Raw genomic sequence first — 57671 nt, forward strand, 5'->3', positions numbered from 1 at the left:
TTCAAATTGCAGACTTTAGGTCTGACTCAAGGTACGGTTGTTACGCTGTCTGCCGAAGGTGAAGACGAGCAGCAAGCGGTTGAGCATCTGGTCAAGCTGATGGCTGAGCTGGAGTAATCGGCTCAGTTCGCAACTAAACCGACCCCTTTGCCCCATTGAGTGCAAATATCTTGATCGCGGACAACCTGTCCGCGTTCTTGCATCTTTAGAGTACTGCTCCGCGACAGTGGCGACGCATCGGGTCAATGAGCCATCGTGATTAAAAGGTAGGGTTATGATTTCAGGCATTTTAGCATCACCGGGTATCGCTTTCGGCAACGCACTGCTGCTGAAGGAAGATGAGATCGTCATTAATCGTAAAAAAATTACCGACGATCAGGTTGAGCAGGAAGTTCAGCGCTTCCTCGATGGACGTAGCAAAGCTGCGACACAGCTCGAAGCCATCCGCATTAAAGCCGGTGAAACCTTCGGTGAAGAGAAAGCTGCGATCTTTGAAGGTCACATCATGCTGCTCGAAGACGAAGAGCTTGAGCAGGAAATCATCGACCTCATCAAAAAAGACCACGCAACTGCGGATGCCGCAGCTCACTCTGTGGTTGAAGGCCAGGCCGTTGCCCTGGAAGAGTTAGACGATGAATACCTGAAAGAACGTGCGGCTGACGTACGTGACATCGGTAAGCGTCTGCTGCAAAACATCCTTGGTCTGCATATTGTTGACCTCAGCGCGATTGCTGACGAATCCATTCTGGTGGCAAAAGATTTAACGCCTTCAGAAACGGCACAGCTGAACCTGAAAAAGGTGCTGGGCTTTATTACCGATTTGGGTGGTCGTACTTCTCACACCTCAATCATGGCGCGTTCGCTTGAATTGCCTGCTATCGTCGGTACTGGCAGCGTCACGGCTACCGTGAAGAACGGCGATTTCCTGATTCTGGATGGCGTGAACAACAAGATTTACGTCAATCCTTCTGAAGAAGTTCAGGAAGAACTGAAAGCCATTCAGACTCAATATCTGTCTGAAAAACACGAACTGGCGAAACTGAAAGATCTGCCAGCTATCACGCTGGACGGCCATCAGGTTGAAGTTTGTGCCAACATCGGTACCGTGCGTGATGTCGCCGGTGCAGAGCGTAACGGCGCAGAAGGCGTTGGCTTGTACCGTACCGAATTCCTGTTCATGGATCGCGATTCTCTGCCGACTGAAGAAGAGCAGTTCCAGGCGTATAAAGCCGTTGCTGAAGCCGTCGGTTCGCAGGCAGTTATCGTGCGTACCATGGACATCGGCGGCGACAAAGATCTGCCGTACATGAACCTGCCAAAAGAAGACAACCCGTTCCTCGGCTGGCGTGCGATTCGTATCGCGATGGACCGTAAAGAGATTCTGCATGCTCAGTTGCGTGCGATTCTGCGTGCGTCCTCTTTCGGTAAACTGCGCATCATGTTCCCGATGATCATTTCAGTAGAAGAAGTTCGCATCCTGAAAGGCGAGCTGGAGCTGCTGAAAGCGCAACTGCGTGAAGAAGGCAAATCCTTTGATGAGACCATTGAAGTGGGCATCATGGTAGAAACGCCAGCTTCAGCGGTGATCGCACGTCACCTGGCGAAAGAAGTCGACTTCTTTAGTATTGGGACAAACGACCTGACGCAGTATACTCTGGCGGTCGATCGTGGTAATGATTTGATTTCACACCTCTATAACCCGATGACACCTTCTGTTCTGGGCCTCATCAAGCAAGTGATCGATGCATCACATGCCGAAGGGAAATGGACCGGCATGTGTGGTGAGCTGGCTGGTGATGAACGTGCTACACTACTGTTACTGGGAATGGGGCTGGATGAATTCAGCATGAGCGCCATTTCAATCCCAAGCATCAAGAAGATCATTCGTAATACTAATTTCGAAGATGCGAAGGCATTGGCGGAGCAGGCTCTGGATCAACCGACAGCGGATGATTTGATGAATTTGGTCAACAAGTTCATTAAAGAAAAAACGCTCTGCTGATCCACGGACGCTAGCCTCAAATTACTGCTTAGGAGAAGATCATGGGTTTGTTTTCTAAACTTTTTGGCGAAAAATCAGAGAGCGCTTCAGGAACGATTGATATTGTTGCGCCTCTGTCAGGCGAAATCGTAAACATCGAAGACGTGCCTGATGTGGTATTCGCTGAGAAAATCGTGGGTGACGGTATCGCAATCAGACCGACTGGCAACAAAATGGTTGCTCCGGTTGATGGTACTATCGGCAAGATTTTCGAAACTAACCACGCATTTTCAATCGAGTCTGATAACGGCATCGAACTGTTTGTTCACTTCGGTATCGACACGGTTGAGCTTAAAGGTGAAGGTTTCAAACGCATCGCTGAAGAAGGCCAGAAGGTCAAGAAAGGCGACGTGGTGATCGAGTTTGATCTGGCTCTGCTGGAAGAGAAAGCAAAATCCACGCTGACGCCGGTGGTGATTTCGAACATGGACGAAATCAAAGACCTGATTAAGCTCTCCGGTCCGGTAACGGTAGGCGAAACGCCAGTTATCCGCATCAAGAAGTAAGATCGTCAGAATAGTAAAACGGCACCCACTGGGTGCCGTTTTTGTTTGTGCATTACAATACAATCAATCCTGCTTCCAGCGCGGCAGCTTCAATGTCAGCTCCAATCCCCCTTCCGGACGATTTACCGCCTGCACTTCGCCGTGATGCGCCAGAATCACCTTGCGCACGATAGAGAGCCCCAAGCCGTAGCCTTTACCCATCAGCGGCGAATTAACGCGTACAAAGGGATCGAAGATGCTCGACAATTTCTCGTCGTCAACGCCCGGCCCCTGATCGCTAACACGAATCGCCAGCCACTGATTTTCCGCCTGCAAGCGCACGCTGATATGCTGACCTTGATGCGAAAAACGCAGCGCATTACGCAGCACATTCTCTACGCCACGTCGAATCAACTCAGCGTTACCATGCACGGTGTAATCCGCTTTCTCATCAACCTGAAAATCAACGTTGACGCCCGGAATCTGTGCTTCATAGCGTACATCCGTCACCACCGCCTGCAATAAACCGGTGAGGTCGAAATACTGCTCACCCGGCATGCTTTCATGTTCGGCACGCGACAGCGTCAACAACTCGCCGATCATCTTATCGAGGCGACGTGCTTCTTCATCAATGCGATTAAGCGAAGATTCTACCGATTCCGGCGTTTGACGGGCCAACCCGGTCGCTAACTGCAAACGCGCCAGCGGTGAACGGAGTTCGTGCGAAATATCATGCAGCAACTCTTCACGCGCTTTTACCAACGTATCGAGGCGCTCCACCATCGCGTCAAAATCCTGCGCCACGTTTGAAAGCTCATCGTGACGTTTACGCATCACCGGATAAAGCCGCACCGACAAATCTCCGCTTGAGACACGCGCAAAGCCTTCGCGCAATTGCCGCATCGGGCGCGTCAGGTTCCACGCCAACAACATGCTAAACAGCAGCCCTAGCGCGCCTGCGAAGGTAAACATCGGTTCTGGGATATTGAGGATGCGACGCGGCCCGCCGCCGCCCATTGAGCTATCTTCACGCAGGCCTTTCACATCGTAGCGCAGCTCGTACTCTTTACCGTCTTGTCCCTTCACCCATCGCACAATGACATTGGGAAAAGGTCCGTGAAACGGTGCACTGAAGGTTTCTGGCGGCGCATTACTCGGCGTGGCGGCAGGTTTATTATGCTGAATGACCGAGAAAAACTGGCGATCGTTGGGTTCCCAATCGGCCATCATGTCTTCCAGCGAACTTGGCCCACCACGTTCGAGCACCGATACTGCTGAAGCCATTTGCAGATTGACGATACGGCGAATCGCGACAATCTCCGGCGGTTCATGACGATTACCAGAGAGGGTAAAACCCAACCACAATAACTGGCTGATAATCACAAACACGATCCAAAAGCCCAGCAAGATCTTCCAGAACATGCGGCCGCGATAGCTGTGTTTCATCGAATGCGATAACCAATACTGCGCACAGTTTCAATGTTGACGCTGTCAGCGGTTAATGCTGCCAGTTTTTGGCGGATGTTGCTGATATGCACATCCACGCTGCGATCGTAGGCTTCACGCGGACGGCCCAAACCTTTTTCCGACAGTTCATCTTTCGATACCACACGATCCGGCGCACGCAGCAACAGATCCAGCAGATTGAATTCAGAAGCCGTGAGATCAAAGGCTTTGCCCTGCCATTCAGTAATGCGCGTGGCAGGGTTGAGGCTGAGATCGCCCCAGCGCAGCAGCTCTTTCTTATCCGGCACCGGAACCTGATCTTCAAAACGACGCAACACGGCACGCAAACGCGCCACCAGCTCACGCGGATAGCACGGTTTTGGCATATAATCGTCTGCGCCCATTTCAAGGCCAATCACGCGATCGATGTTGTCGCCTTTGGCTGTCAGCATGATTACCGGCAAGCGGCTGTTTTGGCGCACCTGACGCAGCACATCAATACCGCTCATATCGGGCAGCATAATGTCGAGAATCATGGCGGTATAGTTGCCCGAAAGCGCGCCTTCAATACCGGCACTTCCGGTTAAAACCAATTGCGTTTCAAAGCCTTCCGCAATCAGATATTGGCTCAACATGGTGCCAAGTTCTACGTCGTCATCTACCAGCAGGATTTTCATTTTTATCTCTCGTACAAAATTGCCGCTATTTTGTCCTGACTCTGCCGCGAGCGCAGCCGATTTTACGCGATCCTTACAGTGCTTACGCCAGGCAATTATTAGGGGAACTATAGACAAAAATGGCCCGGTCGTACTTTAAAGGTACGCGCAGGCCAGATTAAATGTGGGAAAAATAACTCAGTGGAACACGCCGGTGGAAAGGTAACGGTCGCCGCGATCGCAAACAATCGCCACCACCACGCTGCCGGGTTGAGCAGACGCAATGCGTAATGCGCCAGCAACCGCGCCGCCAGAACTCACGCCACAGAAAATCCCCTCACGCTGCGCCAGCGCACGCATGGTTTCTTCCGCTTCTTGCTGCGCCATATCAATGACATCATCGACAAATTCAGCACGGTAAATGCCGGGCAAATAGGCTTCAGGCCAGCGACGAATCCCGGGAATGCTGCTGCCCTCTTTCGGCTGTAAGCCAATCACTTTTACCGCGGGAGCGAACTCTTTCAGGTAGCGGCCGACGCCAGTAATGGTGCCAGTAGTCCCCATGCTGGAGACAAAATGCGTCATGCGACCCTTGGTTTGCTGCCAGATTTCCGGTGCGGTGGTGAGATAGTGGCCCAGCGGATTATCGGGATTATTAAACTGATCCAACACGCGTCCTTCGCCGCGATCAGCCATCGCCTGCGCCAAATCACGTGCGCCTTCCATGCCCTGCTCACGCGTCACCAACAGCAATTCCGCGCCATAAGCGCGCATCGCATCCTGACGTTCCTGGCTCATGTTATCGGGCATCAGCAAGCGCAGCTTGTAGCCTTTCATCGCCGCGATCATCGCCAGTGCGATTCCGGTATTGCCGCTGGTGGCTTCAATTAAGGTATCGCCGGGTTTGATGTCGCCGCGCAATTCCGCCTGATGGATCATCGACCAGGCAGCGCGATCTTTTACCGAACCGGCCGGATTGTTGCCTTCCAGCTTGAGCCAGATTTCACTGCCGTTATCAGGCGTCAGACGCTGCAACTTAATCAACGGCGTATTGCCGATGGTATTTTCCAGTGTGGTCACGATTTGATTCCAGACAGAAGAGAGGCAAACAGTGGGCGGGAGCATCCCGCCCAGAGGAAGTGCTAAAAATATCAGGCGCTTTCGGCAAAGGCAACCGGGCGCAGCGGCGTAGTGCCATGGTAAATGCGAGCCTGTTGCAGGCCTACGAACAGACGTTCGCCGCGAATCGGTGCGGTATGATCGCCGTCAAACACCACTGAGAACACATCGCCATGCCAGCCGCTTGGCTGCACCACGATCTGCCAGAAGTGGCCACGTGGGCTAATCTCCAGCACCTGCACCGGCAACGGCGTTTCGAGGCTGCTCTGGCGTGACACGTCAATTTCCCATGGACGCAGGAACAACTCGACGCCACCTTGATGCGCTGGCGTATAACCCAGCGGCCAGCGATGTGCGGCCACATGGAATTGCGAACCGTGCACTTCACCCTCAAAGCGGTTCACTTCGCCCAGGAACTCCAGCACGAAGCGCGTTGCAGGATCGCGCCACACTTCATCTGGCGTGCCCACTTGTTCAATGTTGCCCTGACTCATCACCACCACGGTGTCAGCCACTTCCATCGCTTCCTCCTGATCGTGGGTCACGAACACGCTGGTGAATTTCAGTTCTTCATGCAACTGGCGCAGCCAACGGCGCAACTCTTTACGCACCTGCGCATCCAGCGCGCCAAACGGCTCGTCCAGCAGCAGGATTTGCGGCTCAACCGCCAATGCACGGGCCAAGGCCACACGCTGTTTCTGTCCACCTGAAAGCTGCGCCGGGAAACGATTCGCCAGATGGGAAAGTTGCACCATCTCCAGCAAACGCGTGACGCGCTGTTTGATCTCCGCAGAGCTCGGACGCTCGCGGCGTGGCAGCACGGTCAGACCAAACGCGATGTTGTCGAACACCGTCATATGGCGGAACAGGGCGTAGTGCTGGAACACAAAGCCAACCTGGCGATCGCGCGCGTGCACGCGACTGACATCTTTACCGTTGAAATGAATCTGTCCGCTGTTCTGATGCTCCAGCCCGGCGATAATGCGCAGCAACGTGGTTTTGCCGGAACCGGATGGCCCAAGCAGCCCCACCATCTTGCCGGAAGGAATATCCAGAGAGATGTCGTTCAGCACCGCCGTGCGGTCAAACGATTTGTTGATTTGTTTAATCTCAATGCTCATGATTTTCCTCCTGTAGGCGCTTCTGCTGATGCTCTAATCGCCACTGCACCACGCTTTTCAGAAACAGCGTCACAATTGCCATCAGGGTCAACAGCGCGGCGGCAGTAAAGGCGCCCACGGTGTTGTAATCCTGATGCAGTAATTCAACCTGAAGCGGCAAGGTATAGGTCTCACCGCGTATCGATCCCGAAACCACCGAGACCGCACCAAATTCACCAATTGCACGGGCATTGGTCAGCACCACGCCGTACAACAATGCCCAGCGAATGTTCGGCAGCGTCACGCGGCGGAACATCTGCCAGCCGGATGCGCCAAGCAGCACCGCAGCTTCATCTTCATGGCTACCCTGACTGAGCATCACCGGCACCAATTCGCGCACCACAAACGGGCAAGTCACGAAGATGGTCGCCAGCACCATGCCGGGCCACGAGAACATAATTTGGATATTGTGCGCATCCAGCCAGCCGCCCGCCGGGCCATTCACGCCCCAGAACAGCAGATACATCAAACCGGCCACCACCGGCGAAACCGCAAATGGGATATCAAACAGCGTCAGCAACAATTGGCGACCCGGGAAGCTAAAGCGCGTAACCAACCATGCTAACAGCGTGCCAAACACCAGATTGACCGGCACGGTAATCAGCGCCACCAAAATAGTCAGCCAAATCGCGTGCAGCATATCGCCGTCTTTCAGGTTATTCAGCGAGGCAATCAAGCCCTGGCCGAGCGCTTCCCAAAAGATCGACACCATCGGCACCACCAGCAGCAGGATGGAAACCAGCGCGCCAATGCCAATCAGCAGCCATTTTCCCCAGTTAATCGGTTGGCGGTCGGCATGATTGATGTGTGAAATCTCCGCCATTAGTGGCCTCCTAAGCGACGGCCAAAGCGGCTCTGCAAGGTATTAATCGCGAACAGCAACAGCAGCGAAGCCGCCATGATCACCGAGGCAATCGCACTCGCCGCCGGATAATCGAACTCTTGTAAACGCACGAAGATCATCAGCGAGGTCACTTCGGTCTTCCAGGCGATGTTGCCTGCGATGAAGATGACTGCACCAAATTCGCCGATGCTGCGGGTAAATGACAGCGCAGTTCCAGCCAGCAAGGCCGGAGCCACTTCCGGCAGCACTACACGGCGGAAACTCTGCCAGCGCGTAGCACCCAGCGTTTCGGCCGCTTCTTCATATTCCGGGCCTAACTCTTCCAGCACTGGCTGCACGGTACGCACCACAAACGGGATGCTGGTAAACGCCATCGCCACGGCGATGCCAAGCCAGGTGTAAGAGACTTTGATATCAAAATGTGCCAGCCATTGTCCGTACCAGCCGTTAACCGAGAACAATCCCGCCAGCGTTAAACCGGCTACCGCGGTAGGCAGCGCGAACGGCAAATCCATTAAACCATCCAGCAGTGCGCGACCAGGGAAGCGATAACGCGTCAAAATCCACGCCATCAACATACCGAACACCGCGTTGAACAGCGAAGCCACGCCAGCCGACAGAATCGTCACCTTATAAGCCGCAATCAATTGCGGATGGCTAATCACCGCCCAATACTGCGCCAGCGTCATCTGCGACAGCTGCATCAGCAACGCGCTGATTGGCAACAGCAAAATCAAGCAGGTGAACAGCAAACTGGTGCCGAGGCTCAGTCCAAAGCCCGGCAGTACACGCTTTTGTTTTTGCGCCAGCGAAAACATTACCCACGCCCCGCTGCAAGCAATTTGTCTAACTCACCGTCGGCGGCGAAATGCGTTTTCATCACGTTATCCCAACCACCAAACGCATCGTTAACGTTGAACAATGCGGTCTGCGGGAAGCGATCTTTCTGCTCTGCCATCAACTGCGGATTGTTCACGCGATAGTAATAGCTGGTGATAATTTTCTGCGCTTCCGGCGTGTAGAGATAATTCAGGTAGGCTTTAGCCGCTTCAGTGGTGCCATTGTGCTCAACGTTTTTGTCGATCCACGCCACCGGGAATTCCGCCAGAATGTTGGTTTTTGGCACAATCACTTCGTATTGATCTTTGCCGTACTGATTGCGGATGTTGTTCACTTCCGATTCAAAGCTAATCAGCACGTCGCCCAAACCGCGCTCGGCAAAGGTGGTGGTCGCGCCACGACCGCCGGTATCAAACACTTCGACGTTCTTGAGGAACTTCGCCATGTACGCTTCAGTTTTGGCTTTGTCTTTGCCATCGGCCTGATCGGCAGCGCCCCACGCGGCCAGATAGGTATAACGTCCGTTACCGGAGGTTTTAGGATTCGGGAAGATCAGCTTCACGTCATCGCGCGCCAGATCGGCCCAATCATGGATGTTCTTTGGATTACCTTTGCGCACCAGAAACGCCATGGTGGAGTAAAACGGCGAGCTGCTATTCGGCAAACGTTGCTGCCAATCTGCTGGGATCAGCTGGCCTTTGTCATGCAGCACCTGCACGTCTGTCACCTGATTGTAAGTGACTACATCGGCGCGCAGACCTTGCAAAATCGCCAGCGCCTGCTTGGATGAACCGGCGTGGGATTGTTTGATGGTCAACGTGTCATTGGGATGGGCAGCATCCCATTGCTTTTCAAACGGCGCATTCAGGGCAACAAACAGTTCACGCGAAACGTCGTAAGAACTATTCAGCAACTCAGTCGCGTGCGCTGCACTAGCGATTGCCAGCGAGAGCGCGATACCGCCAAGCCATTTTTTCGAAATCGGAAGTGTCATGCTGCACCCAGAAAGACGGCAATTACGCCAATGCCATTAGATGCAGTCAGTGTATTTATAACTCAGGTCAAAGCTGTAACGGTTTTATATATCGTTTAGGGATTTCAAAGTCTAAAAAGGCATAAGACGGCGGCAGAGTTTATGCGGGAGGCGGGAATGAAATGGCGATCCTACACAGGTCTTGTAGGGTCGCCATTTATGGTGACCTGGCGCTCTACATCACAGCGCCTGCAAGGCATCCAGCGACGGCGCAAAGAAATAGCTGCCGGTAACCGGTTTGGTGAAACGCAGCATGGCATCCATTTTGCCGTCGCGCTCGCCGAACATACTCAGCAATTGCTGCTCGATGTTGTAAAGGCGATGACAATAGGAGATGAAGTACAAACCGTGCGTGCCGCTAGCGCTGCCGTACGGCAAGCTTTGGCGCAGAATCTTCAGCCCTTTGCCCTGTTCTTTCAGGTCAACACGGCTGAGATGTGACGTGTCAGGACGCTGATCGCCCGGCAACTCTTCATTGGTCTCTTTAGTGCGACCAATAATCGCTTCCTGCTTATCCACCGCCATGCGATCCCACAGCTTGAGGTTGTGTTCCCAGCGCTGGGTAAACACATAACTGCCGCCCGCATCCGGCCCCTCGCTGATGATCGCCACTTCTTTGCGCGCTTCACCCTGCGGATTTTCGGTGCCGTCAACGAAGCCAGACAAATCGCGCTCTTCCACCCAGCGGAAACCGTGCGTCTCTTCATCAATTGCAATCACAGAGGCGAATGCGCTCAGCGCCGCTTGAGCCAGGGCAAAGTTGACGTCGTGGCGTAAAGATTGAATATGGATCAGCAGATCGCGCTGGGTGGCTGGCGCGATGCCTTTACCGAGCGGCATAAAAGCTTTGAGTTCGCGAGCGGAATCGTTGCCTTGCAGGTCGCGCCACAGCGCATCACCAAAGGCGATCACCGCACCTAATCCGGCATCACTGAATTTGTTTTGCAGCGCATCAAGTTGCTGTAAGAAGGCTTTGCTGCCCTGGCGCAGCGCGTCAAGATCGCCCGTTACGCGGGCTTCGAGCCAAATGGCGAAGCGGCGGTGTTCAAGCAGAATACCGCTCTGAATCTGAGACATTGCAATGCTCTCCGGCATGAAAGTTATACGGTGATTTTTTCGCCCGTATCATACCGGAAAGCCACGCGGCTTGTGCTTGTGTTTAAACAAGTTTCGTCTTAGTTAACGCTGCCAGACGATTTTGCTGATTTTCCAGCTTTTCAGGGTATCGTCCGAAGGCATTAAGCCTTCTGGGCCATGCCAATCACCGCTGTAGATATAAGATATGTGTTGGCTGCCTGGTGCACGGCACTCCACATCTTTCGCGTCGAGGCCCGCCGTCATTTTGCAGTTATTGTAGGCTTTGCTGAATTGGTTGCTGAACAGATCGCCGATTTTACTGCCATCTGCCGCTTTGGCGCTGTCATCCTGCACTTCAATACGCTCAACGCTGCTGCTGCCGTTAATCACCAATTTCACTTTGTCGCCATCCAGCGCCTGCCAGAAATCCACGACCTGGCCATTCTGCGTGCGCATACCCTGACGCAATTTGTAGTCGCCGTTCAAGGCTTTATTGATCGCGTCTTCCGACATTGATGTGGTGCTGCTCAAACCCGCCACACCTTGTTCGGTCACATCAAGCGAACCGCCAAACCAGCCGAGTGGATTCAATGCCGACCAGTGATAGCTCAGCGGGTTGTACCAATGGCTCTCGTTCGCGCTGGTAGACGAACCTGAACTGGCACATCCTGCCAGAACCATGCTGCTTACCAGCAGTGCGTGACGAACAACTTTCATGAAGACTCCTTGAGTAATTAAGCCGATTGGCGTGCCTGTTGGAGTCGCAAACCGGCAAAAAGTTTATTCGAAGTGCTGATGCTCGAGTAAAAAGCAGTCGCGCAGCCGGGATTGGGTTTGTAGCCACACTAATGCCAGCAGATCAAACAGTGTTAACAACAGTGGCAAAGGCGAATCAGGGAAGGCGCCTTGCAGCAAGCCATAACCTTGCCACAACAGACTAATCAGCAGCGAAGCACTCAGCACATGTCGCCAGCTTTGCCACAGGCGCGGCAGGCGTTGACGATAGCCGGTGAGTAATAAACCGATAGCCGCCGGAATGCCCAACGCCAAACCTAACCAAAAACTTTGGCGATCGGGATAGAACAGCGCCAGCAGGTCGTTGCCCTGTTGACGTGACGCGCCCGCCATCACCAGCAGCAGCCAGGTGCGCGCCTGCAATAACAGGATCAACCAGAAAAGAAACGGCAGCCGTAGCTGCCCTTTCGCATCGTACTCTTCAGGAAGGTATTTCAAACCGATCATTGGTGGCTTAATACTCGCGATCTTCGATCAAGCGCTTGCCGAGCAGCACCGAATCCACCGGTTCATATTCGAGTTTTTCATAAAACGCGATCACCTGGTCGTTCTCTTCACGCACCATCAAATTGATTTTCGGACACCCGCGCGCGATCAACTTTTTCTCGAGGCGATTCATCAACGCATTGGCAAAACCACGGCCCTGATAATCAGGATGCACCGCCAGATAGTAAACGGAACCACGATGGCCATCGTAGCCGCCCATCACCGTTCCGACGACTTCACCGCCCACTTCCGCTACCAGAAACAGTTCCGCGTCGTGGTTCATTTTGCGTTCGATATCCAGTTCAGGATCGTTCCATGGGCGCAATAAATCACAACGCTCCCAGAGCGTGATCACTTCTTCAAAATCTTCCTGGCGGAAAGAACGGATTTCCATCGACGTTACCCTGCTATTAGGCACAATTCGCTGATTATCACGTATTCTTTGCCAGGCGCAACCCTCACGCCACACAACGGCGTAAAAAAAGTGCGACATGGCTGTTAGTGAGTTGCAATAGAAAGTAAACACTTGAAATAGTTACGAGGTCGCCGCCTGGCAATTGTTACGCTATAACACTGGGCAAGATTTACCTGCTATGGACACCTTAATGAACAAGATTTCACTGCTAAAGCGCCTGACCAATCGACGCCAACTGATTCTTTCCGGTTTAGCGCTGGCGGTGTTATCGCCGCGCGCCGTGCAGGCTAAAGAAGAAAACACCAATTTGAGTGTCAGCACGCGCCACACGCCACCAAAACCGGCCAGCAACGGCAAACGCATCGTGATGATCGATCCGGGACACGGCGGCATCGATTCCGGTGCAGTGGGTGAAGAGGGTTCGGAAGAGAAGCATATCGTGTTGGCGATCGCCAATAACGTGAAGACGCTGCTGCAAGCGCATCCACGCATCGAAGTGCGATTAACCCGTGAAAGCGACCACTTTATTCCACTCTATCAGCGTGTCGAAATCGCGCATCAACATGGTGCCAATCTGTTTATGTCGATTCATGCCGATGGCTACACCAGCCCGGACGCTAACGGGGCTTCGGTGTTTGCCTTATCCAATCGTGGCGCCAGCAGTGCAATGGCGCGTTATTTGTCGCAACGTGAAAACGATGCCGATAAAGTTGGCGGCGCCGAGGTGCAGGATAAAGATCATTACCTCAACCAGATTTTGTTCGATCTGGTGCAAACCGACACCATCCGCAACAGCCTAACGCTGGGCAAACACGTGCTGGATCAGATTCGCCCGGTGCATCATCTGCACAGTCAGCACACCGAACAGGCAGCGTTTGCGGTATTAAAATCGCCGTCCATTCCGTCGGTGTTGGTGGAAACCTCCTTTATTACTAACCCGCGCGAAGAGCAATTGCTGGGCACGCAGGCATTCCGCCAGAAAATCGCCAGTGCGATTGCCGATGGCATTGCGCGCTACTTTGATGAGGTCGATCGTCGCGAAGCATAGCGTTTATCCTGTGATAGAATCGCGGCAAATTTTCGCAACGAGTAACTCATGAGCAATCCCGATATTTCCCGCGTCAAAGCCTTTTTGCTGGCGCTGCAAGATGATATTTGCGCCCAATTAGCGGCGGAAGATGGCAAGGCGAGCTTTGCCGAAGATGAGTGGCAGCGCCCGGGCGGCGGTGGTGGACGCAGCCGCGTATTGCGTAACGGCGCGGTGTTTGAGCAAGCTGGCGTTAACTTTTCGCACGTGCATGGTGATCAAATGCCGGCTTCGGCCACCGCGCATCGCCCGGAATTAGCCGGCCGCAGCTTTGAAGCGATGGGCGTGTCACTGGTCGTCCACCCTGAAAATCCTTACGTGCCCACCAGCCACGCCAACGTGCGCTTCTTTATCGCTGAAAAACCGGGTGCCGATCCGGTGTGGTGGTTTGGTGGCGGTTTCGATCTCACGCCCTATTACGGTTTTGAAGAAGATGCCGTGCACTGGCATCAAACCGCGCACGACCTGTGCCAGCCATTTGGGGAAGATGTCTATCCGCGCTACAAAAAATGGTGCGACGATTACTTCTATCTCAAACACCGCGATGAACAACGTGGCATTGGCGGCCTGTTTTATGACGACCTGAATACACCTGACTTTGACCATTGTTTTGATTTCATGCAGGCGGTTGGCAACGGTTTTACCCAGGCTTATCTGCCGATTGTAGCGAAACGCAAAGCGCTGCCGTGGGGCGAGCGTGAGCGCCAGTTCCAGCTTTATCGCCGTGGCCGTTACGTCGAGTTCAATCTGGTGTGGGATCGCGGCACTTTATTTGGCCTGCAAACCGGCGGCCGCACCGAATCAATTTTGATGTCGATGCCGCCGCTGGTGCGCTGGGAATACGATTATCAGCCAGAAGCCGATTCGCCCGAAGCCGCGTTGTATCGCGATTTCCTGCCGGTGAAGGATTGGGTTAAGTAAGCGCTAGGCAGCAGGTAGGCACTGAGAAGGTTCCGCCCAACAAGCCGCGCGCTTGCTCTGAGAAGGTTCCGCCCGCTAATCATTCGGCAGTTTCAGATTGCCCAATGCGAGCGTACGGGCTAAGGCCCGAAGGCGCGGGCCTTAGCAATCCGCGCCTTGCGCCGTCCTCGCTGTTCCCTCGTTCATCCCTCCGGCCTGACGGACCGCGCGGATTCGCCATCCATGGCTCATGCCGCGCTTTCGCCGACATCGTGTCGGCTCATCCTGGCCGTCACTCTTCACTCGGCGCTGCGGATGCCGCCCGCAAACCTCGCCTGCAAGTGCCTTTTCTAAATTAAAAACGGCATTGTCTGTGATAATTATGTACGCCCAATGTTTTCGTAGGGTGCGCATTTTTGCGCACCTGGTCACCATAAATGGCGACCCTACAAGCCACTGTGAGTTTCGTAGGGTCGCCATTTATGGTGACCAAAGGCTGAAGCGAAGGTGTGTTTATGAAACGCAGATTGTTGCAGCGCGGGTATTGAGCGACATCCCATCCCGCTGAGGGAATGAGAGATGCCAGGGCGAGCCGCATGGATGCGGCGAGAGGTGGCGCTGAGCAGGAGCGAATCGCCGCCGGTCCGTCAGGCAGCGCAAATGAGTGAAGGTACCGCGTAGCGGCGGGATGGGCTGGCGCAAGGCGCGGGAGTGCAGAGGGGCGCGACATCGCCCCTCTGCTCGGTCGCCGCACGGCGTCACTGAAACTGCTCAATCAATAGCGAACGAAAGACGCACCAGCGCTTAACCGCTCACCCGCCATTCATGGCAAAAAATCACAACGGCTCGGTTTGCGCCTCCACCACCGCTAACGCCACCATATTCACGATGCGCCGCACCGAAGCGATACGCGTCAACACATGCACCGGCTTGCGAATCCCCATCAATACCGGCCCAACCGTGACGCCCTCTGAACAAGACACGCGCAGCAGGTTGTAACTGATACGCGCCGCTTCTACGTTCGGCATGATCAGTAAATTGGCGGTGCCTTTCAGCGGGCTATCCGGCATCAACTCGCGACGAATGCTTTCCACCAATGCCGCATCGCCGTGCATCTCGCCATCAATCTCCAGCTCCGGCGCACGTTGTTGAATCAGCGCCAACGTTTCACGCATTTTGCGCGCGCCCGGTGCATTTGAGGTACCAAAACTGGAGTGCGATAACAGCGCCACGCGCGGTTCAATGCCGAAGCGACGCACCGTTTCCGCCGCAAGCAAAGTGATATCGGCGAGCTGCTCAGCGCTGGGATCTTCATTAACGTAGGTATCCGCGATAAAAGTGTTGCCGCTCGGCAGCAGCAACGCATTCATCGCGCCCGCGACTTTTACGTCATCGCGGAAACCAAACACCTCTTCCACTACGTCGTAGTGTTCGCGGTAATCGCCGATGGTGCCGCAGATCATCGCGTCAGCTTCACCGCGATGCACCATAATCGCGCCTATTAAGGTTGGATTGCCGATCACCGCGCGTTGAGCGGTTTCCGGCGTGACGCCGCGCCGTTTCATGAGCTGGTAATACTCATTCCAGTACTCTTTAAAGCGCGGATCGGATTCATTGTTCACGATCTCGAAATCTTTGCCCGCCTCGATTTTCAAACCCTGCTTTTGCAGTCGCATGGCGATGACATTAGGGCGGCCAATCAAAATCGGTTTCGCCAGCCCCAACGACACCAACTCTTGCGTGGCATGCAGCACGCGCACCTCTTCCCCTTCCGCCATCACTACGCGTTTCGGATCTTTACGCGCCTGCGAGAAGATCGGTTTCATGAACAGATTGGTTTTGTAGACGAATTCGGTGAGCTGCTCGCGATAAGCGTCAAAGTCGGCAATTGGCCGCGTGGCGACGCCAGATTCCATCGCCGCTTTAGCCACTGCTGGTGCGATTTGCACAATCAAGCGCGGATCAAAAGGTTTGGGAATCAAGTATTCAGCGCCAAAACTCAAGTCCTGATCGTCATACGCTGACGCCACCACATCGCTTTGCTCCGCCTGCGCCAGTGCGGCAATGGCGTGCACCGCCGCCAGTTTCATCTCTTCATTAATCGCGGTGGCTCCCACGTCCAGCGCGCCACGGAAGATGAACGGGAAACACAGCACGTTATTGACCTGATTGGGGAAATCGGAACGTCCGGTACAGATAATCGCATCCGGACGCACTTGTTTCGCCAGCGGCGGCATGATTTCCGGTTCAGGATTCGCCAGCGCCAAAATCAGTGGATCCTGCGCCATTTTCTTAACCATCTCTGGCGTCAGCGCTTTCGGCCCTGAACAACCCAGAAAGATATCTGCACCACCAATAACCTCATCCAGCGTGCGTGCGCCGCTGTCGGCGACTGCATAGGCGGATTTGGTCGGCGCCATGTTCGGCTCACGGTCGCGGTAAATCACCCCTTTCGAATCGCACACCACGATATTGTGTTTCTGCATGCCCAGCGCCACCAGCAAATTCAGGCAGGCAATCGCTGAAGCCCCCGCGCCCGACACCACCAAACGCACATCGCTGATGGCTTTTTTCACGATGGTTAAGCCGTTAAGCACCGCCGCGGTACAGATGATCGCCGTGCCGTGTTGATCGTCGTGGAACACCGGAATTTGCATGCGCTCACGCAGTTTTTGCTCAATGTAGAAACACTCGGGCGCTTTGATGTCTTCCAGATTGATGCCGCCAAATGTCGGTTCCAGCGCGGCAATCACCTCAATCAGTTTGTCGGGATCGTGTTCGTCGATTTCGATATCAAACACGTCAATGCCAGCAAATTTCTTGAACAGCACGCCTTTGCCTTCCATCACCGGCTTACTCGCCAGCGCGCCGATGTTGCCCAATCCCAGCACCGCGGTGCCGTTTGAGATCACCGCCACTAAATTGCCACGCGCGGTGTATTTGCGCGCTGCCAGCGGATCGGCGGCGATTTCCAGACAAGGTGCCGCCACGCCAGGCGAATAGGCCAGCGCCAAATCACGCTGCGTGGCTAACGGTTTGGTCGGTGAAACCTGAATTTTTCCGGGAGTGGGAAATTGGTGGAAATCGAGCGCGCTTTGCTTCAGTTGATCGTCCATTAGGCATCCTTTGGCACCGCTAAATGAGCCATCAGTATAGGAATTTGCGGCCCACAAGAGGGTGAAGGCGCTCAAAGAACGCACAGTACAAAGGGCACGGATTGCTACCGCTGCGCCTGCGGCTTTGTCACAGCCTGCTATTCTTATTGATGGCAAAACGCGTAGCTGAAGCGTTTCAGAGAAAACGCATTTTCTTCGTGAAACGTCTGTAGCACTGTGTTGGACCGGACTTCAACAGGAATGGGCAACACAGCTTTGCCCACAAATTTGCTCATCAAGGAGTTAAGCGATGAACCAGCTAGATGCATTGAAACAGTACACCACCGTGGTGGCGGACAGTGGCGATATCGAATCTATTCGTCATTACCACCCGGAAGACGCCACCACCAACCCTTCATTGATTCTGAAAGCCGCCGGTCTCGACGCTTACAAACATCTGATTGATGACGCCATCGACTATGCGAAAAAACAGGGTGGCAGCAAAGAGACGCAAATCATTAACGCCAGCGACAAAGTGGCGATTAACCTCGGTATGGAAATTCTGAAAAGCGTACCGGGCCGTGTTTCGACCGAAGTGGATGCGCGCCTCTCCTTCGATCGTGGCATGTGTGTAACCAAAGCAGAAAAATTAGTGCGTTTGTATGAAGAGAACGGCATTGATCGCTCACGCATCCTGATCAAACTGGCTTCAACCTGGGAAGGCATTAAAGCTGCCGAGGAACTGGAGAAAAACGGCATTCAGTGCAACCTGACGCTGCTGTTCTCCTTCGCTCAGGCCCGCGCCTGTGCTGAAGCCGGTGTATTCCTGATTTCGCCGTTCGTTGGCCGTATTTACGACTGGTACAACAGCCGTAAACCGATGGACCCGTATGTCGTGGATGAAGATCCAGGCGTGAAATCTGTGCGTCGTATCTACGATTACTACAAAAAGCACCGTTACAGCACGGTGATCATGGGTGCCAGCTTCCGTAAAGTGGAGCAGATCCTGGCGCTGGCCGGTTGCGACCGCCTGACCATTTCGCCGAATCTGCTGGAAGAGTTAGCCAACAGCGATGCGCCGCTGGAACGCAAACTTGAGCCATCAACCGAAGGCTTCCACCAGCCAGCATCGCTGTCTGAAGCGGAATTCCGCTGGGAACACAATCAGGATCCGATGGCGGTGGAAAAGCTGGCCGACGGCATCCGTCAGTTCGCCATTGACCAGCAGAAGCTGGAGGATGTGCTCTCTTCACGTCTGTAATCCAAACATCTCATGCCGGACGGGCGTCTGCTCGTCCGCTATCGCCAAATCACAAGGGAGAACCTTATGTCTTCACGCAGAGAGTTGGCTAACGCGATTCGTGCACTGAGCATGGATGCGGTACAAAAAGCAAATTCTGGCCACCCAGGAATGCCGATGGGCATGGCCGATATCGCCGAAGTGCTATGGCGCGATTTCCTCCAACACAATCCTAATAATCCGGCGTGGATCGATCGCGACCGCTTCATTTTGTCCAACGGTCACGGCTCGATGCTGCAATACAGTTTGCTGCATCTCACCGGTTACGATCTGCCGATGGAAGAGCTGAAAAACTTCCGTCAGCTACATTCCAAAACGCCGGGCCATCCCGAACTCGGTTACACGCCAGGCATCGAGACCACCACCGGCCCGCTCGGTCAGGGCTTAGCCAATGCGGTGGGCATGGCGATTGCCGAACGCACGCTGGCGGCGCAATTCAACCAACCCGATCACGACATCGTTGACCACTACACCTACGTGTTTATGGGCGATGGCTGCCTGATGGAAGGTATCTCACACGAAGTGAGTTCACTGGCCGGTACGCTGGGCCTCGGCAAGCTGATTGGCTTCTACGATCACAACGGGATTTCAATTGATGGTGAAACCGAAGGCTGGTTCACCGACGATACCCATAAACGCTTTGAAGCTTACAACTGGCATGTGATCGGCAGCGCCGAAGGCATTGATGGTCACGATCCTGAAGCGATTGCGGCGGCGATCAAAGAGGCGCAAAGCGTCACCGATAAACCTTCGCTGATCATCTGCCGTACGGTAATTGGTTTCGGTTCGCCGAATAAAGCCGGTAAAGAAGAGTCGCACGGCGCGGCGCTGGGTGAAGAGGAAGTGGCGCTAACGCGGCAGAAACTGGGCTGGAAATACCCGGCATTTGAAATTCCAAAAGAGATTTATCAGCAATGGGATGCCAAAGAAGCCGGCAGCCAGCGCGAAAAATCCTGGGATGAAAAATTTGCGGCCTATAAAGCGGCGCATCCTGAATTAGCAGAAGAATTCAGCCGTCGCATCAGCGGCGAAATGCCGGTTGATTGGGAAACGGAAACCCAGAAATTTATTGCCGATTTACAGGCTAATCCGCAAAAAATTGCCAGCCGCAAAGCCTCGCAAAACACCCTGGAAGTGTATGGCAAGCTGCTGCCGGAATTCCTCGGCGGTTCAGCGGATTTAGCGCCCAGCAACCTCACCATTTGGTCCGGTTCGAAATCGATCAAAGAAGATCTCGCCGGTAACTACATTCACTACGGCGTGCGCGAGTTTGGTATGACGGCGATTGGCAACGGCATCGCCACACACGGCGGCTTTGTGCCGTACACCGCCACCTTCCTGATGTTCGTCGAATATGCGCGTAATGCGGTGCGCATGGCGGCACTGATGAAAGCGCGTCAGGTACTGGTGTATACGCACGACTCCATCGGCCTCGGCGAAGATGGTCCAACGCACCAGCCGGTTGAGCAGATGGCGGGCCTGCGCGTGACGCCAAATCTTAGCTTGTGGCGTCCATGCGATCAGGTGGAAACCGCGGTGGCGTGGAAAGCGGCGGTGGAACGTCATCATGGCCCAACGGCGCTGATTCTGTCGCGTCAGAACCTGTTGCAGCCGGAGCGTGATAAGCAGCAAGTGGCGAATATCGCACGCGGCGGTTACGTGCTGAAAGACAGCGCGGGCACGCCGGAAGCGATCATTATCGCCACCGGTTCCGAGATTGAAATCGCGCTCGGCGCGGCGGAAAAACTCACCGCCAACGGCCACAAAATTCGCGTGGTGTCGCTGCCCAGTACCGATGTGTTTGATAAGCAGGATGCGGCCTATCGCGAATCGGTATTGCCGTCTGGCGTCAAAGCGCGCGTGGCGGTGGAAGCCGGTATCGCCGATTACTGGTACAAGTATGTTGGACTGGATGGCGCGATTGTCGGCATGACCACCTTTGGTGAGTCTGCGCCGGCAGGCAAGCTGTTCCCGGAATTTGGCTTCACGGTGGAAAACATCGTTAGCCACACCGAAGCTTTACTCAAGCCGCACTAATCGATCCGGCCCTGCGTCGTCCTGGCGCAAGGGCCGTTTTTTGATCACAGCCTGATACAGAAAAAAATCCGCTCAACCCTCTTCACGCCCCGCGCAAACTGATTACTATAAGCTTTCCTCCGATTCTTATAGCGGACGCTTCCTTGTTGAAAAAACGTACTCCTTTTTTACTGGCCTTAATGGTTTCAGTGCTTCCATTAAAAAGCATGGCGCAAACGTCGCCCGATCCGCTGTTGGCCTCGCAGATTGTTGATCGCTATGCCGAGCACATTTTCTATGGCAGCGGCGCGACCGGCATGGCGCTGGTGGCGATTGATGGCAATCAGCGCGTTTTCGCCAGCTTCGGTGATACGCGTCCCGGCAACAATGTGCGTCCGCAGCAGGATTCGCTGATTCGTATCGCTTCGCTAAGCAAGTTGATGACCAGCGAAGTGATGGTCAAGATGGCCGAACGCGGGCAGATTCGCCTCGACGATCCGCTCAGCAAATACGCCCCGCCCGGCGCACGCGTGCCGAGCTTTAACGGCCAGCCGATTCGCCTTATTAACCTGTCTACGCACACCAGCGGCCTGCCACGCGAGCAGCCAGGCGGCAAGCCGCATCGTCCGGTTTTTGTCTGGCCGACCAAATCCGATCGCTGGCAATGGCTGAGCGGCGCGGCATTGAAAGCGGCGCCAGGCACTAACGCGGCTTACTCTAACCTTGGCTTTGATTTGCTCAGCGATGCACTCGCCAAAGCAGCCGGCACGCCGTATCCCGCTTTATTTCAACAGTTGATCACCCGTCCGCTGGGCATGAAAGACACCACTTTTACGCCTTCACCGGATCAATGCCAGCGTTTGATGGTGGCGGAGAAAGGCGCCAGCCCGTGCAATAACACGCTGGCGGCGATTGGCAGCGGCGGCGTTTACTCCACGCCAGACGATATGGGCCGCTGGATGCAGCAATTCCTTAATTCAGCTGTGAATCACCGCACGCCGCAAATCGATCGCCTGCAAACGCTGATTTATCGTCGCGACCAGCTTAACAAAGTCGAAGGCATGGATGTGCCGGGCCGCGCCGATGCGTTGGGTATGGGCTGGGTGTATATGGGGCCGAAGGAAGGTCGTCCGGGGATTATTCAGAAAACCGGCGGCGGTGGCGGTTTCATTACTTATATGGCGATGGTGCCACAGCATAACGTTGGCGTATTCGTGGTAGTAACGCGTTCACCATTAACGCGTTTCACCCCGATGAGCGATGGCGTGAATAATATGCTGGCCGAGTTGGTGGGTAATCAGAATGGTTCACCGATAGCGGTGCAAGCGATTCGTTAAATGTGTGGATGGCGGTCACCATAAATGGCGACCCTACAACTGACTAACGCGATTGCACGCCATTCTGCGGTTGGCTGACCCACAACGTCGGCCAATCATCACTGCTGTGCCATGCATCGCAGGTTTTCTCTTCCGCATACTCCGCCAACACAAAATCATTGCCGTCATACTGCCAGCGCGTTGCCGTGCCGCAATCGCCTAATCCACGTCCTTTACTAAAGGTGTACAGCATGCGATTGCTGGCATCGAACTCGGCATTGACCAATTCCAGCTGATTATCACTGCGCGATGGCGGCGTGAACGGCAGCGTTAAACTCAAACCGCGCGACACATAAGGCGCGGTGCGCGTCACTTCAAACGCCAGATCGATAACGTTATACGCCCCGGTTTCACAACTGATCAGTAGCAACGCTTTGTCATTGGTCAGTGGCGAAACGCTCACTTCGCGCTTAAGCGGGTCGAGCGAACAGTTGTCGGTGTTGACGCGCCAGGTGCCAAAGTCAATCAAGCCGCTGGTCTCTTCTTGCGTCAATGGCGCAGGTGACGGTAATGGCGCGGGCAGTTGCGGTAACACCGGTTGCGGCGGCACATCCCATTGCACACGGTCGCCGCGTTTCACCCACGCGCTGGCGCCATTTACCCTGCCCTGCACATCATCCATTAACAATAAGGCGGCCTTCATGCCGCTTAACGGAATCACGGCGCTGGCTTTGTAGGTGAGTTGTAGGTTTTGCGCATCCAGCGTCTGCGCGAGGAATTCATCGATGGCGATGGCATTGCTGGTCGCAAGATGATGCGGTTCCACCGTCCAGTGTTTGAGATCGGGCGTCAGACGGCGCTGATCCAACAGCAAATTATCCTTCAACGGGCCACCCGGCAATTCACCGCTATAGGCGCTGCCGTAATCAATGCGCAGCAATGGCCGATCGTTAACGCCAGCATGACGTGAAATCGTCATCACTAAGCCGTTATCGCCAGGAAAACTGCGTGCCACGCAAAAAGCCGCATTGTTACAGGTCAGTTGCCAGTCAGAAAACGACTTTTGCAGTGGCTCGGCCTGTACGCACGCGACAAAAAGAAAGGGCAATAAAAGCAGTAACTTCATCCAATACGACATTAAAAAAATCGGTCCCCAAATTCCTGGAAAGAAAATGATAGCGCAACGGGAACGCTGTCAGCAGGCCTAAACTGTGAGCCGGCCCTAAAAGCGGTGTTAACTGCCGAAAAAGCAGGCAGTGTTTGTCGTTCGGATAAGGGTGACGCATGGCATTCATCATCCATTTTGCATGATTTGCACTCAATCGGATTCGTCGGACAAATATCACCGCATCACAAAACGGTCAAATACACACAAACGGTCAAACTCGGTCATGGTAGAGTGATTTCTGGCGGTAGCATTTATTTATTACGATTCAGCTAATAAGGCGTTTTTAGCCATTTAATGTGATTTGAATCACTTAATTTTGATAACCAGACATCTCATTTACATAAATACAAGATCCAAATCACTCTAATACGGTCAGGCAATTTGACCGCAAGGGACTCGTGCGCAGCCCACATTTTCCCGCTGCGCTATCCAGTACTTTATAGCCATCGGAGGTTAGTATGTTGCCGATTGAAAGACAGCAGCGAATTATTGACGAACTCAATTTAAATGGTCGGGTTATTGTCGCAGAGCTAGTCACGTTATGTCAGGTTTCTCAAGAAACTATTCGGCGTGATTTAACTCAACTGGAGAAACGTGGTTTATTACAACGCAGCCACGGCGGTGCAGTACCAGCAAAACGACAGGCCGCTAACATTCAGGGAAATACGAGAGGTGTTAACGAGTATGAATTATCTTTCCGCCAGAGAATGAATGAACATGTAGATGCAAAGATGGCGATAGCCAAACGTGCACTCGATTTCATCAGCCCCGGCGATTGTATATTACTCGACAGCAGCACCACTTGCTGGTATTTAGCGCGACAGCTGCCGGATATTGAATTAACGGTATTAACTAACTCAATCAGAATAGTGCAAACCCTTGCGGCGCGCGGCAGTATCCGCACCATCTGTCTGGGAGGAGAATATTCTGACCGTTATGAAGATTTCCACGGTGTAGTCGCCGAGCAACCGCTCAGGGAATTTCAGATTAATAAGATCTTTTTTTCCTGTAGCAGTTTAGGCAATGACGGTTATTTACGTGAAGGTAACGAAAACAACGCACATTTAAAACAGCAAATGTTATTAGCAGCAGAAAGAAAACATCTGTTGCTGGATAACAGTAAATTCCTGCGGCCCTCATTCGCGCGTATTTGTCATTATCGCGATGTGGACTTTCTCATCACTGACCAATTAAAAGACAAAGAGCTGGAACAAGAATTAGCCTGGAACGGCGTCAATATTATTGATTGCTCGCAGCGGCCCAATTCAATGCAGCTAATAAAAAATTAAATCGGAGTCTTTATGAAAAAACATCTTATCGCCTGTTCTCTACTCGCCCTGTTTGCCGCCACCGGCGCGCACGCTGCGGACAAATTACGCATGGGCATCGTGGTGAAAATTGGCGGTATTCCGTGGTTCAACGCCATGGAAGCAGGCATTAAAAGCGAAGCAGCCAAACGCGGCATTGACGCGTGGATGGTCGGCCCCACCGCCGCCGACCCGGCTTTGCAGGTGCGTGCGATTGAAGATTTGATTGCGCAGAAAGTCGACATCATCGGCGTGGTACCGAATGACCCGAAAGTGCTGGAGCCAGTACTGAAACGTGCGCGTGATGCGGGCATTCAGGTCATTACCCACGAATCGCCGGATCAGAAGGGCGCCAACTGGGACTTCGAACTGGTTGATGCGCCGACTCACGGCATCAACCACATGAAAGCGCTGGCGCAGTGCATGCATGAAGAAGGCAAATACGCCATGTACGTGGGCAGCCTGACCGTTCCGCTGCATCAGCAATGGACCGACGCCGCACTGAATTACCAGAAAGAACACTATCCAAAAATGCAGATGGTCACCGACAAATTTGGCGTCGGTGAATCGCTGGATGACTCCATCCGTACCACTAACGAACTGATGTCCAAATACCCGGATCTGAAAGGGATCATGGCGTTTGGTTCGCAAGGTCCGATCGGTGCCGGTCGCGCAGTGATGAACCGCAACAAGATCGACCAGGTTTGCGTGATTGGTGCCTTCAGCCCAGGCCAGGGTGCATCGCTGGTACAGCGTGGCGCGATCAAAGGTGGCTACATCTGGAATCCGCAAACTGCCGGCGAAGTGTTCGTGCGTATCGCCGACATGATGCAGAAGAAAGAGCCAATCACCGACGGAATGACCATCGAAGGTTTAGGCAAAGTGAAAGTTGACGAAGCGACGCACACCATCCTCGGCAACAACACCGAAAGTCTGGACAAGGCAAACCTGCCAAAACTGGTGAAAATGGGGCTGTAATATGAAAGAGGTGATCCCACAGACGCTAATTGCGCTCGACAATTTGTCGAAAACATTTGGTGGCAACCGCGCACTGAGCGATATCTCGCTGACCTTACTGGCTGGCGAAGTGCACTGTCTCGCTGGCACCAACGGCTGTGGCAAGAGCACCTTAATCAAAGTCATTTCCGGGGTGCACGCCCCGGATAGCGGCAGCCGCATCACCTTGGGCGATGGCCAAACCTTCCCGCGTCTGACCACTCGTCAGGCGCGTGATTTCGGCATCCAGGTGATTTATCAGGATCTGTCGCTGTTCCCCAATTTAAGTGTGGCGGAGAACATCGCCTTCGAGCACAACCTGAATAGCCTGCTCGGCTGGCACCGCAAAGCTAAGCTGCGTGAAACCGCGCAGCGCATTATCGATGAACTGAAATTCGAACTCGATCTCGACCAAAAAGTCGCGGCACTGTCGATTGCAGCACGTCAGCAAGTGGCGATTTGCCGCGCGCTGGTCGCCGATGCCCGTCTGGTGATCATGGACGAGCCAACCGCTTCCTTAACGCGTACCGAAGTGAATCAGTTGCTGCGCACCGTGCGCTACCTGAAAGACAAAAACATCTGCGTGGTGTTTGTGAGCCATCGTCTCGATGAAGTGCTGGAAATTTCGGATCGCGTCACCGTGATTCGCGATGGCCGCAAAATGGGCACCTGGCCTGCGAAAGAGATGACGCCGCATCATCTGACCGAACTGATGACCGGCCTAAAACTCGATTACCAATTAAAAACCCCGACGCGCAACGACGATCGCCTGATCCTCGAAGTCGAAAAACTGACGCGCGCCGGACAATACCACGACGTCAATTTCAAACTGTATCAGGGCGAAGTGCTGGGTCTGTGCGGCCTGCTCGGTTCCGGTCGCACCGAACTGGCGTTGTCACTGTTTGGCATGACCAAACCCGACAGCGGCAAAATCTGGCTCGACAGCAAACCGGTGCGTTTCCGTGGCCACGAAGATGCCATCAAAGCCGGCATTGGTTATGTCTCTGAAGACCGCTTAACCCTCGGCCTGGTACAACAGCAATCGGTGGCCGACAACATGGTGCTGCCGATCCTCGACAAGCTGCAAAACCGTTTCCACCTGATCGACGAATACCGCAAGAACAAGCTAATTTTGCAGTGGATTCAACAACTCGGCGTACGCGTCGCCGATCCCAATCTGGCGATCTCCACACTCTCTGGTGGCAACCAGCAAAAGATCGTGCTGGCGAAATGGGTGCTGACTCAGCCGCGCATTCTGATTCTCGATTCGCCGACCGTTGGCGTGGATGTCGGTGCCAAGGCCAGCATTTATCAGCTGATTCACCTGCTGGCGAAGGAAGGTTTGTCGATCATCCTGATTTCCGACGAAGTGCCTGAAGTTTGGTACAACTGCGACCGAATCCTGCACTTCCGTGATGGCACCGTTCATGCCGAATACCAACCCGATACCGTTGAGCAAGAACAGCTGGCGGAGGTGATCAATGCCTGATTTTTCACGTTTACGTCCGAGCTCCAGCCAAGGCTGGCTCGCCTGGGTTTTGCTGGCTTTCGTCGTGTTCTTCTCTGCGGCCAGCGACCAATTTTTGACAGTTCAAAACCTGTTGGATCTGGCTGAAAGCTACGCGGTAACCGGCATCTTCGCCTTGGGCTTATTTGTAGTGCTGGTGACCGGCGGCATTGATATCTCCTTCGCCGCCGTGGCGTCGGTGGTGCAATACCTGATCGCCTCGCTGTTTGTGCAGTTCCAGTTTGATAACGCGGTGCTCAGCATCCTGCTGGCGGTAGTGTGCGGCACGCTGTTTGGCGTGATCAACGCCCTGCTGATCACCTCGCTGCGCGTGGTGTCGATCATCATCACCATCAGCATGCAGTCGCTGCTGTTTGGCCTGTTGATGTGGGTGACCGGCGGCAAAAGTCTCTATTCCCTGCCGGATTGGTGGATCACGCTGCGCAGCGTGCTGCCGTTCGAGTGGCAAGGCAACAGCTTCCAGGTCGGTTTGCCGCTGGTCACCATGCTGGTGATTGCGGGTCTGACTGCGCTGCTGCTGAACAAAACCAATCTGGGCCGCCAGCTGTATGCGGTGGGCGGCGATGCAGAATCGGCGCGTCGTATCGGTATCCGCGTCGGCCTGATTCACGTCTTCGCTTACGGCTGGCTTGGCGCGATGGCGGCGATTGGCGGTTTGGTTCAGGTATATCGCATGGGTGAAGTGGTGCCGAATGCGCTGGTCGGCGGCGAGCTGGATGTGTTGGCTGCCACGGTGCTCGGCGGTGCCAGCCTGATGGGCGGTAAAGGCACGGTGAGCGGCACATTGATGGGCGTGTTCCTCATCGCCATCCTGAAAAACGGCCTCAACCTGATTGGCGTCTCCAACTACTTCATGAACATCGTGGTCGGCGGCGTAATCATGGTGGCGATTGCCGTCACTCACTACAAAAAACGTAAAGAAACTGATGTCAGTTTCGTCTAACGGAAGGCGCATAACCATGAAATCACTCTCTGCTCTGCGTCCGGACGGCACCAACATCGGCCTGATGCTGCTGATTGCCTTAGCGCTGGCGATTTTTACCGTGATGTTGCCGGGCCGCTTCCTGACAGATTCCACCTTTATGAGTATGGCATTCCAGTTGCCAGAACTCGGTTTGCTGACGCTGGCGATGTTTATCGCCATCCTCAGCGGCGGTTTGAACCTAGCGATCATCGCCACCGCTAACCTGACGGCGCTGTTTATCGCCTGGACGCTGATGAGCGCCCTGCCCGCCGATGCGGGCACCGGCATGCAACTGCTGTGGCTGTTCATCGCAATTATCGGCGCAATGCTGATTGCCGCGGTGATTGGCGTGATTACCGGCGTGATGGTGACGCGTATCGGTGCGCACCCAATTTTAGTGACGCTGGCGACGATGATGACGTTGAACGGCATTGGTATTTGGCTGACCAAAGGCGCGGCGGTTAGCGGCATGCCTTCGGTGGTGCAAGCGTTGGGTTCCAATACCTTGCTCGGCATGCCATTGCCGCTGTGGGTGTTCCTGATTGCCGCCGCGCTGCTGGCGCTGTTCCTCGGCAAAACCCGCGCCGGTAAATGTATCTACATGGGCGGCAGCAACATCAACGCCACCTGGTTTAGCGGCATCAACACCCATCGCATGGTGGTTCTGGTGTACGTCATCTCCAGCCTGCTGTGCGTGTTAGCCGGATTGATCATGATGGCGCGCTTCAACTCAGCGCGTATGGGTTACGGCGATGCCTATCTGCTGTTGACCGTGCTGGCGATTATTCTCGGCGGCACCGACCCGAACGGCGGTTTCGGCCGCGTCACCGGCGTGGTGCTGGCGCTGATCGCCCTGCAAGTGCTGTCTACCGGCTTCAACCTGATGAATATCAGCCAGCACGTTAGCCTGGCAATGTGGGGCGCGGTGCTGATTGTGGTGCTGGCCTTCAAACAATTTAAAGCTCGTTTTAATGAACATCGCGCCGTAAAGCTCAGCAAGCTGGCCGCGGTTCTTAACCCTCTGACCGAAAAGAAGGAAGTATGATGCGTATTCAAGTCTCCCCGTCGTTGATGTGTATGAATCTGATGGAAATCAAGCACCAGTTGGCCGTGCTGGACTCTCGCGCAGACTTCCTTCATATCGATATCATGGATGGTCATTACGTCAAAAACATCACGCTGTCGCCGTTCTTTATTGAGCAGATTCGCCCGTTCACCAAAGTGGCGCTGGATGTGCATTTGATGGTGGAACATCCCACTGATTTCATCGAGGCGATTGCCAAAGCCGGTGCCGATTACATCTGCCCGCACGCTGAAACCATCAACCGCGATGCATTCCGCGTGATTAACCTGATTCGCAGCTTCGGCAAGAAAGTCGGTGTGGTTCTGAACCCGGCGACGCCAGTGTCATTCATCCATCACTACATTCATCTGGTGGATAAAATCACTGTGATGACGGTGGACCCAGGTTTTGCCGGTCAGCCATTTATTCCAGAAATGGTAGCAAAAGTGCAGGAACTGAAAGCGTTGAAGCAAGCACACGGTCATAAATATCTGATTGAGATCGACGGTTCTTGCAACACGCGCACCTACAACACGCTGATTGGTGCCGGCGCAGAAGTGCTGATTGTCGGCACCTCCGGCCTGTTCAACATTCACGATAATCTGGAAACCGCCTGGGACATGATGCGCGAAAGTATCGATGAAGCTCAGGGCGTGGCGCAGGTATCCGCATGAAAAAAAGCTGGCTCGGTATCGACATTGGCGGCACCGGCACACGTCTGCAGCTGATGGAAGAAGGCCGCGTTTGGTCGAGCTTCCGTAAGGTGCCGACGGCCAGCTGGGCGCAACAACCCGACGCGCTGGCCGCACTCGGGGATTTGATCAGTGAAACTTTGGAGCAGCAACCGGTGAGCGGCGTGATGTTGGGGTTGCCCGGCATTCTCAGCCGCGACCGCCAGCAGGTGATTTCGCTGCCGTTTATTCAGGCGCTGGATCACCAACCGGTTGCCGCCATACTCACCGAACGTCTCGGTGTGCCGGTGGCGATGGATAAAGATGTTAACCACTTGATGATGTGGGATTTGCTGCAACTGGAGCAACTGCCGGATATCGCGGTGGGCTTGTATCCCGGCACCGGCATGGGCAACAGTTTATGGATTAACGGCCAGTTTTATCACGGCCACAATGGCGGCGCAGGTGAACTCGGTCACGTGCCGGTCGCCGGTAACCATCTGCCCTGCCCGTGCGGCAATCATGGCTGTGCCGAAACCGTCACGTCTGGCCATTGGTTGAGTCAATGGGCCAAAATCAATGTGCCGGAAACCGGTATGTCGGCGCTGTTTAGCCAACATCGGGACCATCCAGAATTGCAGGCTTTTGTGCAACGTCTGGCGCAGTTGATTGCCACCGAGATGAACATCCTCGATCCGGAATACCTGATTTTAGGTGGTGGCGTGTTGGCAATGGCCGACTTCCCATTGGCGCAGTTGCGTAGCGGCATTCAGCAACATTTGCGTCCACCAGCCACGCGCGACAACCTTAAAATTGTCTTCAGTCAATCCACCGATCACACCGGCTGCCGCGGTGCTTGTCTCGCCGCCGAACGCCTGTTCAGGAGTGCATGATGAAAGGAAAAGTGTGTGTGTTTGGCTCGTTCAACCTCGACGTGGTCGCGGTAATGAACCGTTTCCCGATGCCGGGCGAATCGCTGACGGCGCATAACAGCATGATGGGTCCGGGCGGCAAAGGCGCCAATCAGGCGACAGCGGCATTGCGTGCCGGTGCGCGTGTGCATTACATCGGCAAAATTGGTAACGATGATTTCGGCACGTTCGCCCGCCGTCATCTGGAAAAAACCGGCTTTGACGCCATCACCTTATTCACCTGCAAAGAGAAACCCACCGGCAACGCGTTGATTTATGTCGCCGGTGACGATGCCGAGAATATGATTTCGGTTTATCCTGGCGCCAACACCACCGTCACAGCCGCCGAAGTGGCGCGCTGCCAACCGACGGTTGCCGCCGCGGATATCTTGCTGGTGCAGTTGGAAAACAATCTCAGCGCTATTCAACGCATGATCGATAATGCGCGCGCCGGCGGCACCTTTGTGATTATGAACCCGGCACCGTGGCAGAAAGTCAGTGATGCGTTGTTGGCGAAGGTGGATCTGCTCACACCCAACAGCACCGAAGCGATGCAACTGACTGGCGTGAAAGTCACTGACTTCGCCAGCGCACAGCAAGCAGCCGAAGTGCTGCATCGCAAAGGCGCGCGTCAGGTGATCATTACTTTGGGTGTAGCGGGTGCGTTGCTTTCGGTGGCAGATCAACAACCGTTGCGCATTCCGTTGTTCCCAGCACAACCGCTGGATACCACCGGCGCGGGCGATGCCTTCAATGGCGCACTCGCAGCACGGTTAGCTTCTGGTGATGAATTGCCACAGGCGGCGCTGTTCGCTTCGGCTTATGCATCGCTGTGTGTGGAACGTTCTGGCGCGGCGCATTCCATGCCGTCGTATGCCGAAGCGCTGGCGCGTTTGCAAGCATCACCACAGTGCGTGCCGGAACCGTTAGGTGAGTTAGTGTGATTTGATGCAGTTTTGACCAGGTCACCATAAATGGCGACCCTACGGATTGTGTTGTAGGGTCGCCATTTATGGTGACCTGGATTGAAATTTACGCCCGCAACCAGCCCGCTATCTGCGCGTGCTGCAACAGCATAATGGCTTTACCATCTTGAATGCGGCCATCTTTCACCATCGCCAGCGCTTCCGGGAAACTCAGCTCCAGCACGGTAATCTCTTCATCATCCACGCCGCCGCCGTCGTTGGTGCGCTGCGCATCGCTATATTCCGCCGCAAAGAAATGCACCAGCTCAGTCACGCCGCCCGGCGACATATACACTTCATAGAGTTTCTGCACTTTGCCAACCTGATAACCGGTCTCTTCAATCGCTTCTTTGCGAATGCAATCTTCTGGCGTGTCGTCATCCAGTAATCCGGCGCAGGTCTCAATCAGTTCACCGCTGGTGTTGCCATTCAGATAGGTGGCAATGCGGAACTGTTTAATCAGCAGAACGCTATTTTTTTCAGTGTTATACAGCAGGATGGTGGCGCCGTTGCCGCGATTGTAGACTTCACGCTTGTGGCGCACTACTTCGCCGTTGTTGCGGGTGAGTTCGTAGGTGTAGTTGCGCAGCACAAACCAATTATCTGACAGCAACTTATCTTTGATGATGTTGATCTTTAACGACATAGCCGCTCCACTGCAAGATTGAGGGAGCCTGAGATAATAGGACGAAGCGCGGGGGAAAACTATCTGAATTGTGAGTGAGATCGCCATAAAAAAACCAGGTCACCCTAAATGGCGACCCTACGGATTGTCTTGTAGGGTCGCCATTTAGGGTGACCTGGTCCATTACCGTTTAACAGTCACGAGCAAATCAAAAACCGTTCGGCTGATCTTTCATATCCGGCAAATGGTGCGCGATGCCTTTGTGGCAATCGATACAGGTTTTACCCTCTTCCACCGCTTTTTTATGCATCTTACCGGCGACGGTTTTCTGCGCCGTAAAATCCATATAATCGAAGTTGTGGCAGTTGCGACACTCTTGCGAATTGTTGTTCTGCATCCTGCGCCATTCGTTGCGCGCCAACTCGATACGGTGCTCTTCGAACTTTTTCGGCGTATCAATGATGCCGAAGATCTTGGCGTACACCTCTTTGCTCGCCTGGATCTTACGCAACATCTTCGGGCCCCACTCGTGCGGCACGTGGCAATCTGGGCAAGTGGCGCGCACGCCGCTGCGGTTGTTGTAATGCACCGTCTGCATATATTCCTGATAGACGTTATTGCGCATCTCATGGCAACCAATACAGAACTGCTCGCGGTTGGTCATCTCCATTGCGGTGTTGAAGCCGCCCCAGAAAATAATCCCGCCAGCAAAACCGAGGATCAGCAGCGTACCGAGCGCCAGGCGACTTGGACGTCGCCACCAGCGCCAGATACGGAGAAGTTTCTCTTTCATGGTTATCCTCACTTACCGAAGCCGTCGGCCGGTTTGAAGGTGTTTTCCACCACCGGTTTGGCATCGGTTTGCGGCACGTGGCACTGCAAGCAGAAGTAGCGACGCGGTGAAACGGTGCTGCTCACCAATCCATCGCGATCGGTGAAGTGGGTTGGACTGACGCGCGGCGCGCCGGTGGTCAGATAGCTCTGCGTGCCGTGGCATTGCAGGCAACGGTTCACGTTTTTCGTTACCTGATAACCATCAACGCTGTGCGGAATCACCGGCGGCTGATTGACGTAGTTCAGCGGTTGGCGGCTCTGCTCTTTCGGCTGATGGATCGTGCCCTGCTGCGTGGCCGTTACTTCAGGCGATTGATTGAGATCGACGCCATTGTCAGTAGCGTAAACCGTGCCGCCCAGCATCAGGGCGGCCAAAGTAATGAGTGTGATTAAGGGTTTCATTGCATCCTGCCTTAAATTTTAACCAGCTTGATGGCGCATTTTTTGTAATCGGTCTGCTTCGACAGCGGATCGGTGGCATCCAGCGTGACGTTGTTCGCCAACACGCCTGCATCGAAGAACGGCATAAACACCAGACCTTGCGGCGGCTGATTACGTCCACGGGTTTCGATGGTGGCAACCGTTTCACCACGGCGTGACACCACGCGGACTTTTTCGCCACGACGGAAGCCGCGATCTTTGGCATCCAGCGGATGGATATACAGCAGCGCCTGCGGTACTGCGCGATGCAGCTCCGGCACGCGACGCGTCATGGTGCCGGTATGCCAATGCTCCAGCACGCGTCCGGTGCAGAACCACAAATCGTATTCGGCGTCCGGCGCTTCAGCCGGTGGCTCGTACGGCAAAGCGAAAATCGTCGCTTTGCCATCTGGCTTGCCGTAGAAACGTACGCCTTCGCCGGCTTTCACGTAGCTGTCGTAACCTTCGCGATAGCGCCAGCGCGTCTCTTTGCCATCGACAACCGGCCAGCGCAAACCGCGCGCTTGATGGTAAACGTCGAACGGCGCCAGATCGTGACCATGACCGCGACCAAAACTGGCGTACTCTTCGAACAACCCTTTCTGGATATAGAAGCCAAAGTCGCGCGCTTCATCGTTCAGTTGGTCATCCGCTACTTCGCTCAGCGGGAACTGGTTAACCTGGCCGTTGGCATACAACACGTCGAACAGTGTTTTGTCGCGCAGCTCTGGATTCTTCGCGATCAACTCTTCCGGCCACACTTCAGTAACGCGGAAACGCTTGGAGAAATTCACCAACTGCCACAGATCGGATTTTGCCTCGCCTGGCGCTTTCACCTGCTGATGCCAGAACTGGGTACGGCGCTCGGCGTTGCCGTACGCGCCCTCTTTCTCCACCCACATCGCGGTAGGCAGAATCAGATCCGCTGACAAAGCGCTGATCGTTGGATACGGATCGGACACCACGATGAAGTTGCGCTCATCGCGCCAGCCCGGCATACGCTCCTGAGTAATATTCGGTCCGGCCTGCATATTGTTGTTGCACATCACCCAATAGGCATTGAGCTTGCCATCTTTCAGCGCGCGGTCTTGCGCCACCGCATGCAAACCAATTTTGGCGGGCACGGTACCTTGCGGCAGCTTCCACAGCTTTTCTGCGGTAGCACGATGTTTGTCGTTGTTGACCACCATGTCCGCTGGCAAACGGTGTGCAAACGTACCCACTTCACGCGCGGTGCCGCACGCCGAAGGCTGGCCGGTCAAGGAGAACGGACCGGTGCCTGGACGCGAGATTTTGCCGGTTAACAAATGCAGGTTGTAGCACAGGTTATTGGCCCACACGCCGCGCGTGTGCTGGTTGAAGCCCATGGTCCAGTACGACACCACGTTAACTTTAGGATCGGCGTACAGTTCCGCCAGCGCGATCAACTGATCTTGCTCGACGCCGCTCATGGCGCTGGCTTTTTCGACGGTGTATTCCGAGACGAATTTGGCAAACTCGTCGAAGCTCATCGGCGTCGATTCGCCGCTGTCAGGATTTTTCGCCGACGATTGACGCGGATCGGTTGTGCGCAAGCCGTAGCCGATATCGGTCACGCCTTTGCGCAACGTGACATGGTTTTGCAGGAAGGTTTTATCGACCTTGTTGTTCTGAATGATGTAGTTGGCGATGAAGTTGAGGATCGCCAGATCGCTCTGCGGCGTGAACACCATGCCGTTATCGGCCAGCTCAAAGCTGCGATGGCGATACGTCGAGAGCACCGCCACTTTGACGTTGTCATTGCTTAAACGACGCGCGGTAATACGCGACCAGAGAATCGGGTGCATCTCGGCCATGTTCGATCCCCACAGCACAAACGCGTCGGCCTGCTCGATATCGTCGTAGCAGCCCATCGGTTCGTCCATGCCGAAGGTGCGCATGAAACCGACCACCGCCGATGCCATGCAATGACGCGCATTAGGATCGAGGTTGTTGGTGCGGAAACCGGCTTTCATCAATTTGGACGCGGCGTAACCTTCCCACACTGTCCACTGACCGGAGCCGAACATGCCAACCGAATCCGGGCCGTTGGCTTTCAGCGCGGCTTTGAACTTCTGTTCCATGATGTCAAAGGCTTGATCCCAACTGATCGGGGTGAATTCGCCATCTTTGGCAAATTTGCCGTCGGTCATGCGCAGCAGCGGCTGGGTCAAACGATCTTTTCCGTACATGATCTTCGGCAGGAAATAGCCTTTGATGCAGTTCAGACCACGGTTCACTTCCGCCTGCGGATCGCCTTGCGAAGCCACGACGCGTCCATCTTGGGTGCCCACCAGCACGCCACAACCGGTGCCGCAGAAGCGGCATGGCGCTTTTTCCCAGCGAATCGGCGCGGCCAGTGAAGTGGCAGCTTTGGTAACCGTTGGGATGGTCAATCCCGCAGCCGTTGCAGCAGCAGCCGCCGCATTGGCCTTCATAAAATCACGACGACTTATGCTCATGATGCTTCCTTACAAGGTTCTTCAATTTCGTCTTGCTGGTGATAGACCAGCGATACCGCCAACACGTGAGGAATGTTGCGGGTCTCTTCAATATTGCGCAGCAGTGCGGCGCTATCGGCCGCGCCCAGCGTCACCGCCAGCGTGCCGCGTGCGGCGTCTTCAGCGGCGATGTCACAATCGGGGAACGCCAACAACGCGCTTTTAACGGCTGAAATGGATTCGGGACGTGCCTGAATCACCAAGCCGCAGACGTGCCAACTCTGTTCATGGTTCATGATGTAATCCTGTGGCCGAAACCGGGCATGGCGCGATACACGCGCCGCAGCCGTTACACAGCTGCGCGAGGGTTTCTGGCTGGGCGATGCCGTTAGGCATCAGATGAAATCGGATGGCTTGCTGTTCACAACTCTCCTGACAGCTGCGGCAACTGACGCCAAGCAGCGTGATGCAGCGGTTATCAATGCGAATGCGCTGAGGGAAAGGTTGAGTTTCACGCGCGTGGAACAGCGGCTGCGGGCAAGCGTCTACGCAGGCGGCGCAAAAAGTACATTCGCCTTGCAGAAAATCAAGCTGGGGAATTTCACCGGTATGCAGCTTGATGATGTCGGTTTCGCAGGCTGCAACGCACTTGCCGCAACCATCGCAACCCGATTCTCCTCGCCACCACGGCAAAGCGATGCCATCAGCAGACGCTACGCGCTGCCCGGTAAAGAGTTCACGTCGCGACAGCGCCATCGATTCACCTTAAACGGGGGAAAGAGAGATGGTGCGTAAAATAACCTGACACTAATGAGGGCTACATCACCCCAAAGGGGTAAATACTGACGTGGGATCAAATGAAAGGACGTTGTAATAAAAACGGGGGCCAAAAGGCCCCCGCAGATGAGAATCGCTGTGATTAACGCGGTGAATCTTCCGCCAGCGTATCGTGATTCTCAGCATGATGTTCGTGCTCTTTCAGCGCTTCAGCATGCACGCGTTTGCGCACGCCAAACCAGCCCAGCACCAGAATCACGGCAATCAACGGAATTGAGGCGATGGTGTAGGTGCCGTTTGGATAGTCAAACGCCATCAACACTAAGACGCTCGCCAGAAACAGCAGCGTCAACCATGAGGTAAACGGCGCCCACGGCAGTTTGAAGCTGACATCGTCTGCCTTGCCTTCTTTAATCGCTTTGCGCAGACGCATTTGGCACACCACGATAAAGCCCCACGACGAAATGATGCCGAGCGAAGCAAAGTTCAGGACGATTTCAAATACCTGAGAAGGCACGTAGTAGTTGAGTACCACACCAAAGATGTAGACACCGATGGTCACCAAAATACCGGCATACGGCACCTGCTGTTTGCTCATCTTCGACATGAACTGTGGTGCAGAACCGCCCATCGACATCGAACGCAGAATACGACCGGTAGAATAAAGCCCCGAATTGAGGCTCGACAGCGCGGCACTCAGCACCACGATGTTCATCACGCTACCGATGTAAGGCACGCCGAGTTTGGAGAAGAAGGTGACGAACGGGCTTTGTCCAGCCTGATAGGCGTTCCACGGCAGCAGCAGCACCAGCAACACCACCGAACCGACGTAGAACAGACCGATACGCCAGATCACGCTATTGATGGCTTTTGGCAGCATGGTTTTGGGATCTTTACACTCGCCCGCCGCCGTACCGACCAGCTCAATGGAGGCGAAGGCAAACACCACGCCTTGCACCAACACCAGCGCAGGCAGCAAGCCGTGCGGGAAGAAGCCGCCGTTATCGGTGATCAAGTGGAATCCGGTGGTGTTACCGTCGAGCGGCTTACCGCTGCCGAGGAATATCGTTCCCACAATCAGGAACGCCACAATCGCCAGCACTTTCACCAGCGCGAACCAGAACTCCATCTCGGCGAACCACTTCACGCCGATCATGTTCATGGTGCCGACAATCGCCAGCGCGCCTAGCGCAAACACCCATTGCGGCACATCACCAAACGCGCCCCAATAGTGCATATACAGCGCCACGGCGGTGATATCGACGATACCGGTCATCGCCCAGTTGACGAAGTACATCCAGCCCGCCACATAAGACGCTTTTTCCCCAAGGAATTCACGTGCATATGAAACAAAGCTGCCGCTGGAAGGACGATGTAATACCAGTTCGCCCAACGCACGCAGAATAAAGAAGGAGAAGATACCGCATACCAGATAAACCAGTGCCAGCGCGGGACCGGCCATTTGCAGACGCGCACCCGCACCCAGGAACAGACCGGTACCAATGGCGCCACCGATGGCGATCATTTGTACCTGACGGTTACCCATCGCTTTGTGGTAACCGGTATCGTGGGAATTGAGCCAGCGTCTTTTCGCAGCGCGTTGTTCGGCTGCGGTTTTTTTAATTGATTTCATAGCTTTCCTGTTTGTCCTGACCATCAATCACCGCGTAACCAAACGATTGCGTGTGGCGGTGCGAAATGGGGTAAAACCCGGTGTCACAGCGGCGGAACGATGTCGCGTGGCGGGTCGGGAATTTACGGCGATGAATCCTACCCGTTCTGCATGAACGAAGCAAAAAATACCGCCAGGCTGCACGAGTTGAATTGTAATAATCCGTCGCGGTGCACAAAAAAACCGGCCAGGTGATTGGCCGGTAAAGGGGTTGACTACAGGGAGGGTAATACGGGAAAGGCGTTGAATGCTGGGAATTTCTTTGGCGCACCAAGGCGCGCCACTACAAGGTCTTAACGATAAATTTCTGCGGTGCCGCTCCACAGGCTAGAGTCGCCCGGCGTTTGCACACCGATGACGCGATAACCGCTCGCGCCTTCCGCTGTGGCTTTTTGCGACAGATGGCGCGTTGCATCATCCAGCGAACCGCGCACGCCGCTGATGGAGACGGTGCCGGCGCTTTGCAGGTTTTGTGCTTGTTCGGCGCTAAGTGGTTCAGCAGCCAGGGTTGAGAAACTTGCGGTAGCAAGCAGTGCAGCAGTCAGAACGGCATAACGTGTCTTCATGAGATGCTCCTGTTGTCTTCCGTTAGGGGGTTTTGCGTAACAGGACTGAGTATCACCCACCGAATGAAAACCAGGCTGCGCATGCCGTAAAAGCGTTTAATAATTCGCCAGCGAACTGCGGGTTATCCAGGGAAAAGTAAAGAGAACTGCTTTTCTCTGCTAAAAGTAACCTGATGTGACGAGATCACACTCGCCGTAATAGATCGGCTGCCCTATAATCCCCCGCTCTTAAAAGGGTTATTAATGTGATAGTAAAACGTCCGGTTACTCGCACCATCGCCCGCGCACTCAGCGTGATTGTGCTGCTGTCGCTGCTCACCACTGGATTGGCGCTGATGACGCTCTCCAGCAGCCTGCGCGATGCCGAAGCGGTGAATGTCGCCGGTTCGCTACGTATGCAGATTTATCGCCTCGCCTGGGATAGCACGCGCGATCCGCAGCAATTAGCCCATCACATTGATCTCTATCGACAAACATTGGAATCGCCGGCGTTACAACACCTCGAACGTCCGTGGGTGCCGGTGGATGTCACCAGCCGCTATCGCTATCTGCGCGACAGTTGGCCGATGCTACAGCAGACCTTACAGCCCGAGCGCGCACGCGTTTATCAGCAGCAGGTTGCCAGCTACGTCAGCGAGATCGATCGTTTTGTATTATCCGTTCAGCATTACGCCGAACTGAAAATGCATCTGGTGGCGGCCAGCAGCTTGTTTGGTTTCTTAGCGATTGTCGCGCTGGCGCTGTGGACCATTGGTTTTATCCGCCGCAACGTGGTGCGCCCGCTCAATTCGCTGGTCACCGCCAGCCATTATGTCGAACAGGCCAACTTCGCTTTTCCCGCTTTGCCGGTTGAACAACCGAATGAACTGGGCGTGCTGGCGCAAGCCTTCACCACCATGGCGGAACGGCTGCACTCGCACTATCGTCTGCTGGAATTTGCGGTACGGGAAAAAACCGAAGACTTGACGCAAGCCAACCGCACGCTGTCTCTGCTGTATGAAAGTTCGCAAATTCTCACCAGCAGCCCGGCCAACCCAGAGCTTTTTCAAGGTTTGCTGCGTCTGGTACAGCAGCGTGAAGCGCTTTCAGTGCTGCAAATTTCCAGCGATGACATTGAATTTCAGGCGGGCCTGGCAGATGAAGCAGAAAGCTGGCAACGCTTGCCGCTGATGCAGGAAGAGCAATTGTTAGGAGAATTGCGCTGGCAAACGCGCCGCGCGCCGCCAGCAGATGAACTGATGCAAAGTCTGGCGAACATGCTGGCACGCGCGTTGTGGATTTGGCAGACACAAAAACAGTACCAGCAGATGCTATTAATAGAAGAGCGCGCCACCATCGCGCGCGAGCTGCACGATTCGCTGGCGCAATCGCTCTCTTTCCTGCGCATTCAGTTGGCGCTGCTGCGGCGCAATGTCGATGATACGCAGCCACAGGCGCAGGTGATCATCGCGGATTTTGATCGTGCGCTAGCCGAAGCCTATCAGCAACTGCGCGAGTTGCTCACCACCTTCCGTTTGACCATCGAACAAGCCGATTTGGTGCAGGCGATGCAAGCGATGATTGCACCGCTGCAAGAACAATCGCAGGCGGCGATTGCATTCGATTACCAGCCTGGCCTGCAAACCTTAGATGCCCAGCAGCAAGTGCATGTGTTGCAGATTGCGCGCGAAGCATTGCTCAACGCCATTCGCCACGCGCAGGCGCAGCGGATTCAGATTCATTATCAGCGTGTCGCTGATGAGGATCATTTGCTCACGATTGAAGATGATGGCTGCGGCATCAGCAGCCTCGAAGAACCGCCGGGGCACTACGGTTTGACGATTATGGCAGAACGCGCCGCGCGTTTATCCGGCACGCTGTTGATTACCCCACAAGCGCAAGGCACGCGCATCACGTTACGTTTTCCGCCGCGTCCTGCGCATCGGCTGAGTTAAAATTGAACATCAGGTCACCATAAATGGCGACCCTACGAGATGAGAAACTGGAGACATTATGGCAACCCCTTCCCTGACAATTATGATCGTGGACGATCATCCGCTGATGCGCCGTGGTATTCGCCAACTGCTGGCGCTGGAGCCGCGGCTGGAAGTGGTCGCCGAAGCCAATAACGGCACCGAAGCGCTGGCTGAAGCGCGCCGTTTATCGCCTGACGTGATCCTGCTGGATCTGAATATGAAAGGCATGTCTGGCCTCGATACGCTCAAAGCGCTGCGTAACGAAGGCATTGCTTCGCGCATTCTGGTGCTGACGGTTTCAGATGCGCGCAACGATATTTACGCGATGGTGGATGCCGGGGCCGATGGCTATTTGTTGAAAGACAGCGAACCTGAATTGCTGCTGGCGCAAGTGATGCGCGGCGCACAGGGTGAAAACGTGTTTAGCGAGGTGGTGGCCGAATATCTCACCACGCGCCAGCCAACCTCGAATCCGTTCAAACAACTGACCGAACGCGAACTGGATGTGTTGCAGGAAGTGGCGCGTGGATTATCGAACAAGGAAATTGCCGCCACCTTGCACATTTCCGAAGAGACGGTAAAAGTGCATATCCGTAATCTGCTGCGCAAACTGGATGTGCGTTCACGCGTTGCCGCCACGGTGTTGTGGCTGGAAAGCCGAAATGTGTAGCACAGCACAGAAAGCCGTCAGCACATTTACACTTTCTCCATAATTTATCCACGATTCTCTAATTTGCGCCGCGTAGAGTAGCAGCAGCAGGAGTTTTCGAGAGAGCAACTTGCACTCCGCCAGCGTGAAGCGTTCTAAGCTTCACGCTCATCATAATAAAAGTAGAAAAATACGCAGCTGAGGAGTGTCGGTTCCATGTCGAATTTTTTTATCGACCGCCCCATTTTTGCCTGGGTTCTGTCTATTTTGCTTTGCCTGTGCGGCACGTTAGCGATCATCTCGCTGCCGATTGAGCAATATCCCGACCTCGCGCCACCGAATGTGCGTATCACCGCGAACTATCCCGGTGCATCCGCAGAAACGCTGGAAAATACCGTCACCCAAGTTATTGAACAGAACATGACCGGCATCGATAATTTGATGTACATGTCCTCTAACAGCAGCAACACCGGTCAGGCACAAATCACCCTCACCTTTACCGCCGGTACCAATCCCGATGAAGCGCGTCAGCAGGTGCAAAACCAGTTGCAAAGTGCGCTGCGTAAACTGCCCGCGGCGGTACAGTCACAAGGTGTTACCGTTAATAAAACCGGTGATAGCAATATCTTGATGATTGCGTTTGTCTCTACCGACGGAAGTATGGACAAACAGGATATTTCAGATTATGTCGCCAGTAACATTCAGGATCCGCTGAGTCGCATTGATGGCGTTGGCCAGGTGGATGCTTACGGATCGCAATATGCGATGCGCATTTGGCTCGATCCCAACAAATTAATTGCTTACGCGCTGACCACCGATGATGTGGTCAAAGCGATTGAATCGCAAAACGCCCAGGTCGCCGTTGGACAGGTCGGCGGTTTGCCTTCGGTGGATAAGCAAGCGCTCAACGCCACAGTCAATGCGCAGTCGATGCTGCAAACGCCGGAGCAGTTCAAAGCGGTAACGCTCAAAACCAACAGCGACGGTTCAGTGGTAACGCTCGGTGATGTCGCTGATGTGGCGATGGGCGCGGAAAAGTATGACTTCCTCAGCCGCTACAACGGGCAGGCAGCATCCGGTCTCGGCATCAAGTTGGCATCTGGCGCGAACGAGATGAATACCGACAAACTGGTGCGCGCGCGCATTGCTGAGCTGTCGCAATACTTCCCGCACGGGCTGGAAGCTAAAGTCGCCTATGAAACCACGCCGTTCGTTAAAGCCTCGATCAAAGACGTGGTGAAAACCCTGCTGGAAGCCATCCTGCTGGTGTTCCTGGTGATGTATCTGTTCCTGCAAAACTTCCGCGCCACTTTGATTCCGACGATAGCCGTGCCGGTGGTGCTGCTCGGCACTTTTGCGGTGCTCTACGCCTTTGGTTACAGCATCAATACCTTGACGATGTTCGCCATGGTGCTCGCCATCGGGCTATTGGTGGATGACGCCATCGTGGTGGTAGAAAACGTCGAACGTATCATGAGTGAGGAAGGTCTCTCGCCGCGCGCCGCCACCCGCAAATCGATGGGGCAAATTCAGGGCGCGTTGGTCGGCATTGCGTTGGTGCTGTCGGCGGTGTTTGTACCGATGGCGTTCTTTGGCGGCACGGTCGGTGCAATCTATCGTCAGTTCTCGATCACCATCGTTTCGGCGATGGTGCTCTCGGTATTGGTGGCGATGATTCTGACGCCCGCGCTGTGTTCCACCTTGCTGAAGCCGCTGGAGCAAGGCCAGCATCATGGTCGCAAAGGTTTCTTCGGCTGGTTCAACCGCACCTTTAACGCCAGCGCAGAACGATATGAGCGCGGCGTGGCAAAGATCTTGCTGAAGGGTGGACGCTGGCTGCTGCTCTATCTCGGCATTATCGGCGTGATGGCGTTCCTGTTTATCCGCCTGCCAACCTCGTTCCTGCCGCTGGAAGATCGCGGCGTGTTCCTGACACAAGTGCAGTTGCCTGCCGGTTCGACGCTGGAACAAACCTCCAACGTGGTGGCGAAGGTCGAGAATTACTACATGACCGCTGAGAAAGATAACGTGGTTTCGGTGTTCTCCACCATTGGTGCCGGTCCTGGCGGTAACGGTCAGAACGTGGCGCGTTTGTTCGTGCGCCTGAAAGATTGGGAAGAACGTCCTGGCAGCGATCGCACCTCCTTCGCCATCATCGATCGCGCCACCAAAGCCTTCCACAAGATTAAAGAAGGCCGCGTGATTGCCAGCAGCCCGCCTGCGATTACCGGTATGGGCAGTTCATCGGGCTTTGATATGGAGTTGCAGGATCATGCTGGCATCGGCCATACCCAATTAATGGCGATGCGCGACAAATTGCTGGAGCTGGCAGGCAGCAACCCGGCGCTCTCGCGCGTGCGTCACAACGGCCTGGATGACAGCCCGCAATTGCAGATCGATGTGGATCAGCGCAAAGCGCAGGCGCTCGGTGTGTCGCTGGATACCATCAATGACACCTTAACCACCGCGTGGGGTTCCACGTACGTTAACGACTTCCTCGATCGTGGACGCGTGAAGAAAGTCTACGTACAGGCTGCGCCAGAGTTCCGCATGCTGCCAGAAGACGTGAATAAATGGTACGTGCGAAACAGCAGCGGCAGCATGGTGCCGTTCTCTGCCTTCGCCACCAGCCATTGGCAAACCGGTTCGCCGCGTCTGGAGCGTTACAACGGTTATTCGTCGCTGGAGATTGTCGGTGAAGCGGCTAACGGTGTAAGTAGCGGGACCGCGATGGATGTGATGGAAAAACTGGTTGGGCAATTACCATTGGGCGTCGGCTTCCAATGGACCGGCGCATCCTACCAGGAACGTTTGTCCGGTTCACAAGCGCCCGCGCTGTATGCGATTTCGCTATTGGTGGTGTTCTTGTGCCTGGCCGCCTTGTATGAGAGCTGGTCGATTCCGTTCTCGGTCATGCTGGTGGTGCCGCTCGGCGTAGTCGGCGCATTGGTGGCGACCTGGATGCGGGGACTGGAGAATGATGTCTATTTCCAGGTGGGATTACTCACGGTGATCGGCTTGTCGGCGAAGAATGCCATTCTGATTGTGGAATTCGCCAATGAGATCAACAGCAAAGGCCGCGAACTGCTGGAATCGACGCTAGAAGCATCGCGTCAGCGCTTGCGTCCCATTTTGATGACGTCGTTAGCGTTCATCTTCGGCGTGCTGCCGATGGCGATTAGCAGCGGCGCCGGTTCCGGTAGCCAACACGCAGTCGGTACCGGCGTGATGGGCGGCATGATTTCGGCCACCATTTTGGCGATTTTCTTTGTGCCGTTGTTCTTCGTAGTGGTGCGCCGCCGCTTCCCGCTGAAGGAAAAGCCACACGATTAAGTTGGCATTGCGCAATAAATTGCGCCGCTACGATATGTGCGGACATTAGGCTCCGCGCATATCATTCGCACACACTTGTAGCGGCGCGATTTATCGCGATTTTTTGAATAAAAAAGCCGCCATAACGGTTATGGCGGCTTTATTGTTGTGTGTGGTAAGAATCACAGCAAGTTGGGAAGTGCCCTGCTTTTCTCTTAGCGTATTACTTGTTACGTAACATCGCTTCGATAAATTCTTTCCAGTTCCCCAGTTCAGTGTCAACCATAATACCCTCTCTTATTGTAGTGCCGATTCTACGTCGTTTTTTTCATCAGGTGAATACGGTTCCACCTGTTATCTCTATCGGCAAAAGCGTACAAAAGCTGCAATTTGTTTAAATTGCGTACTGAAGCACATTTCAGCAACTCTCTAATGCGACTCAGAAAAAGCTTAACTTAAATCGCGTAGCACAAATTCACCGTTCGGATAATCCTTAGTGCACTGATGATGGCGAAAGCAATTATTAAGCGGGTGAATGAAAGCGTTTTCTGGATATGATTGAGTCGATAACAGTGAAAAACTGCTCTTGGAAGTGTGGTAACGATGGCATGTTAAAATGATCAGGGTCGAATTCCCTCGACCCTCAAACATTAAAGCTGGCATTGAATTATGGCCACGATACGGTCAGTGTCACTGTTTTCCAAAATGAGCCCGTCCAGTTGCCTGATTTCGTACGTTTTACAACTGATGTGATGTCAATATCCCCCGTACCATTGATAAGCTTAGTACCGGTGTTATGGTTATTGGTTTTATCAATATAAAGGTCGGTAGATAAAACATCGTTGATATATATACTCCCGCTTTGACCCGTTGATACCGTTACCGGTATACTGCCAGCACCACTGCAGCTGACATTAATCCGCCCCCCGCGTCGATTGCTATCGCCCACGTTTGGAAGATTCATGGCGCCATGATAAATGTCCCAAACTATTTTTGCAGTACAAGATGTTTGTCGGTTAGGTATTGCCGGAAGGGTCCCAATATGAGTCAATTTCTTGCAATCATATCCAACTCCTGGTGTTGAGCTGAGAGCTCTTTCCGCAACAACTGCGTAGACATCAATAGGCGCATTTGTTGGCACGTCTTTTAAAGTTACCGGAAATGTTTCGAGCGGATGCAACCCGGCTAATCTCGCTGCGCTACTATAGGTGTGGCCCCGTGTATTTATATTCCCAGTAGTTCTTTGGCTGGTTGTTGGAATGAACCATTTTCCGTTAATATTAAAATGTGGACTAACATGTACACGATCGTTTGTTGAACATGTATTACCTAACGGTACTGTGTCAGGCCCATCGTATGAATAAACCAACACATCCATGTTTACACTGGCCACATTATATTCAGAATAAAAAACCATTTCATTCTGTTTTCCCCACAACCTGGCTGCATAGCTGTTGGAGTGAGCTGAAGTTAATAATAGTGCAAACAGTGCCACCATTGAAAAATGGAAACAATTAAGACATCGCTCTGAATAAAAAACACCCTCTCCCACCTCTAAAGAATTTGATTTTCCTTTCAGTGGCAAAAGAAGATATAACATCCATTTCATCTAAGCCCTTCCCTTTTTAAGTTGATATTCTCTTCAAATGAAAATTAGATATTCTCTCATTGAAGAATCCAATGCTATTATAATTTGTTGATTTGCTAATTTGCTAATTTGTTAATTTGTTAATTTGTTAATTTGTTAACTTGTTAATTTGTTAATTTGTTAATTTGTTAATTTGTTAATTTGTTAAGGATAATATAGAGAAAAGGTACTATTAGCAGTAAAGCTACCAGAAACAATTCCGTTATTCGCTAATGCATTTGGCTCAACTTGCAAACGCCGATAAAATTGTAGTGTGGTGTCCGGGGTATTCAACGGCAGCGTGAGCGTAGAGCCAATATTAATCTTCTGGCGGCTGGCATCACTTAATACAATAGCCACACCGCGTGCGATGCTTGACGCATCCAGCGCCAGTGAACCCGGAACCAATAGATTCTGGTTACCGTTAAAAGTGATCTCTACCGTGTTAGCCACATTAGCATTACAACCCAACAGGCGGATGCGGAAAGGTTCGTCGCGCGTGCCGCCGTTTAAGTAAAGATCACGTGTGCCGCTTTCGGCAAATTGCACGCTGATCGACTGATCGTCAGGATGTAGCGTGCAAGCATGGGCCCTTAGCGTGCCGGACAAGGTGACATTATCCGTCGCCATTACCGACATGCTACAGGCGTTAAGCACGAATAAAGCAGCAAGACTATTGAACAATTTCATTAATAATATTCCGCCTGCAAACTGGCCGTGGCCGTAAAATTTCCTTCATCTGGCGTCTGCAATGGTTGCTTTATCGGCACCACAGATATTATCGGCGGGCTGCCAGCATTAGCGACCGGAATAGATTGTCCGAAAGTCATCGGCTGGCCATTTACTTCGAAACGAATGCCTAAATGATCTTTATTACTTCTCAACGTTTGATTATTCCACGCCCTGTCACCGTTCAGTATCAACCTAAGCTGCCACTGCTGTCCGTCATTATCACAATCAATCTGGTAGTTCACCGGCTTGCGATAATTATTTCCGTCAAGACGATTAATATTGAGATCGTCGCCAAATGTGATGTTAATCATTCCCTGACTGCCGTCATGCACAGTGCACAACGGCGGTAATAAAGTACCTTTAATATCGAGCCCCACATTGGCGTTCACTGCGGCTGTCAGTAAAAGGGAAACAACGACAGCCATTCCCCTTTGCAGGATCATGAAATATTAATTGTTAGGGTCAATGCTGCCGTGAAATTACCAGCAACAAAGGCTTGACCCGATTTTACAGTCGGAATCAAATAAAGTTCCATATCCCCATCTGTCGGTACTGGCATGTTGTAACCAAAATCTTGCGATGTATTACTATTATATCTCACCAGTGCTAATTCAAACCCTCTCGCTGTACTGCTGGCGGCTAAAGGTAGTTTATTAAGAGTAGTTCCAGTGCCTCTTGCTGTTACAGTTACAGTTTGCTGTGAGTTACGATCTGTACAGTTAACACTGAATCTAAGTGGAGTTCTATAATTTGAACCATTTATCTTTGCAGAAATTATGTCATTAAAGGCAATAGTGGTATTGGGTAAAGTATAAGTGCATGATGTCCCCATATGAAGCTGTCCCGTTACCTGCAGATTAACAGTTGTCGCTTTAGATGCCATTGGCAGAGCCATCAAGGTAAAAATACACAACATTTTTTTCATTGATAATTTCCTTATTGGTAATGGATTTGAAAATCAAGTGTGGCGTTATATTCCCCCGACTGCAGTTCAACCAAAGTACGTTCTGGTGCCAGACTGAAATACAGCGTGTTATCGCCAGGATTAATAAACATTGGCTGGCTTCTTACTCCCGGTAATAACGGATTGCCCGCAACATCTTTAACATGTAATCCAATTCCTTCTGCACCTTTAACCTTAAATAGCGAAGGTGAATCATTGTCAGCTACACCTGAGAAGGTCACAGAAATTAGCGGCTGCCAATCACTCCAGCGCATCGTATTATTTTGTGTGTCAGTCATCTGCCCGGCTGAACGGATACAATTTTCCAACCGAATATAGAACGGAGTGAATTCCGCTCGATCGCCCAAATGCTGTAAATCAAGGGTACTAACCGCTGGCAGTTCAATCGCCTGCCAGCGGGATGCCATCGCCACTTGACAAGGAGATTCGCGCATCGAACCCGATACATGCATCCAGCCCGAAGTACCATCGACCAAATTGCCATTATGTTCTGCCGCATTAACAGCAGTTGTCAGTAATAACGCGGCGTAGACGCCTAAACATTCAGTCGACAGTAATTTGATCATTTAATCGCAACCTCTTTGGCGCTACATGTATCACCGCTACAAGTAAACTTCAGCTGTGGTCGGCCACCAAAGTCATTGATATAGCCCAGCACCGGTGCATTCCCCACTTGTGCGGTGGTGAGTTTCAGCGGGGCTTCACTAAGCGGCGCCAGCATTACAGGCTCGAAATCGTTGAGCAGGTTGTCAGCGCTTCTACCCGCTGACGCAATGGTGATGTAGTACGGTGTAGGATTCACCGCCACGTATTTATCCGCCTGTTTTTTCAGCGTCATTTTCAGCTGCGGCGCAGGAGCATTGTTATCAATTGCCAGCGCCTGAGGACGGTAGAACATTTTTACGCGTGTCTGCAAAGCCAGCTGCAGCGAGTTGGCCTGATCAGATTTCGGTGGCACTTCGCGCAGGTTGAAATAGAACAACGACTCGCGATCCTGCGGTAACTGTGCCGTGGCGGGCAGTGACTGGATTTTTACCTGGCCCCGGCTGTCTGGCTCCATACGCTGCAGCGGTGGAATCACCAGCAGCGGTGACTGGATTTTTTTACCCGCTTCATCTTCAACCCAACTCTGTGCTAAATATGGCAGCGTAGTGCTCTCATTGCGGATATTCACTGTTGTCGCTTTAGCCCCGCCTTCAACCACAACACGCGTCCTGTCCAATCCAATGGCGGCAAAAGACGGATACGCAGCTATCAAAGTGATGATCGCCAATGGCACTAACATTAATTTTTGTTTCATTTTTTCTTCCTGATTTAAATTTTAATCGATTTATCATCGAGTTCCGGTAATACACAAGACAGCGGCAAAATAGATTCCGCGGCGAGTGTGAGATCTTCCGGCAGCGTAATTACGCACTGCGTTTCGCCATTCCAACGTACTTCCATGGTCTCTTTTGCGGTCATACCGCTCAGCCAGACTTGTCCTTCGTCGGCTACGATACCGGTGTTTTTGCCGTTAGCGCCGTACACCATCGCGCCAAACGGCGGGGTTTTACCGTCCTTGAATTGCAACTGTGCAAGCCCCTTCTTACCTGACAGCACTTCCATTTTCCGGTAGCCAATCGCTCCTTCAGTCAGAGTCAGTTGCGTAACCGAGTCTGCCGCTTCCAGCTCATCACCGAGCTGATTCAACGCAACTGAAGCATGGCTACGGCTGTAACTACTGACTCCATTGAGCACCGCTAATCCCCAACGGTTGGTATACGCAGTGCCCGATCCGCCTTGCACCGGCACATCCGCCACGCCTTCGGTATCAATCATCAGGCGGGTCCCACCCTGGCCGCCCGAGCCGTGCAACGCTGCGCCTTGCGCCGTCAGCGTCAACCCGCCGTTTAAGCCCATGCTGGCGCTGTTACGCGAAGAAGTACTGTGACTGCCACTCAGGCTAATATCGCCGTTGCGGCCACGATGACTCCAGAAACCGCTAAAATCGTTATCATGGCGACTGGTCGCCGCGTTGATACTGTACGAATCATTGTTTTCTGTTGAACCAGAAAAACCGATGCTGTGCGTCTGTTGATTGCGCTGGATGCTAGTGTCATATCGGATCCAGTTTTTATTACCCCACGGCACACTGAAACTGAGTGACATACCATCATCATTTTTACCGTGATAGGTCTGACGGTACGCGCGCACCGAGGCGCTGATATTTTTGATGCCAGCCACATCAAAATAGTTGTTCAGTGACAGATCCAGGCGCTGCGTCGCCGGGCGGTTCCAGTAAGTTTGATGGCTATAATTCAGGTACATACTGATACCCGCATCGGCAAAACGCTTGTTAAAGCTCAGGTCATAACGCTCTTTGTTATTTCCCATATGCTGGTAGCCTTTCAGCGCCGAGAGGTATTCACTCATTGAGTAGAAATTCTCTTCAGAGAAACGATAACCGGCGAAGGTTATCTGGCTGTCGTACTCTTCAAACATCTTGGCGTAGTTAATGCGCACTGATTTGCCCTCAGCCACGCGATCGCCAGGCAGATTTGAGCGTGCCACTGTTATATCGGTAGAAATGGCGCCGAGGCTAAATAAATCGCGACCAATACCCAATGCCAATGATTTGTAACCATCACTGCCAATTGCACCACCGAACAGCGACCAGCCGTTAGCCGCGCCCCACGATGCCTCACCAGTGACAAAAGTTGGCCCTTCAACTTTATGATCCCACTCTACAGGACGACCTGTAGCCAGCTTATAGCGCACTGCGCCTGGGCGGGACAGATACGGCAGTGACGCTGTGGAAACCTGATATCTTCTTACTTCGCCACCCTCTTCCTGAATTTCAACATCAAGGTTTCCGCTAATGGAGGAGCTAAGATCCTGAATACTGAAAGGTCCCGGTGGCACCTGAGTCTGATATAGAATTCGACCTTGCTGGCTCACAATTACCGTGGCATTCGTGTTGGCTACGCCATTAACCTCAGGCGCATAGCCGCGTAATGAGGGCGGTAACATCGACAGATCCGATTCAATACTGGCGCCGAGATAGCGGAAAGAATCAAAAATATCGGTGATGAGATAATTCTCTCCCAGCGTCAGCTTTGCCTGCAATTTGGGCAGCGGACGGTACAAATAGTAGCGACTCACTTCCAGCATCTTGCCGGACGTTTTTTCGTCAGACAGCACATTCTTTAGCTGCCAGTCAGCCCTGAATCGCCAGGCTTGCAGGTTAGCACCCGCCGTGCCGCTGCCAGTCAGCCTGTTCTGGCCGCCGCCGTTCTTGTCGTACGAGGTGTTGGCATTCAGGCTGTAATCCAACAACGCGCCAACAACGCCATTATCCCAACGGGCGGGCGGATCCCAATCTGCTGCGACATACTCCAGATAGATCTGCGGTACGCTGATATTTAGCTGCGAACTGCCTAAATCTGCCGTCGCCCGCGTGCCAGGCAGAGAGGACAAAATTAAACCGCCATCTTCCGCCCACAGCAGATCTTTTTCATACGTTGGCTTTAAACCAAATAACTCGACTAATTTTTTGTCCAGTAAAGGAATCGGCAATTCTTGATTTTCTTGCTTACGATAAACAATGTTTTTTTCAGAGATCGGTTGCCCGTTAATCTTAATCAGAAACAGATATTCGCCAGGCATGATATAACCCGCCATTGAGAACGGCGTTAAATCAACACTTTCCCTATCCTGCACATCTAACACATCGATATTAAACTCAATATTGCTGGACTGAGATGCTGGTACACAGAAAAACACACCGAGCAGCACCACTCTTCTGTTATTAAACATCCTGTTTTTCCAGACTTTCATAATATTGAGTTCACTTTTTAATAATAATCAAGCTTATAATTTATTGAGGCAAAGTGATTACCAGCACGCAACAAATTTGAATTACCAATTAATTTCATATTGTAATTCAGAGTTCTGTCGCCTTCAGGTATCGGGTGCGGTGGCATAGCGACATTGGGGATGGCCCGAATACCTCGGTCATCATAAATTTCCAGCGCTAAACCGCGACTGTCACCTTGTAAACTAAAACCATGCCCATCAGTTTCACCAGAAAAAGTGATTTGGAAAGCTACCCAAGGCTCTGATCTAGAACGAAACATTGAGCATTTAAACAATTTAATTGTAAAATTCTCAACCGCGCTACTGCCATGTTTAATCATTCGATCGGTTGAGATATCCACCAATGAAATATTTTGTAAGTGGCTGTCTGGATGAATGGCACAGGCTGATTCGATGATATTGCCCGCCATGCCAAACTTTCCCACTGAGTGCTTGATACTTAAGGCGGTAGACGTTGTTACCGGAAATAATAACAGCAGACCGAACCAGGCATATCCTGAAGACTTTTTCATACGTGGGTCTTCTTAAGGGAAATAAGCGACGGGAGCAGACACCGTCGCAGATCAATGTTGTCAAATACTCAATTAAATATATTCAACTGCAACGTTAACAGTGCTGCGGAATTGACCTTCAGTAACAGATTGGCCAGTGGCACTGTTACCAATTACCGAAGCCTGGAAGTTCACGCTGTTGTCACCGTCACGCAGCACCTGCGTAACGGCAATTCCCGGTTTAACTGCCACGCCATTCTGCTCAATAAGAATACCGATGTTCTGCACACCACTGACACCAAAGGCATCGCCAAAGCCGGCCGCACTGCCATCAAGCGTAGTTTTAATTGAACTCAAAGTACCTTTGCTGCAATTGGTTAACTCGAGGCTGATATTCTGCGGGGTAGAGCGTCCGCCGCCATCAACCAGTGATTTAGCAACATCACCGAATGAGATGGTCTGATTCAAATCGGCTTGTTCAATTGAGCAAGCGGTATCACGGATAACGCCTTCAAATTGAAGCTGGCCAGTTTGAGCTTGAGCCGCTGCAGTCATACCTAACATTAAACTCATGGCAATCAATGTTTTTTTCATTATTCTCTTATCCTTTGAATGATTTTTAAATTTAATTCATATTCCTGAATCGAGATTGATATTGCCTCTTAACCGGAAAATACGAAACAAGAGCACTCTCAATAATGCAGCGTTTTAGCATGAGATAGTGGTTAAAATTTACTCATCACATGATTTTGCAGGACAGGTCGACGGATACTCAGATAGCCCCTAACTATGCGCAGGCCTTGGGAAGTAAGGGCTGCCGTGGTTAGCGGCAGTGTTATCTGCTGGAGTATTATTAGAATGATTTGGATTGGTAATTGATACAATAGATTATTCCAATCATTCAGATAACAAACTCCAAAGGATATTTATTTATCTATCTTCACACGGAAAAGTTAATTATCACCAACAAATAAGATTCATGATCTGATTATTTAAGACAAGAACTGATCGGAGTTGTATTTAATTTAAATCTTATCTAATGACTTCCTATCCGATTACCGGTACTAAAAAGATTCCTTTTATCGCCAGAATTCCCGCTATCCCCCTTCCTCCTGGTATTGTTACAATCCTGCTCCAACAATGCCCTTATGCGGCAACACAGCAAACACTTACGCAGATATAGAGTAGCGACGAACTATGTATACAATCTATGGCATCAAAAATTGCGACACCATGAAGAAAGCACGTAACGCTTTAGATGCTTCCGGCATTGACTATCGTTTTCATGATTATCGCGTGGATGGCATTGATGACGCGCTGCTGCAATCGTTTATCGATCGGTTAGGTTACGAAGTGCTGCTTAACACGCGCGGTACCACGTGGCGCAAACTGCCAGAAGCCGAACGCGAAGCGGTAACTGACGCCGCCAGCGCGAAAGCGGTGATGCTCGCACAGCCCGCGATCATCAAACGTCCAGTGCTAGCCGCGCCAAACGGCGATCTGCTGGTCGGCTTCAAAGATTCCCTTTATCAGGCCTTTATCCAGGAGAAGTCATAACATGTTCTGTCCGGTCATCGAGCTGGCTCAACAGCTTATTCGTCGCCCGTCTCTTAGCCCGGATGATGCCGGTTGCCAGGCGTTGTTAATTGAACGTTTGCAAGCCATTGGTTTTACCATCGAGCCGATGCACATTGGCGATACGCTGAACTTCTGGGCCACGCGCGGCCAGGGCGAAACCCTGGCATTTGCCGGTCATACTGATGTGGTGCCGCCGGGCGATGCCAATCGCTGGATCAGCCCACCGTTTGAACCGAGCATTCGCGACGGCATGCTGTTTGGTCGTGGCGCTGCCGACATGAAAGGTTCGCTGGCGGCGATGGTTGTCGCGGCCGAACGTTTTGTCGCAGCCAATCCGCAGCATAAAGGCCGTCTGGCATTTCTCATCACGTCGGATGAAGAAGCCAGCGCAGTCAATGGCACGGTGAAAGTGGTTGAGCGCTTGATGGCGCGCAACGAGCGTATGGATTACTGCCTGGTGGGCGAGCCATCGAGCACTGAGATTGTCGGTGACGTGGTGAAAAATGGTCGTCGTGGCTCAATGACCGCGAACCTGACCATTCACGGCGTGCAAGGTCACGTGGCTTACCCGCATCTGGCGGATAATCCGGTGCATCGCGCAATGCCCGCGTTGAATGAATTGGTGGCAACCGTGTGGGATGAAGGCAACGAATTCTTCCCGCCAACCAGCATGCAGATCGCCAATGTGCAAGCCGGCACCGGCAGCAACAACGTGATTCCTGGCGAGTTTTTCGTGCAGTTCAACTTCCGTTTCAGCACTCAGCTCACCGATCAGATGATCAAAGATCGCGTCGCCGAACTGCTGGATCGCCATCAGCTGCGTTACACGCTGGAGTGGAATGTTTCCGGCCAGCCGTTCCTGACTTCACGCGGTAAATTGGTTGATGCCGTGGTAAACGCTGTCGCGCACTATAATGAAATTAAGCCGCAGTTGCTGACCACCGGCGGTACCTCCGATGGACGCTTTATCGCGCGCATGGGAGCACAAGTGGTGGAACTGGGTCCGGTGAATGCCACCATTCATAAGATTAATGAGTGCGTAAAAGCGTCAGATTTGCAGATGCTGAGCCGTATGTACCAGCGCATCATGGAACAGTTGATCGCTTAAGCGCGCAATAAGGAGAGTTGGGATGGAATTCTTTAAAGAGTATTGGTGGATCTTAGTGATCCTATTAATGGTCGGTATTTTAATGAACGTTTACAAAGACCTAAAACGTATCGACCATAAAAAATTCATGGATAACAAGCCAACGTTGCCACCGCATCGTGATTTCAACGATAAATGGGACGACGAAGACGACTGGCCGAAGAAGAAGTAACGCAGTCAAATCGATCTCGAAAACCGTAGCGGCGCGATTTATCGCGTTGTTTTGGTAGCAATATCGCTGCTGAAACGCGCGATAAATCGCGCCGCTACGGAATGTGCCAACATTACATCATCATCACCACATCATCATCGCCGGGCTTCGCTCCGCTCAGCGCTTCATCGAAATAACGACGCGGCACGGTATAGCGCAGATGATTCAGCGCCAACTCCATGCTGCGATGGTCAANTCATCACCACATCATCATCGCCGGGCTTCGCTCCGCTCAGCGCTTCATCGAAATAACGACGCGGCACGGTATAGCGCAGATGATTCAGCGCCAACTCCATGCTGCGATGGTCAATCGCATGCGGCAAATCCTCAACGATATCCAGCGTGACATCGCCGCCTAATAACATCAGTCGCTGCTTCGCTTCTTCCGCATGTTGTAGCGGAATGTGATCGTCATAATCACCGTGAATCAGATGAATGGTATTCCGCGTGCTGGCGCGCTGCGGCAGCGTGGCATAGCGTCCGCTGAACACGATGGCGCGTCCGGCTAAGCCAGGCTGCGCTTTTACGCCCTCCAGCACCATAGTGCCGCCTTGCGAGAACCCCACCAGCGCGGTGGCTTCAGCGCGCACGCCGCTTTGTTGCTGCCAGTGACGCACCGATTCGATGAACTCCGGCATCACCGCATCCACGCCCTGCTGTTCTGAACGATCGTGTGCCGGAATATCGGCATACCACAGGCGCCCTTGCGGCACACTGCCGGAAAAAGGGGCGCCGACCGAAACCACCAGCGCGTGTGGAAACGCCTTGGCGAACCAGCTGCCAATTTGCGCCATCGAATCAGGGTTATCATTGACGCCGTGGTACAACAAAAACAGCTGCGCGGCGTTATCGGGTTGCTGAACAATTACGTATTGAAGTGCCATAAGATCCTCCTCAAATCACTATACGCCGCTGCTGGCGCAGAGATATCGGGAAAATTTGAACGAGATAATGGATTTATTGCAACGAACGCAGCCGCAGTTGCCACGTATCAGCGGCTGGCGGATTGAGCTGCAAAATGGCGGCGGCAACCTCTGCACGTAGGTTAAGCATCAATGCTTTACGCCCGCTCAGTGCGGCCTGCTGCGCAACATCAGAGAACGACTGTTTCTCCAGCAGAATGGCATTCAATAACGGTGAAGGAACGGCGCGAACCAAGCGCTGGAGTGCCGCATAACTGGCTTCAAACGGACGTTGCGCCCAGGCAAAACCGGCTAACAGCGGCCAATCATCCGCGTTGAGTTCCTGGCTGGCCTTTGAATAAAACGTCAGCGGCAGTGCGATGATGTCGCGCAGCCACGGCCAATCGCGCGCCAGTCGCTGAGCGGCCTGCTGTTGCAATGCCTTTCCGGCTGGCGTCAGCGCCAGCATCGCCATCGCCGCATAACATCCGCTGCTGGCTTCACGCTGTGAACCGATACGCACCAGCGTGAAGCCACAGGCGCGCCAGAAATGCCACAAGGTTTCGGTGTAGCCAAAACTCACCGACAGATAATCACACTGCGCGTGCTGCTGTGCGGTCGCCACTAACGCACGGCCAATGCCACGCTGGCGCTGCGCTGCCTGGACCGCAATGCGGCTAATGCGCTGCGAGCGTAACGTCGCCGCTTGAGCAAAACCGCCATGCGCCGCCAGCGATTGCGCCACCAGATTACCGCGCGGTCGGCGATATCCGGCCCACACTGCGTCAGCAAGCGAGGGTTCTAATCCGCCCTCTTCCGCCAGCCACATCGCGCCAGTGATCTGTTCTGCACTGCCCGCCAGCCAAAAGCGCATGCCGGGCGCATCCAGCATACGACGCAGATCGAGCGGAGAAGTACGATAGTGCGCGCTAGCCAGCAAGCGGTAACCGGCTTCAAGGGCGGGCAGATGCCGATCGGGCGAAGCCGGGAAGATGTCGTTGTTTTCGCTGATTGTACTTTCAGCCGCATCCTCAAACAGCAGCGCCAGGCTTAGCCAACGTTCCAAGGGATCGTTAGGTGACCAGCGCAGTGGTTCATCGAGCTGGAAGTAACGAACATCAGGCAACGTGGCGCAGAAACGCAGCATAAAACCGCGCCCGGTGCCTTCGTAGCCCTGCACGGTGGTCGTCAGCAGCACACGCGGAAAG

Annotated in this window: 55 protein-coding genes (2 of these 55 cut by a window edge); 22 read left to right on the forward strand and 33 right to left on the reverse strand. The window is 53.3% G+C overall.

Features of this window, described 5'->3' with window-relative positions:
- The 3 genes from ptsH to crr form a co-directional block, all read left to right on the forward strand.
- A protein-coding gene (gene ptsH, locus ACPUC7_RS04325) for a phosphocarrier protein Hpr (RefSeq protein WP_007889063.1) crosses the window boundary here: on the forward strand, positions 1–117 show its end. It extends 141 nt beyond the left edge of the window; only the last 117 of its 258 coding nucleotides appear in the window; the start codon falls outside the window, past its left edge; it ends in the stop codon at positions 115–117.
- Between the two features lie 157 nt (positions 118–274).
- Positions 275–2002, forward strand: a complete 1728-nt coding sequence (gene ptsI, locus ACPUC7_RS04330) for a phosphoenolpyruvate-protein phosphotransferase PtsI (protein ID WP_494921888.1) — start codon at positions 275–277, stop codon at positions 2000–2002.
- Between the two features lie 41 nt (positions 2003–2043).
- Entirely contained in the window at positions 2044–2547 is a 504-nt protein-coding gene (crr, locus tag ACPUC7_RS04335) for a PTS glucose transporter subunit IIA (RefSeq protein WP_494921889.1), read from the forward strand.
- A 63-nt stretch (positions 2548–2610) separates the two neighbouring features.
- Here the strand turns inward: crr and ACPUC7_RS04340 are convergent, their stop codons facing one another.
- The 11 genes from ACPUC7_RS04340 to ACPUC7_RS04390 form a co-directional block, all read right to left on the reverse strand.
- Entirely contained in the window at positions 2611–3972 is a 1362-nt protein-coding gene (locus ACPUC7_RS04340; protein WP_494921890.1) for an ATP-binding protein, read from the reverse strand.
- Entirely contained in the window at positions 3969–4649 is a 681-nt protein-coding gene (locus tag ACPUC7_RS04345) for a response regulator transcription factor (RefSeq protein ID WP_343552509.1), read from the reverse strand. Before ACPUC7_RS04345 ends, ACPUC7_RS04340 begins: the two co-directional genes overlap by 4 nt.
- Before the next feature lie 177 nt (positions 4650–4826).
- Positions 4827–5708, reverse strand: a complete 882-nt coding sequence (cysM, locus tag ACPUC7_RS04350; protein WP_343552508.1) for a cysteine synthase CysM — start codon at positions 5706–5708, stop codon at positions 4827–4829.
- 71 nt (positions 5709–5779) lie between these two features.
- Positions 5780–6868, reverse strand: a complete 1089-nt coding sequence (gene cysA / locus ACPUC7_RS04355; RefSeq protein WP_494921891.1) for a sulfate/thiosulfate ABC transporter ATP-binding protein CysA — start codon at positions 6866–6868, stop codon at positions 5780–5782.
- Positions 6858–7730: a sulfate/thiosulfate ABC transporter permease CysW gene (gene cysW / locus ACPUC7_RS04360; RefSeq protein ID WP_343552506.1), complete on the reverse strand. Its 873-nt coding sequence runs from the start codon at positions 7728–7730 to the stop codon at positions 6858–6860. Before cysW ends, cysA begins: the two co-directional genes overlap by 11 nt.
- On the reverse strand, positions 7730–8569 hold the full coding sequence (cysT, locus tag ACPUC7_RS04365) for a sulfate/thiosulfate ABC transporter permease CysT (RefSeq protein ID WP_343552505.1): 840 nt from the start codon (positions 8567–8569) through the stop codon (positions 7730–7732). Before cysT ends, cysW begins: the two co-directional genes overlap by 1 nt.
- Positions 8569–9585, reverse strand: a complete 1017-nt coding sequence (locus tag ACPUC7_RS04370; protein WP_494921892.1) for a sulfate ABC transporter substrate-binding protein — start codon at positions 9583–9585, stop codon at positions 8569–8571. Before ACPUC7_RS04370 ends, cysT begins: the two co-directional genes overlap by 1 nt.
- A gap of 219 nt (positions 9586–9804) precedes the next feature.
- A complete protein-coding gene (locus tag ACPUC7_RS04375; RefSeq protein ID WP_494921893.1) occupies positions 9805–10701 on the reverse strand; it encodes a Dyp-type peroxidase in 897 nt (298 codons plus the stop codon).
- Positions 10702–10803: 102 nt separating this feature from the next.
- Complete coding sequence (locus tag ACPUC7_RS04380) at positions 10804–11418, reverse strand: RpoE-regulated lipoprotein (protein WP_494921894.1); 615 nt, start codon at positions 11416–11418, stop codon at positions 10804–10806.
- A gap of 63 nt (positions 11419–11481) precedes the next feature.
- On the reverse strand, positions 11482–11943 hold the full coding sequence (locus ACPUC7_RS04385) for a DUF2919 domain-containing protein (protein WP_494921895.1): 462 nt from the start codon (positions 11941–11943) through the stop codon (positions 11482–11484).
- 7 nt (positions 11944–11950) lie between these two features.
- Positions 11951–12376 (reverse strand): GNAT family acetyltransferase, encoded by a 426-nt coding sequence (locus ACPUC7_RS04390; RefSeq protein WP_224930746.1) that lies wholly within the window; start codon positions 12374–12376, stop codon positions 11951–11953.
- A gap of 211 nt (positions 12377–12587) precedes the next feature.
- Between ACPUC7_RS04390 and amiA the strand changes: the two genes are divergently transcribed.
- Both amiA and hemF read left to right on the forward strand, forming a co-directional pair.
- Complete coding sequence (gene amiA / locus ACPUC7_RS04395) at positions 12588–13445, forward strand: N-acetylmuramoyl-L-alanine amidase AmiA (RefSeq protein WP_494921896.1); 858 nt, start codon at positions 12588–12590, stop codon at positions 13443–13445.
- 48 nt (positions 13446–13493) lie between these two features.
- Positions 13494–14405 (forward strand): oxygen-dependent coproporphyrinogen oxidase, encoded by a 912-nt coding sequence (hemF, locus tag ACPUC7_RS04400; RefSeq protein ID WP_494921897.1) that lies wholly within the window; start codon positions 13494–13496, stop codon positions 14403–14405.
- Positions 14406–15220: 815 nt separating this feature from the next.
- Here the strand turns inward: hemF and maeB are convergent.
- A complete protein-coding gene (gene maeB / locus ACPUC7_RS04405; protein ID WP_494921898.1) occupies positions 15221–17500 on the reverse strand; it encodes an NADP-dependent oxaloacetate-decarboxylating malate dehydrogenase in 2280 nt (759 codons plus the stop codon).
- A 289-nt stretch (positions 17501–17789) separates the two neighbouring features.
- Between maeB and tal the strand changes: the two genes are divergently transcribed.
- The 3 genes from tal (at position 17790) to ampH (ending at position 22132) form a co-directional block, all read left to right on the forward strand.
- On the forward strand, positions 17790–18740 hold the full coding sequence (gene tal / locus ACPUC7_RS04410; protein ID WP_343552496.1) for a transaldolase: 951 nt from the start codon (positions 17790–17792) through the stop codon (positions 18738–18740).
- Between the two features lie 66 nt (positions 18741–18806).
- Entirely contained in the window at positions 18807–20816 is a 2010-nt protein-coding gene (tkt, locus tag ACPUC7_RS04415; protein ID WP_494921899.1) for a transketolase, read from the forward strand.
- A 146-nt stretch (positions 20817–20962) separates the two neighbouring features.
- A complete protein-coding gene (gene ampH, locus ACPUC7_RS04420) occupies positions 20963–22132 on the forward strand; it encodes a D-alanyl-D-alanine-carboxypeptidase/endopeptidase AmpH (protein WP_494921900.1) in 1170 nt (389 codons plus the stop codon).
- 43 nt (positions 22133–22175) lie between these two features.
- Here the strand turns inward: ampH and ACPUC7_RS04425 are convergent, their stop codons facing one another.
- Positions 22176–23249 carry a DUF1176 domain-containing protein gene (locus ACPUC7_RS04425; RefSeq protein ID WP_494921901.1) on the reverse strand — a complete coding sequence of 358 codons (1074 nt, stop codon included), beginning with the start codon at positions 23247–23249 and terminating at the stop codon, positions 22176–22178.
- Between the two features lie 488 nt (positions 23250–23737).
- On the opposite strand from ACPUC7_RS04425, the gene ACPUC7_RS04430 reads away from it, so the two are divergent.
- From ACPUC7_RS04430 to ACPUC7_RS04465, 8 genes are read left to right on the forward strand one after another with little or no spacing between them, the layout of a single operon-like run.
- Complete coding sequence (locus ACPUC7_RS04430; protein WP_343552492.1) at positions 23738–24568, forward strand: DeoR/GlpR family DNA-binding transcription regulator; 831 nt, start codon at positions 23738–23740, stop codon at positions 24566–24568.
- A gap of 12 nt (positions 24569–24580) precedes the next feature.
- The gene (locus ACPUC7_RS04435; protein ID WP_494921902.1) at positions 24581–25564 is read left to right on the forward strand and encodes a substrate-binding domain-containing protein; all 984 of its coding nucleotides are present in this window, start codon (positions 24581–24583) and stop codon (positions 25562–25564) included.
- A gap of 1 nt (position 25565) precedes the next feature.
- Positions 25566–27071 (forward strand): sugar ABC transporter ATP-binding protein, encoded by a 1506-nt coding sequence (locus tag ACPUC7_RS04440; protein ID WP_343552490.1) that lies wholly within the window; start codon positions 25566–25568, stop codon positions 27069–27071.
- Positions 27064–28053 (forward strand): ABC transporter permease, encoded by a 990-nt coding sequence (locus ACPUC7_RS04445; RefSeq protein WP_494921903.1) that lies wholly within the window; start codon positions 27064–27066, stop codon positions 28051–28053. Before ACPUC7_RS04440 ends, ACPUC7_RS04445 begins: the two co-directional genes overlap by 8 nt.
- A 16-nt stretch (positions 28054–28069) precedes the next feature.
- Complete coding sequence (locus tag ACPUC7_RS04450; protein WP_343552488.1) at positions 28070–29119, forward strand: ABC transporter permease; 1050 nt, start codon at positions 28070–28072, stop codon at positions 29117–29119.
- Positions 29119–29811, forward strand: coding sequence for a D-allulose 6-phosphate 3-epimerase (gene alsE / locus ACPUC7_RS04455; protein ID WP_343552487.1), 693 nt, complete (start codon positions 29119–29121; stop codon positions 29809–29811). The genes ACPUC7_RS04450 and alsE overlap by 1 nt, the downstream gene beginning before the upstream one ends.
- Positions 29808–30701 (forward strand): allose kinase, encoded by an 894-nt coding sequence (gene alsK / locus ACPUC7_RS04460; protein WP_494921904.1) that lies wholly within the window; start codon positions 29808–29810, stop codon positions 30699–30701. The genes alsE and alsK overlap by 4 nt, the downstream gene beginning before the upstream one ends.
- Positions 30701–31663 (forward strand): ribokinase, encoded by a 963-nt coding sequence (locus ACPUC7_RS04465; RefSeq protein ID WP_494921949.1) that lies wholly within the window; start codon positions 30701–30703, stop codon positions 31661–31663. The genes alsK and ACPUC7_RS04465 overlap by 1 nt, the downstream gene beginning before the upstream one ends.
- An 88-nt stretch (positions 31664–31751) precedes the next feature.
- On the opposite strand, the gene nudK is transcribed toward ACPUC7_RS04465, so the two are convergent.
- From nudK to ACPUC7_RS04505, 8 genes are all read right to left on the reverse strand, one after another.
- The gene (gene nudK, locus ACPUC7_RS04470) at positions 31752–32330 is read right to left on the reverse strand and encodes a GDP-mannose pyrophosphatase NudK (RefSeq protein ID WP_494921905.1); all 579 of its coding nucleotides are present in this window, start codon (positions 32328–32330) and stop codon (positions 31752–31754) included.
- A 187-nt stretch (positions 32331–32517) separates the two neighbouring features.
- Complete coding sequence (gene napC, locus ACPUC7_RS04475) at positions 32518–33102, reverse strand: cytochrome c-type protein NapC (RefSeq protein ID WP_343552483.1); 585 nt, start codon at positions 33100–33102, stop codon at positions 32518–32520.
- 8 nt (positions 33103–33110) lie between these two features.
- Complete coding sequence (gene napB / locus ACPUC7_RS04480) at positions 33111–33545, reverse strand: nitrate reductase cytochrome c-type subunit (RefSeq protein ID WP_343552482.1); 435 nt, start codon at positions 33543–33545, stop codon at positions 33111–33113.
- A gap of 11 nt (positions 33546–33556) precedes the next feature.
- Positions 33557–36043: a nitrate reductase catalytic subunit NapA gene (gene napA / locus ACPUC7_RS04485; protein ID WP_494921906.1), complete on the reverse strand. Its 2487-nt coding sequence runs from the start codon at positions 36041–36043 to the stop codon at positions 33557–33559.
- Entirely contained in the window at positions 36040–36318 is a 279-nt protein-coding gene (locus ACPUC7_RS04490) for a chaperone NapD (RefSeq protein ID WP_494921907.1), read from the reverse strand. The genes napA and ACPUC7_RS04490 overlap by 4 nt, the downstream gene beginning before the upstream one ends.
- Positions 36308–36778: a ferredoxin-type protein NapF gene (gene napF / locus ACPUC7_RS04495; protein WP_494921908.1), complete on the reverse strand. Its 471-nt coding sequence runs from the start codon at positions 36776–36778 to the stop codon at positions 36308–36310. The genes ACPUC7_RS04490 and napF overlap by 11 nt, the downstream gene beginning before the upstream one ends.
- 163 nt (positions 36779–36941) lie before the next feature.
- Positions 36942–38432, reverse strand: a complete 1491-nt coding sequence (gene ansP, locus ACPUC7_RS04500; protein WP_343552478.1) for an L-asparagine permease — start codon at positions 38430–38432, stop codon at positions 36942–36944.
- Positions 38433–38764: 332 nt separating this feature from the next.
- Positions 38765–39037: a YdgH/BhsA/McbA-like domain containing protein gene (locus tag ACPUC7_RS04505; protein ID WP_494921909.1), complete on the reverse strand. Its 273-nt coding sequence runs from the start codon at positions 39035–39037 to the stop codon at positions 38765–38767.
- Between the two features lie 245 nt (positions 39038–39282).
- On the opposite strand from ACPUC7_RS04505, the gene narQ reads away from it, so the two are divergent.
- From narQ to acrD, 3 genes are all read left to right on the forward strand, one after another.
- Positions 39283–40971: a nitrate/nitrite two-component system sensor histidine kinase NarQ gene (gene narQ, locus ACPUC7_RS04510; RefSeq protein ID WP_494921910.1), complete on the forward strand. Its 1689-nt coding sequence runs from the start codon at positions 39283–39285 to the stop codon at positions 40969–40971.
- 58 nt (positions 40972–41029) lie between these two features.
- Positions 41030–41662: a response regulator gene (locus ACPUC7_RS04515; RefSeq protein ID WP_343552475.1), complete on the forward strand. Its 633-nt coding sequence runs from the start codon at positions 41030–41032 to the stop codon at positions 41660–41662.
- A 195-nt stretch (positions 41663–41857) separates the two neighbouring features.
- Positions 41858–44974 carry a multidrug efflux RND transporter permease AcrD gene (gene acrD, locus ACPUC7_RS04520; RefSeq protein ID WP_494921911.1) on the forward strand — a complete coding sequence of 1039 codons (3117 nt, stop codon included), beginning with the start codon at positions 41858–41860 and terminating at the stop codon, positions 44972–44974.
- A gap of 202 nt (positions 44975–45176) precedes the next feature.
- Here acrD and ypfM read toward each other — a convergent pair whose 3' ends face one another.
- The 10 genes from ypfM to ACPUC7_RS04570 form a co-directional block, all read right to left on the reverse strand.
- Positions 45177–45239, reverse strand: coding sequence for a protein YpfM (gene ypfM, locus ACPUC7_RS04525; protein WP_494921950.1), 63 nt, complete (start codon positions 45237–45239; stop codon positions 45177–45179).
- Between the two features lie 381 nt (positions 45240–45620).
- The gene (locus ACPUC7_RS04530; protein ID WP_494921912.1) at positions 45621–46562 is read right to left on the reverse strand and encodes a hypothetical protein; all 942 of its coding nucleotides are present in this window, start codon (positions 46560–46562) and stop codon (positions 45621–45623) included.
- 183 nt (positions 46563–46745) lie between these two features.
- On the reverse strand, positions 46746–47270 hold the full coding sequence (locus ACPUC7_RS04535) for a fimbrial protein (RefSeq protein ID WP_494921913.1): 525 nt from the start codon (positions 47268–47270) through the stop codon (positions 46746–46748).
- A complete protein-coding gene (locus ACPUC7_RS04540) occupies positions 47270–47737 on the reverse strand; it encodes a fimbrial protein (RefSeq protein ID WP_494921914.1) in 468 nt (155 codons plus the stop codon). The genes ACPUC7_RS04535 and ACPUC7_RS04540 overlap by 1 nt, the downstream gene beginning before the upstream one ends.
- 14 nt (positions 47738–47751) lie before the next feature.
- A complete protein-coding gene (locus tag ACPUC7_RS04545; RefSeq protein ID WP_494921915.1) occupies positions 47752–48237 on the reverse strand; it encodes a fimbrial protein in 486 nt (161 codons plus the stop codon).
- Between the two features lie 11 nt (positions 48238–48248).
- Positions 48249–48842, reverse strand: coding sequence for a fimbrial protein (locus ACPUC7_RS04550; protein ID WP_494921916.1), 594 nt, complete (start codon positions 48840–48842; stop codon positions 48249–48251).
- Positions 48839–49576, reverse strand: coding sequence for a fimbria/pilus periplasmic chaperone (locus ACPUC7_RS04555; RefSeq protein ID WP_494921917.1), 738 nt, complete (start codon positions 49574–49576; stop codon positions 48839–48841). The genes ACPUC7_RS04550 and ACPUC7_RS04555 overlap by 4 nt, the downstream gene beginning before the upstream one ends.
- 14 nt (positions 49577–49590) lie before the next feature.
- On the reverse strand, positions 49591–52074 hold the full coding sequence (locus tag ACPUC7_RS04560) for a fimbria/pilus outer membrane usher protein (protein WP_494921918.1): 2484 nt from the start codon (positions 52072–52074) through the stop codon (positions 49591–49593).
- Between the two features lie 38 nt (positions 52075–52112).
- Positions 52113–52646, reverse strand: a complete 534-nt coding sequence (locus ACPUC7_RS04565) for a fimbrial protein (RefSeq protein ID WP_494921919.1) — start codon at positions 52644–52646, stop codon at positions 52113–52115.
- Between the two features lie 72 nt (positions 52647–52718).
- Entirely contained in the window at positions 52719–53219 is a 501-nt protein-coding gene (locus ACPUC7_RS04570) for a fimbrial protein (protein WP_494921920.1), read from the reverse strand.
- 603 nt (positions 53220–53822) lie between these two features.
- Between ACPUC7_RS04570 and ACPUC7_RS04575 the strand changes: the two genes are divergently transcribed.
- Genes ACPUC7_RS04575 through ACPUC7_RS04585 form a run of 3 tightly spaced genes read left to right on the forward strand, consistent with a single transcriptional unit; the run spans position 53823 to position 55522 of the window.
- Positions 53823–54182, forward strand: coding sequence for an ArsC family reductase (locus tag ACPUC7_RS04575; RefSeq protein WP_494921921.1), 360 nt, complete (start codon positions 53823–53825; stop codon positions 54180–54182).
- Between the two features lies 1 nt (position 54183).
- A complete protein-coding gene (gene dapE, locus ACPUC7_RS04580; RefSeq protein ID WP_343552472.1) occupies positions 54184–55311 on the forward strand; it encodes a succinyl-diaminopimelate desuccinylase in 1128 nt (375 codons plus the stop codon).
- A gap of 22 nt (positions 55312–55333) precedes the next feature.
- Positions 55334–55522, forward strand: coding sequence for a YpfN family protein (locus tag ACPUC7_RS04585; protein ID WP_008108368.1), 189 nt, complete (start codon positions 55334–55336; stop codon positions 55520–55522).
- Between the two features lie 230 nt (positions 55523–55752).
- Here the strand turns inward: ACPUC7_RS04585 and ypfH are convergent, their stop codons facing one another.
- Both ypfH and ACPUC7_RS04595 read right to left on the reverse strand, forming a co-directional pair.
- A complete protein-coding gene (gene ypfH / locus ACPUC7_RS04590) occupies positions 55753–56445 on the reverse strand; it encodes an esterase (protein ID WP_494921922.1) in 693 nt (230 codons plus the stop codon).
- Between the two features lie 73 nt (positions 56446–56518).
- Positions 56519–57671: the 3' portion of a tRNA(Met) cytidine acetyltransferase TmcA gene (locus tag ACPUC7_RS04595; RefSeq protein WP_494921923.1), read on the reverse strand. Its footprint extends 815 nt past the window's final position; the window shows 1153 of its 1968 coding nt (coding positions 816–1968); its start codon lies beyond the right edge, outside the window — the gene reads right to left on this strand; its stop codon occupies positions 56519–56521.

Source organism: Pantoea sp. CFCC18179 (assembly GCF_059412405.1).

Excerpts from the sequence above, each read along its gene's own strand:
- cysW (WP_343552506.1), bottom strand. The coding sequence starts at position 7,730 with ATGGCGGAGATTTCACACATCAATCATGCCGACCGCCAACCGATTAAC.
- ACPUC7_RS04390 (WP_224930746.1), bottom strand. The coding sequence starts at position 12,376 with ATGGAAATCCGTTCTTTCCGCCAGGAAGATTTTGAAGAAGTGATCACG.
- ACPUC7_RS04540 (WP_494921914.1), bottom strand. The coding sequence starts at position 47,737 with ATGGCTGTCGTTGTTTCCCTTTTACTGACAGCCGCAGTGAACGCCAAT.
- ACPUC7_RS04530 (WP_494921912.1), bottom strand. The coding sequence starts at position 46,562 with ATGAAATGGATGTTATATCTTCTTTTGCCACTGAAAGGAAAATCAAAT.
- ACPUC7_RS04440 (WP_343552490.1), top strand. The coding sequence starts at position 25,566 with ATGAAAGAGGTGATCCCACAGACGCTAATTGCGCTCGACAATTTGTCG.
- ptsI (WP_494921888.1), top strand. The coding sequence starts at position 275 with ATGATTTCAGGCATTTTAGCATCACCGGGTATCGCTTTCGGCAACGCA.
- ACPUC7_RS04505 (WP_494921909.1), bottom strand. The coding sequence starts at position 39,037 with ATGAAGACACGTTATGCCGTTCTGACTGCTGCACTGCTTGCTACCGCA.
- ACPUC7_RS04555 (WP_494921917.1), bottom strand. The coding sequence starts at position 49,576 with ATGAAACAAAAATTAATGTTAGTGCCATTGGCGATCATCACTTTGATA.
- ACPUC7_RS04570 (WP_494921920.1), bottom strand. The coding sequence starts at position 53,219 with ATGAAAAAAACATTGATTGCCATGAGTTTAATGTTAGGTATGACTGCA.
- napC (WP_343552483.1), bottom strand. The coding sequence starts at position 33,102 with ATGAAAGAGAAACTTCTCCGTATCTGGCGCTGGTGGCGACGTCCAAGT.
- hemF (WP_494921897.1), top strand. The coding sequence starts at position 13,494 with ATGAGCAATCCCGATATTTCCCGCGTCAAAGCCTTTTTGCTGGCGCTG.
- ACPUC7_RS04465 (WP_494921949.1), top strand. The coding sequence starts at position 30,701 with ATGAAAGGAAAAGTGTGTGTGTTTGGCTCGTTCAACCTCGACGTGGTC.
- ACPUC7_RS04425 (WP_494921901.1), bottom strand. The coding sequence starts at position 23,249 with ATGTCGTATTGGATGAAGTTACTGCTTTTATTGCCCTTTCTTTTTGTC.
- acrD (WP_494921911.1), top strand. The coding sequence starts at position 41,858 with ATGTCGAATTTTTTTATCGACCGCCCCATTTTTGCCTGGGTTCTGTCT.
- ACPUC7_RS04375 (WP_494921893.1), bottom strand. The coding sequence starts at position 10,701 with ATGTCTCAGATTCAGAGCGGTATTCTGCTTGAACACCGCCGCTTCGCC.
- ACPUC7_RS04585 (WP_008108368.1), top strand. The coding sequence starts at position 55,334 with ATGGAATTCTTTAAAGAGTATTGGTGGATCTTAGTGATCCTATTAATG.
- ACPUC7_RS04490 (WP_494921907.1), bottom strand. The coding sequence starts at position 36,318 with ATGAACCATGAACAGAGTTGGCACGTCTGCGGCTTGGTGATTCAGGCA.
- nudK (WP_494921905.1), bottom strand. The coding sequence starts at position 32,330 with ATGTCGTTAAAGATCAACATCATCAAAGATAAGTTGCTGTCAGATAAT.
- ACPUC7_RS04575 (WP_494921921.1), top strand. The coding sequence starts at position 53,823 with ATGTATACAATCTATGGCATCAAAAATTGCGACACCATGAAGAAAGCA.
- ansP (WP_343552478.1), bottom strand. The coding sequence starts at position 38,432 with ATGAAATCAATTAAAAAAACCGCAGCCGAACAACGCGCTGCGAAAAGA.
- ACPUC7_RS04445 (WP_494921903.1), top strand. The coding sequence starts at position 27,064 with ATGCCTGATTTTTCACGTTTACGTCCGAGCTCCAGCCAAGGCTGGCTC.
- dapE (WP_343552472.1), top strand. The coding sequence starts at position 54,184 with ATGTTCTGTCCGGTCATCGAGCTGGCTCAACAGCTTATTCGTCGCCCG.
- ACPUC7_RS04345 (WP_343552509.1), bottom strand. The coding sequence starts at position 4,649 with ATGAAAATCCTGCTGGTAGATGACGACGTAGAACTTGGCACCATGTTG.
- ACPUC7_RS04435 (WP_494921902.1), top strand. The coding sequence starts at position 24,581 with ATGAAAAAACATCTTATCGCCTGTTCTCTACTCGCCCTGTTTGCCGCC.
- alsE (WP_343552487.1), top strand. The coding sequence starts at position 29,119 with ATGCGTATTCAAGTCTCCCCGTCGTTGATGTGTATGAATCTGATGGAA.
- ACPUC7_RS04340 (WP_494921890.1), bottom strand. The coding sequence starts at position 3,972 with ATGAAACACAGCTATCGCGGCCGCATGTTCTGGAAGATCTTGCTGGGC.
- cysT (WP_343552505.1), bottom strand. The coding sequence starts at position 8,569 with ATGTTTTCGCTGGCGCAAAAACAAAAGCGTGTACTGCCGGGCTTTGGA.
- napF (WP_494921908.1), bottom strand. The coding sequence starts at position 36,778 with ATGGCGCTGTCGCGACGTGAACTCTTTACCGGGCAGCGCGTAGCGTCT.
- ACPUC7_RS04565 (WP_494921919.1), bottom strand. The coding sequence starts at position 52,646 with ATGAAAAAGTCTTCAGGATATGCCTGGTTCGGTCTGCTGTTATTATTT.
- ACPUC7_RS04430 (WP_343552492.1), top strand. The coding sequence starts at position 23,738 with ATGTTGCCGATTGAAAGACAGCAGCGAATTATTGACGAACTCAATTTA.
- crr (WP_494921889.1), top strand. The coding sequence starts at position 2,044 with ATGGGTTTGTTTTCTAAACTTTTTGGCGAAAAATCAGAGAGCGCTTCA.
- napA (WP_494921906.1), bottom strand. The coding sequence starts at position 36,043 with ATGAGCATAAGTCGTCGTGATTTTATGAAGGCCAATGCGGCGGCTGCT.
- ACPUC7_RS04545 (WP_494921915.1), bottom strand. The coding sequence starts at position 48,237 with ATGAAAAAAATGTTGTGTATTTTTACCTTGATGGCTCTGCCAATGGCA.
- ACPUC7_RS04515 (WP_343552475.1), top strand. The coding sequence starts at position 41,030 with ATGGCAACCCCTTCCCTGACAATTATGATCGTGGACGATCATCCGCTG.
- napB (WP_343552482.1), bottom strand. The coding sequence starts at position 33,545 with ATGAAACCCTTAATCACACTCATTACTTTGGCCGCCCTGATGCTGGGC.
- ACPUC7_RS04560 (WP_494921918.1), bottom strand. The coding sequence starts at position 52,074 with ATGTTTAATAACAGAAGAGTGGTGCTGCTCGGTGTGTTTTTCTGTGTA.
- alsK (WP_494921904.1), top strand. The coding sequence starts at position 29,808 with ATGAAAAAAAGCTGGCTCGGTATCGACATTGGCGGCACCGGCACACGT.
- maeB (WP_494921898.1), bottom strand. The coding sequence starts at position 17,500 with ATGGACGATCAACTGAAGCAAAGCGCGCTCGATTTCCACCAATTTCCC.
- ACPUC7_RS04385 (WP_494921895.1), bottom strand. The coding sequence starts at position 11,943 with ATGATCGGTTTGAAATACCTTCCTGAAGAGTACGATGCGAAAGGGCAG.
- tkt (WP_494921899.1), top strand. The coding sequence starts at position 18,807 with ATGTCTTCACGCAGAGAGTTGGCTAACGCGATTCGTGCACTGAGCATG.
- amiA (WP_494921896.1), top strand. The coding sequence starts at position 12,588 with ATGAACAAGATTTCACTGCTAAAGCGCCTGACCAATCGACGCCAACTG.
- ACPUC7_RS04550 (WP_494921916.1), bottom strand. The coding sequence starts at position 48,842 with ATGATCAAATTACTGTCGACTGAATGTTTAGGCGTCTACGCCGCGTTA.
- ACPUC7_RS04450 (WP_343552488.1), top strand. The coding sequence starts at position 28,070 with ATGAAATCACTCTCTGCTCTGCGTCCGGACGGCACCAACATCGGCCTG.
- tal (WP_343552496.1), top strand. The coding sequence starts at position 17,790 with ATGAACCAGCTAGATGCATTGAAACAGTACACCACCGTGGTGGCGGAC.
- ACPUC7_RS04535 (WP_494921913.1), bottom strand. The coding sequence starts at position 47,270 with ATGAAATTGTTCAATAGTCTTGCTGCTTTATTCGTGCTTAACGCCTGT.
- ACPUC7_RS04380 (WP_494921894.1), bottom strand. The coding sequence starts at position 11,418 with ATGAAAGTTGTTCGTCACGCACTGCTGGTAAGCAGCATGGTTCTGGCA.
- ACPUC7_RS04370 (WP_494921892.1), bottom strand. The coding sequence starts at position 9,585 with ATGACACTTCCGATTTCGAAAAAATGGCTTGGCGGTATCGCGCTCTCG.
- cysA (WP_494921891.1), bottom strand. The coding sequence starts at position 6,868 with ATGAGCATTGAGATTAAACAAATCAACAAATCGTTTGACCGCACGGCG.